Origin of the sequence: Enhygromyxa salina (assembly GCF_002994615.1) — a bacterium.
GTDB classification, from domain to species: Bacteria; Myxococcota_A; Polyangia; order Nannocystales; family Nannocystaceae; genus Plesiocystis; species Plesiocystis salina_A.
This window is the reverse complement of sequence record NZ_PVNK01000108.1, coordinates 1-57,671: the sequence shown is the minus strand read 5'-3', so window position 1 is coordinate 57,671 and position 57,671 is coordinate 1. Positions and strand designations below refer to the sequence as shown.

The window sequence follows — 57,671 nt, the reverse complement described above, 5'->3', positions numbered from 1 at the left end:
ATGGACCGCGGCCGTCCAGGTCTGACCGTCGTGCTTGGCCACGACGCCATACTCGCGCTGGTCGACGTTGATCGAGAAGCTCTCGGACTCGTCCCACTCCCAGCAGGTCCGAACCACGGCGGCCGTGGCCGCCGCCGGCGCGACGAGCTCTGCGTCACCCGCGACGATCACCACGCGGCCCTCTTGCTGCTCGACGACCAGGGCGACCGGGCGCTCGGCGTCGTGCTCGGCCAGCATGGAGAAGATCCGGTCTTGCGCCGCCAGCGAGGCCGCGGCGAAGGTCGGCAGGACCAGGAACAATTTCATGTCGCCGGCCGTGGCCTGCGCGACCTGAAACACCGGGCCCGAGTTGCCTTCGTTGGCGTCGCGCAAGACCTCGGTCTTGTTGCCAAAGTCGTAGATCCACAGCGCCCCCGAAGCCGGCACGATGAACAAGGCCTCGTCCTCGAGCCGCACGTCTAGCTCCGGCACAGCCTCCATTGTGCCGCGTCGCCCGCGACGAGGGAAGCGGCGGGTCAGGGCGGATGAAATCGCGCTTTTTTGTCCGGACACGTCGTATGTTCGGCCCGGTGTCCGTCGCGATGATCGCCGCGCTGCTGGCCCTCGCGCTGAGCCTGCTCGCGCGTCGCCGACGACGACGGGCGCGGCTGGGCCTCGATGACTGGGTGCTCACCCTCGCCCTCCATGCTGGCCTCGTCGGGGTCGCCGCGACGATCCTCGCCTGGGCTGGCGAGCTCGAGGCCCCCAAGCTCGCCCTCGCCCTCGCCCTCCTGGCCCTGGCCTGCTGGCCCTGGGCGGTCGAGCGCGAGCGAGCGCCCCCGGTCGAGCGCCCGGCTCCCCTGCTCCACACGCTGATCCTGCTCGCGGTCGTGGCCGCGGGGATCGGGCTGCGCCAGCCGACGATCCCCGCGGCGCTCGCCGGTCGCGATCAGGGCACTTACGTGCTTCGAGCACAGATGAGCCTGCGAACCGGCGCGCTCGGGTGGCGAGACTCGCAGCTCGCGACCGCCGGGCGCGAGCTCGCGGCCGATCCCTCGACCGCTGGCGCCCTCGACATCCTCGGGCTCTATCCGATCAGCGACGCGCCATGGCGAGCCGATCGCTACGACGGCGCCTACCGACCCGGGACCTACCTCGGCGATCGCGAGGCCGGCGAGGTCATCCCGCAGTTCTTTCATGTCCACCCGATGCTGCTGGCCGCCACGGGCGCGGCGTTTGGGGTCGAACGAATGGGGCTCGCGGTCGCGTGGACCAGCGGGCTGTGGCTGCTGTGCCTGGCCTCCTGCGCGCGGCGGCTGTGGCCGCGGGGACCCTGGGCTGCGCTGGCGGTCGCGCTGGTCGCCGGCTCACCGCTGGCGATCTGGACCGGGCGCACGCCCTTGAGCGAGAACCCGATGGCGCTGTTCGAGTGGGCGGCCGTGCTCGCCGCGCTGCGGATGCGCGACGGGGTCGAGCGCGAGCGCTCGGGTGCGTGGACCGCCGCGGCGGCGCTGGGGCTGTGTGCGGGCGTGCGAGGCAACGCGCTGCTGGTGTTGCCGGTCGTGCTCGCGCTGTTGTGGCTGCGCCCGCGCAGGGCTGAAAAGGCCGCCAGCTTCCGGGCTGCCTACCTGGTCCTCGGCGCCTTGGTCGCGAGCGTGATCGTCCACGCCCTGACCAGCTATCCCTACATTCATGACGAGATCCTGCGCCGCATTCCGGGCGTCGGCCTCGGCCCGGTCTCGCTCGTGACGATCGCCGCGCTCGCGGCCGTCGGCTGGTTCGTCGTCGACCGCGAGCTCGGGCCCTGCGACGCGACCAAGAGCGCCGTGATCGCGCTGATGCCTCGGCTGCTCGGGCTCGCGTGTCTCGGGGCCGTGGTCTTGTGGTGGTCGCTCCGCAGCGCGGCCCCGCCGGGTCGACCCTACAGCCGCCTCGACGCCGCGCCGATCTTGCTCGGGCTCCCGCTGCTCGCGTGGGCGGGCGTCGGGACGATCCTCGTGGCTCGGCGCTGGCGACCGCGGCCGGAGCAGGTCTGGCTGGTCGCGCTCGCGGCGATCGTCCCGGCCACGGCGCTGCTCTACGCCCCGCGCCAGCTCCCGACCCTGGCCTTCTTCTACTACGGTCGCTACCTCGTGCCCGAGCTGCTGCCCGCGGCCGCGCTCGCAGCCACGGCGGCGATCGAGGCCGGCGTTCGCTGGCTCGCGGGGCCCCGCGCGGCGCTCGACGGATCCACGCTCCGCCGACGCATCGCCGGAGGCCTGGGCATCGTCGCGGCGCTCGGGCTGCTGTGGTCGGTCGTCGGTCCGGGCCTTCGCTACCCACAGCTGCGCCTGCGCGAGCACGCGGCCGCGGGCGAGGCGGTCGACTGGCTGGCCGCGCGCCTGCCCGAGGGCGCGGTCGTGATCGCGGGCGGCGAGGGCTGGCACAACGGCCACACCCACAACCAAGTCGGCGGCGCGCTGGCCATGGCCCACGGCGTCGAGGTTCTGCCCTATCGCACGCGCGAGGACGCGTGGATCAGCGCGTGGGAGCTGCTCGTCGCCGGACCCGGGCGCCGCGGCGAAGCTCCGCCGCCTGTGTTCTTGCTGGTCAACGAGGCCGCGCACCAGCACACGCGCGAAGACGGCACCCGCGTCGCCTTGCTCGACGAGCAGCTGTGGGCGCCCTTCGTCGTCGAGCGCGCGGCCACGCTCGAGCTCTTCGTCCACGCGCTGACGCCGGTCCCCGATCAGCTCCCGACCCGCGTCGCCCGTCACGAGCTGCGCATGGCCCTGCTCGAGCTCCGGGTCGATCCCCGCGCCTACGCCCGGATCGAGCGCTTCGAGCTCGACTCGGCGACGGGCGTGACGATCCGCGGCGGCCTCCACGACGACGGCCGGACCTGCGTCTCACCGGATCGCCCGCTCGAGCTCGTGGTCCCGCGCTCGGCATGGTCGACGCACGTGGTCGTGGTCGCGGGCGGGGCCAACCCCCGCATGGCCCGGCGGATCCCGAGCTGGTCACTGACGATCGACGGCGTCCCGACCCCGGTCGAGCCACCGCCCGGCCTGCGCCCACACCCCCGCGCGACCCTCGGCCCGGCCCCGATCCCCCTGCCGCGACGAGCCGACGAGCCCGTCGGCGAGACCCTCACGATCGAGCTGCTCGGCGCCGCCTTACCCGACGACGCCCTCGGCCCCCGCGACTGCCCCTACGGTCGCGTCGACCACCTCTACCTGTTGCCGCGTGAACGCAGCGGCGTGTTCGAGCTCGACCCCACCCAGGTCGAGCTCATGACCATCGCCCCGGCAAAGAAGCTCGGTCACCCGATCGAGCCCACGACCTGGGTCGCCGGCCGCAGCCTCTCGCGCTACCGCCCCGGCACCAGCCCCCCGCCCGAGCTCGCCGGCCTCGCCCTGGTCCTGCCCGCCGGGATGTCCCTGACCTTCGCCCCGATCGACCTCCCCCTTGGCGAGCTCGGCCGCCCCCGCCCCCTCGATGTCCTCGTGACCCTGGCCGGGACCTGGACCCACGCCGACTCCGAGCTCCACATCTACGCCGACAAGCACCGCATCGGCACCCTCCACCCTCCACCCATGCGCAAGGGCAGCTGGATCGGCGCCCCGATCACCTGGCGCCCTCGCCAAGATCGCGCCCAACTGCGCGTCGAGCTCGTCAGCCCCACAGGCGGCGCCATCGAGCTCCGCGACATCGCCCTCTTCGCCCGCCACCAGGGCCTCGGCCCCGCGGAGCTGTGAAGGCCCTCCCTCGAGGTTGGGCCCTCGAGGTTGGGCCCTCGAGGTTGGGAGAGACAGGGGCCGATCGACGAGCGGCCGGCCGCGAGGAGCGACCGGCCGCGCAGTGGGGGCTCTGAAGCTACTGCGGCAGGATCCCGCAGTTGTTGACCTCGTTGGGGATGCAGCCTGCGCACTCCCAGCGGAAGTTGTCGAGCAGCGCGCCCGTCGCCAGGATGCTGTCCGCCATGTCCGCGATGAAGAAGGTCAGCTGGAAGGTCTCCTCAGGCACCGCGGATCCGCGCGCCGTGAACCAGTCCGTGGCTGCGTGCCCCTCGAAGCCCGTGCCCGCGAGCTCAGGCGCGTTGTCCTTGAACGCGAACGCCCCCGCGTCCTCGAGCGAGGTGATCGTCAGCGGCGCGTCGTTCACGAAGGTGATGTTCCCCGTGTAGCTCTCCGAGGTCGACCAGACGATCAGCAGATCGTTGTACTGCATGTTGTAGTAGAGCGGGAACTCCGACGACTGGTAGGCGAAGTCGAAGACATAGCCCTCGGTCTGGGCCGGCACGGTCAGGTCCATCTGCATCCACAACATGTCGTTGGGATTGTTCCACTCGTTCACGTACCAGTGCTCGTAGAGGCTGTCCGAGCAGTCGTTGACCAGATCGCAGTCCTCGAAGGGCGTGCCGCCCATCCCCATGTTCGACCCGAGCTGGGCCGACATCGGGGCCGGCAGCCCGCCGTTGTCGTTGTTGCCGTTGTCGCCGTTGCCCGTCTGCGAGCCGCTTTGCTCGATGACCACGCCGTCGCCGTCGCGCTGCGCGACCACGCCCGTCGAGAGGATCAGGATGCCCGTCGAGGTGTTCGGCGGGATCTCCTCGTCGTCCGGGTTGACCCACACGTCGAGGCTCGCCGCCCACTTCTTGTTGTTGTAGCGGTTCTCGTCGTCGGGCGCGTCTGCGGTGCCGAACTGCGCCGCGACCCGATAGGCGTTGGCGTTGTTCGAATTGATCATCGTGTTCTCTGCGATGATGGTGTTCGTCGCGTCGCCGCCGGGGCAGTTGATGCCCAGGGCCTCGAAGGGATCGGTCGTCAGGTCGTTGGCCGGGCCGTCGCAGTCGATGTAGGCGTCGGGCGCCTGGCAGCCGTTGTTGTTGCCCGTCGTCGTGCCGCCGTCGCCGTCGCCGGTCGTGTCGCCGTCGCCGTCTCCGGTCGTGTCGCCGTCGCCGTCTCCGGTCGTGTCGCCGTCGCCGTCGCCGGTCGTGTCGCCGTCTCCGGTCGTGTCGCCGTCACCGTCTCCGGTCGTGTCGCCGTCGCCGGTCGTGTCGCCGTCGCCGTCTCCATCACCAGGGTCGCCGTCGCCGTCGCCCATGTCACCCTGGTCCATGTCCATGCCCTCGGCCGAGTCACCGTCGCCGTCGCCGTCGCCGGAGTCAGTGCTGGTACCGGTGTCACCGGCGTCGGACCCGACGTCGCCGACGTCGTCGGCGCAGCCGACGGTCAGGGCGAGTGAACAGAAGCTGAGAGTCAGGATCGTTTTTTTGGTCATATCAGGGCCTCTTGCGTGAGCGAGGATTGTACAAGAGGAACCCGTCGCAAAGCGCAGCGCGTGCGCACGCAATTTGGCCCGTCAACGACGCAAATTCGAGCGATCCAGAGCTCTGAGATTTTAGATCGATCGGGGTATGTAATGCAGACCACAGCGCTCGTGCTCGCCGAGAGCAGCGAGCGCTGTTTCGGTCAGGCGCCGCTCACTGCGGCTGGATGCCGCAGTTGTTGACCTCGTTGGGGATGCAACCCGCGCACTCCCAGCGGAGGTTGTCGAGCAACACGCCCGTCGCCAGTTGGCTGTCCTCCATGTCCGCGATGAAGAAGGTCAGCTGGAAGGTCTCCTCGGGGACGACCGAGCCGCGCGCGACGAACCACCCGGTGCCCGCGTTGCCTTCGAAGCCGGTGCCCGCGAGCTCCGGCGCGTCGTCCTTGTACTGAAACGCGTTCGCGTCCTCGAGCGAGGTGATCGTCAGCGGCGCGTCGTTCACGAAGGTGATGTTGCCCGTGTAGCTCTCGGACGTCGACCACGCGATGAACAGGTCGTTGAACGCGGTCTCGTACCAGGCCGGGAACTCGGACGAGAAGTAGGCGAAGTCGAACACGTAGCCCTCGGTCTCGACCGGGACCTGAAGGTCCATCTGCATCCAGAGCTTGTCGTTGGGGTCGCTCCACCCGTTCACGTACCAGTGCTCGTAGAGGCTGTCCGAGCAGTCGTTGGCCAGATCGCAGTCCTCGAAGGGCGTGCCGCCCATCCCCATGTTCGACCCGTAGTTCGCCGACAGCGGGTCCGGCAGGCCGCCGTTGTCCTCGTTCCCGTTGTCGCCGTTGCCGCCTTGCGAGCCAGGGGCCTCGATGACCACGCCCTGGTCGTCGGCTTCCTCGACCACGCCGGTCGAGAGGACCAGGATCGCCGTCGAGGTGTTCGCGTCGATCACCTCCATGTCCGGGTTCTCCCAGTCGGCGTCGTTGGCCGCCCACAGCTTGCCGTTGTAGTTGTCGCCGTCGGCGCTACCGAACTGCGTGGCGATGCGCCAGGCGTTGTCGTTGTTCGAGTTCATCGTCGTGTTCTCGGCGATGACGGTGCTCGCCGGGTCGTCGCCACAGTTGACGCCGAGGGCCTGGAAGGGGTCGGTGGTCAGGTCGTCCGGGGTGCCGTCGCAGTCGACGTACTCGGACGGCGCCTGGCAGGCGCCCGGGTTGCCCGTCGTGCCGGTGTCGCCGTCGCCGTCGCCCGTGGTGTCGCCGTCGCCGTCGCCCGTGTCACCGTCGCCGTCGCCGGTGTCGCCGTCGCCGTCCCCCGTGTCGCCGTCGCCGTCCCCCGTGTCGCCGTCGCCGTCGCCCGTGTCGCCGTCGCCGTCGCCCGTGTCACCGTCGCCGTCGCCCGTGTCGCCGTCGCCGTCTCCGGGGTCGCCGTCGCCGTCGCCCTGATCCATATCCATCCCCTCGGCCGAGCTGCCATCTCCGTCGCCGTCGCCCGTGCCGGTGCTGGTGCCCGTGTCGTCGTTGAGGCCGGCCTCTTCGACCGAGTCATCGGCGCAACCGAAGACGAGCGCGAGAGAGCAGGAAAGACCCAAGGTGAGAAAATGTTTGCGGTTCATAGGTTCTGCCGTTCGGCGCGAGAGTCTCACGCGCACCCCGCTCTTCGCAAAGCCGCACAAACCGGAATTCGTGAGTTTGGTCTGGCGGCGCCCGGTGCGACCGGATGCCGCTTCGATCCGCGAAGGCGGCTTCACAGATCGACGGATCAGCCTCAGATCGGCCCGCATCGCCGCCGAGCCCCGGCATGGCCTTGTGTCCGGGTTTTGCCGTATCGTGCGGCCGCTACCATGCTCAGCTACATCGACGGAAACTTCGTGGACGAGGAGCAGGCGACCGTCAGCATCCGATCTCGGGCGCTGAACTACGGTCTCGGCTGCTTTGGGGGGATCCGGGCCTACCTCGCTGACGACGGCGAGCAGCTGTTCGTGTTCCGCCTCGACGCCCACGTCCGCCGGCTCGAGCGGGCCTCCAAGATCCTCTTTTTGCCCCTGCCGATCGGGCGTGACGAGCTCGCAAACACCGTCTTGGAGCTCCTGCGACGCAACGAGATCCATCACGACGCCTACGTCCGCCCGATGGTGATCAGCAAGACCGCCAAGCTCGCGCCGCTGCTGCGCGAGGAGGACGCGAGCCTGGTCATCTGGTGCATGCCGCTGCAGCGCTACATCGACAAGGACTCGATCGAGGTCTGCGTGTCGTCGTGGCGCCGGACGCCCGACAACTCGATCCCCGCGCGGACCAAGCCGACGGGCGGCTACCTCAACAGCGCGCTCGCGCGGCGCGAGGCCCATGACAACGGCTTCGACGAGGCGATCTTTTTGACCACCGAGGGCAAGGTGTCCGAGGGCAGCGCGGAGCATGTGTTCATCGTCCGCGATGGCGTGCTGATCTCGCCGCCCTCGACCGAGGACAACCTCGACGGGATCACGCGCCGGAGCCTGATCACGCTCGCGACCGAAGACCTCGGCCTGTCCTTCTGCGAGCGGCCGATCGGGCGGACCGAGCTCTACGTCGCCGACGAGATGTTCCTGTGCGGGACCGGGGCCCAGGTCACGCCCGTGCGGTCCGTCGACCGCCGAGTCCTCGGCGAGGGCGGGATCGGCCCGGTGACCAAGCGGCTCGGCGACCACTTTCAGGACGTCGTCCACGGTCGCGTCGAGCACCGCCGCGACTGGCTCTGGCCGGTCTGGGGCTAAAAAAATCAAGACAAGCCGGGCGCAGGTCCGGTAGGAGGTGGCTGTGTCCAACGCGAGCGAACCTGCGTCGAAGCTCCACCCGATCGTCCGCGCGCGTTGGGCGATCCTGGCCGTGTTCGTGGCCCTGTGCGCCTGGCTGATCCCCGGCGTCACCAACATCCAAAACGACGACGACGTCCTCGCCTTCTTGCCGCCCGACCACCCCGAGGTCATCAACTTCAAGCAGGTCGCCGAGCGCTTCGGGATGACCGAGGTCGCGCTGGTTGGCCTGTCGGACGGCGGCGCCGACCTGCTCGCGCCTCAGCGGGTGGCCAAGATCCGCGAGCTCTCGACCAAGATCAAGGAGCTCGGCGAGGTCAAGACGGCGCTGTCCTTCGTGGATCTGCCCAACCCGGTCGTCACCGAGGACGGCCTCGTCGTCGACGCGCTGGTCCCGAGCACGATGACGGACGCGGCCGAGATCCGCGCCCAGGTCCTCGGCTCGGCGGACTGCGACGAGACCGGGGCGGGCTGCGGCAGCCGCGACGCCAAGGGCAACCTGATCTCGGCCGACGGCGAGGCCGCGGCGCTGCTCGTGTTCTTGATCCCGCGCGAGGGCGAGGGCGCCGAGGGGTTCGCGGCCCGACGTCAGACCCTGGCGGATCTGCGCGCGCTCGTCGAAGACAGCTGGGACGGCGAGGCCTACTTCTCGGGCGCGCCCTACATCGAGATCGCGGCGTCCACGTCGAGCCGCAGCGACATCGAGAAGCTCTCGCCGATCGTGATCGGCGTGCTTGCGATCGCCTCGGCGCTGCTCCTGGGCTCGGTCACGGCCGCGGTCTTGAACCTCCTGGTCACGGGCCTCGGGGTCGCGCTGATCATGGGCGCCCACGGCCGCTTCGACGAGGCCCTGACGATCGTCAGCTCCTCGACCCCGGTCATGATGGTCGCGCTCGGCGGCGCGTTCGGCATGCACATCCTCGCCGGCTACCAGCGCCGCAAGGGCACCAGTCAAGCCCGGGCGTCGGGGACCCTCGACGAGCTGTGGAAGCCGGTCTTGATGTCGGGGGCCACGACCGCGGTCGCGTTCTTCGCCCTCTACGCCATGCCGCAGGTGCCGATGCAGCGCTTCGGCGTGGTCGCGGGCTTCGGCGTGCTGCTGCTCTTGGTCCTCGCGCTGCTGGTCCTGCCCGCGCTGCTCGCCGTGCTGCCCGACGGCCTCTTGAAGTACAGGCCCGAGCGTCCGCTGCCGATGCCCGGGCGCCCGCCGTGGTGGCTGCTGGCCGTGATCGCGGCCCTGAGCCTGTTCTTGGCCCGGGGCATGAGCGCCGATCCGGACACCGCCAACGTGTTCGACGAGGGCAGCGAGGTCCGGGTGACCAACAACTTCTTCGACGACAACTTCGGCGGCTCGACCTACCTGCAGGTCACGATCGAGGCCGACATCGGCGAGGCCGAGGTCCTGCGGACGATCCGCAACATCAGCGAAGAGGTCCGGGCGCTCGACGGCGTCGTCGACGTGCGCTCGGTCTACGACCCCGTCGAGGTCCTCAACGAGGCCCTCGGCGGCCGCCGAGGCGTGCCCGAGACGACCCCCCGCGCCGGGCGAGTGCTGACCTACCTGATCGGTCACCCGGCCATGGTCCAGCTGATGACCGACGAGGCCGACGGCGCCCTGATCCACATCAAGCTCGCGCCGATGAAGGGCGAGGGTCAGGTCGAGGTCACCGCCAAGATCCGCGAGATCGTCGAGCGCCACGCGCCCGACGACGACGTCTTGCGCGTGGCCAAGACCGAGCTCCCCGAGCTCGCCGAGGCCCGCGACCGCGACACCGCCGCCCGGCTCGCGCGCCTGACCAACAAGGAGGTCGACATCGACGAGCTGCGCGCGGGCAAGGCCAAGCCGCCCCAGGCCCTGATCGCCAAGGTCATCGAGCTGCGCGACAACCTCGACGACGAGATGGAGGGCGTGTTCGCGGTCGAGGTCCCGGGCCTCCAGTCGATGGAGCCCGTCAAGCTGCTCGAGCTGCGCGGCCCCGAGCTCGAGAAGTACATGCGCGAGAAGCTGCCGACCGCGGTCGCCGAGGATCCTGAGGGCATCGCGCCCGCGGCCAAGCACCTCGGCGCGTGGATCGACGAGCAGAAGGGCAAGTACAAGGTCGAGGGGTGGTGCGCCGCGCTCGACTTCGAGCGCCGCTGCGACGAGCTGCGCCCGGCCCTGTCGGAGTTCCAGGACGAGGAGTGGACGGTGCCCGCGGGCGTCGAGCTGCCGACCGACGCCGAGGTCCGCGAGGTCGCGGCCGACGTTCGGCTCACGGGCCAGCCCGTCATCGGCCAGGCCTTCGCCGAGAGCGTGACCCGGTCGCTGCTGACCTCGACCCTGGTCTCGGTCGTCGCCTTGAGTGTCGTGCTCCTGATCGCGCGATCGCTGTTCGCCTTGGTCCCGGCGATCTGGACCCTCGCGTTCTCGGCCGGGATCCTCGCCGCGCTCGGCCACCCGATCAGCGTTGGCACCAGCATGGTCGCGTGCATCGCCCTCGGCGCGGGCGTCGACTTTGCGATCCACCTGGGCTTTCGCGCGCGCTCCTATGGTGACCAGGGCGGAGGCGAGCGGGCGGTTCGCGAGCTGGGCGCCGTCATCGTGATCAGCGCGGTCCAGCTCGCGCTCGCCTTCTCCGTGCTCTTGCTGTCGGAGATGCCGCCGCTGCAGCAATTCGGCATCGGGCTGTCGATTGGCCTGGTCGGCGCGGCCCTGGGAGCGGTGTGGTTCACGCCGATGCTGATCCGCAGCCCCAAGCGCGGCAAGGACGGCTCCGGGGGCAAAACTTGAAGTCCGTGCAGTGCGAATGACAATGCACGCACATGCGGAATTGAGCTGCGATTCGCGCGGCAGTCGAAGGCCACTCACACAGCTGTGATCGGGATCACCACGAGGGCCCCGAGCCGGCCCGAATCCGTGATTCCTGGCTAAAATTCGTCGGCAAAATTAGAGAATAGCGGCTGCCCGAAGGCGTCCAAGGGCGCGGGTCGGTCCACGTCGCCGACCGCCTCGATTCCCACCGGAGCCTCCATGAAACTCTCGACCGTCCTCTCCGCCTTCCTCGTTTGCACCCCCGTCGCCCTGGCCGTCCTCGCGCCCCCGAGCGTGGCCCAGGCCGCCGACGGTGCCGCCGTGTTGGCGAAGCTCGACCGGGACGCCGAGGCCTTCGCCGACGTCAGCTACGTGTCGAGCATGGAGATCTGGAAGAAGGGCAGCAAGAAGAAGACGCTGCAGTTCGACATGGTCATGAAGGGCCTCGACAAGCAGTACATCAACTTCACCGCCCCCGGTGACGTCGCTGGCATGAAGATCTTGATGGTCGGCAGCGAGCTGTGGATGTACAGCCCCGAGTTCCAAAAGGTGCGCAAGATCGCCGCGCACGCCCAGAGCCAGGGCTTCCTCGGCAGCGAGTTCACGCCCGAGGACATGGTCATGACCAACATGTCTCGGCACTTCACCGCTGACATCAGCGGGCAAAAGGGCAACGAGACCTACCTGACCCTCACGCCCAAGGCCGACTTCCAGACCTCGTGGTCGAAGCTCGAGCTGACGATCGACAAGACCAAGGGCGGCGTCACCAAGATCAAGTACTTCGACGGCTCGGGCACCGCGGTCCGCGAGCAGACCCGCGGGGGCTGGTCGAAGATCTCGGGCAAGGCGATGCCGACCCAAATCAAGATGAAGAACCTCAAGACCGGTGCCGAGACGGTGATCCAGCTGTCCGACATCAAGGTCGACCAGGGCGTCGAGGACGCTCTGTTCTCCCGGCGCACGCTGCTGCGCTGACCCGCTGAGCACAAGTGATCCCGACCGATCTGCTCCTGGCTGTACTTCTTTTCTCTGGCCAGCCCCCGGTCGGGCAGGAAGGCGGCGACGCGTCCAGCTCCGGGTCGGACGCGTCGGCAAATTCCGAGGCCGACGCGCCGCCGGACTCCGCGCTCGATCCCGAGCCCGACGCGGATCCCGAGCCCGACGCGGCCCCCGAGCCCGACGCGGATCTTGACGCCGAGGACGACGAAGACGCGATGATGGACGCGTTCTTCGGCGGCGGCGAGGACGAGGACGAGGACGAGGACGAGCCCGACAGCGGCGACAGCGGCGACAGCGACGACAGCCTCGGGGGTCCCGTCGAGGGGCCCGTGCCCGAGGGCGAGGTCGAGCGCGAGACCATCCTCAGCGGGACCGAGGTCGCGCCCGCCGAAGACCTCGATCTCACCGACATCTTCGGCGACAGCGAGACGATCGAGGACCTGCCCGACGCCAAGGACATCGAGCCGTCCGGGCCAGCCAACGGCTCGGGCCTGTTCAACGGCAAGCTCGACCTGCGCCTGCGCGTGGTCAGCAGCGTCTACATCGACATCGACAACATCTACGAGGGCAAGCGCTGGAACCCCAACCAGCCGACGCTCGCCGAGCACGCCGAGGTGCCCTCGGCGTTCAAGCTCGGCCAGGCGATCCCACGCGGGACCGTGAGCCGCAACGAGAACCGGCTCGAATTTTACTTCGCCTACAAGCCCAACAAGCACATCCAGATCGTCGGCGACATCGAGCCCGTGTTCCTCGGCGTCTCGCAGGTCTCGACGCTCAACGATCTGTCCAGCGCCCAGATGCTGACGCCCTTCCACGTCGAGAGCGACGCGGCCTACGTGTCGATCATCGACGCGCTGCCGGGGCTCGACATCAAGATCGGCCGCCAGATCGTGGTCTGGGGCACGGCCGACAAGTTCAGCCCGACCAACAACATCAACCCCGACGACCTCGAGGATCGGCCGCTGTTCACCGAGCCGATCGCCAACCAGATGCTGGTCGTCGATTTCGCGCCCTGGCAGGACAAGCTGTGGTTCCAGGGCGTGTACGTGCCGCTCTTTTATCCGGCCCTGCTCCCGCCCTCGGCCTCGTTCGCCCTCGCCGACCCCCAGACCCCGGTCAACTTCGCCAACCAGTCCGACAGGGACAAGCTCGCGTTCTTGCAGGGCTTCATCAGCGCCAACGAGAAGTTCAACCCCGCGGTCAAGACCACCGTCGCGCCGCCGCCGCTCAACATCACCAACGGCCAGGCCGCGTTCAAGGTCGGCTCGCGCCTCGGCCCGGTGGATCTGAGCGCGTCGTACTACTACGGCTTCTTCGACATCCCGATCCCCTTCGAGACCAAGTCGACCCAGGTCGCGCCGGTGATGGACGAGCCCGTCGACGGCTACTGGTTTAATTCCGACGTCACGCTGGTCTATCCGCGGATGCACGTCGCCGGCCTCGACTTCGCCGCCCAGCTGCCCTTCCTCGACGACATGGGCCTGTGGGGCGAGGGCGCGCTGATCATCCCGACCCAGCAGTACGACTTCCGCGTCGAGCTGCCCCTCAACCTCGACATCACCCCCGGCGACGGCGTGATGAACCCGGTCAGCGAGTTCAGCGGGCCGATCGTCAAGAAGCAGCCCTTCATCAAGGCGACCGTCGGGGCCGACTACACGATCGGCAAGCACGTCTACCTCCAGGCCCAGTACCTGCGCGGCTTCATCGACGACTTCGGGGCCGACAACATCGGCAACTACCTGCTCGCGGGCACCGACGTGATCTTCTTCGGTCGCCACCTGATCTTCCGCTTCTTCGCGGTCACCGACTTCCCCAAGAACCGCAGCGACGTGGCCAGCGTCGTGCTCGCGCCCAACATCATCATCGTCCCGCCCTGGGGCTACGCGACCCTCGAGCTCGGCGGCTTCGCGTTCGTCGGCCGCAACGACACCAAGTTCGGCCAGACCGCGGTCGGCTCTTCGATCGCCTACCTCAAGATCGCCGGATCTTTTTAGATTGCGGGGACCGTGGCCGGTCCCGCCCCACCGAGCGACGAGCGCAGCGAGGAGCGACCGGCCGCGCAGCGGCCGTGCGTGGCAAAGTCCAAGCTCCCCAGGGGGGTCTATTCCAGCTCGCCGCCGAGCCTGGTGATCGACTCTGCGACGATCGCGGTCAGCTCGGCCGGGAGATCGGCGGCCCCCTCGATCAAGAGGTCGACGACGATCTCCGGGATCTCGCCGCCGGCTTCGAGCACGGCGGCCTCGAAGGTGGCCGCGCTGTCCTCGGCAGATCCGCGGGTGTTGAGCAAGCGCATGATCGCCGAGAAGGCCCAATTGGGCGCGTCGTCGTAGAGCCGCGGCATCGCGTCGATGAACGCGGCAAAGTAGGCGTCCTCGGGCATGCGCTCGAGCGCGAGCAGCAGGTGTGAACGCAGGCTGAAGGGGTCCCCGTCGTGGCTGAACAGGGCCATGATCGCGCCCGCCGCCGCCGCGTCGTTGAGCGTCCGCAGCTCGCGGCGCAGCTCCTTGGCCCGGGCCCGATCGGCCTCGTAGCGCTCGAGCTTCTCGCCGATCTCGGCCAGCAGCTGGCCCGTCGGCCCGTCGAGGGTCGGCGTGGGTGCCTCTTCGGACGCCTCGCGCGCGGGCTCGGCCTCTTCTTGTGCCGGGGGCGCCGCGGCCTCCAGCTCGGGTGTCTCGTCGACGACCACCTCCGACGCGGCGGCAGCCTCTTGCGCGGCGGCCTTCTTCGCCGCTCGCTTGGCCGCCCGCTCGGCCGCCAGCTTCTTGCGCGCCTCGATCCGGGCCGCGACCTTCTTCTGGCGCTGCTCGAGGCGCTCGGCTTGAATCCTGGCCCGCTCGGCGCGTTTTTCCTCGGCCAGACGCGCCCGCTCGGACTTGCGCTCAGCGGCGAGCTCGCGCTGCTTTTTCTGGCGCTCGAGCGCCCGCTGAGCCTTGCGCTCCTCACGCTCCTTCTCGCGCTCCTTGGCCGCCTTGGCCTTGGCCAGCGCCCGCTCGCGTTGCTGTTGCTTGCGAAGCTTCTGACGCTCTCGCGCCGCCTTCCGCTTGCTCAGCTCGCGCGCGCGCTCTCGCGCTGCCTTGGCCTTGGCCCGCTCGCGCAGCTTTTGAAGCCTGTCTTTCTCGCGCTGCTTGGCCTTGCGCGCCTTGTCTTTCTCGCGCTGCTTGGCCGCTCGCGCCTTCTCGCGCTCTTTGGCCGCGCGCTCCTTGGCCCGCTCCTTGGCCGCCTGCTGCTTGGCGCGCTCCTTGGCCGCGCGCGCCTTGGCCCGCTCCTTGGCCGACACCGCCTTCTTGGCGGCGGCGCTGGGCTTCTTGGCGGCCTTCTTCTTCGCGGCCTTCTTGGCGACCTTCTTCGTCGCCGCCTTCTTCTTCGCCGCCTTCTTGGCGACCTTCTTGGCGACCTTCTTCGTCGCCGCCTTCTTGGCGACCTTCTTCTTCGCCGCCTTCTTCGTCGCGGCCTTCTTGGCGGCCTTCTTGGCGGCCTTCTTGGTCGCCGCCTTCTTGGCGACCTTCTTCGTCGCGGCCTTCTTGGCGGCCTTCTTCGCCGTCGCCTTCTTGGCGACCTTCTTCGTCGCCGCCTTCTTGGCGACCTTCTTCGCCGCCGCCTTCTTCTTCGTCGCCTTCTTCTTGGCGACCTTCTTCGCCGCCGCCTTCTTCTTCGTCGCCTTCTTCTTCGCCGCGGGAGGCTTTGGCGCATCGACGACGGCGGCCGGCGGCGTGTCCGCGCTCGCCTCCGCCGAGGACGCCTCGCGCTCCGACTGCTTGTCGAGAGCCTGCACGTCTGCCGCCTGGTTCTCGACGCTGCCGGCAGAATTCTCGGGCTGCTCGACGGGCTTCTTCGCGGACGCCTTCTTCTTCGCGGGCGCCTTCTTCTTCGCGGGCGCCTTCTTCTTCGCGGGCGCCTTCTTCTTCGCGGGCGCCTTCTTCTTCGCGGGCGCCTTCTTCTTCGCCGTGGCTTTCTTCTTCGCCGAGGCCTTTTTCGGCTTCACGGGGGCCTGCTTAGACTTGCGCTTGGCCGAGGCCTTCTTCGGTCGTTTCGTCGCAGCCACGCGATTCTTCTACGCGAAGCGGTGGTCGGCTGGCAAGTGCGACGATGGCCGCTCAGGCTCGAGTTCGTCGAAGCGACGACCGGATCGAGCCGATCGCTGCGCCGCGAGGTATGCTCCCGAGCATGGCCTCCCGGACGATCGTCGACTCGGTGCCACGCGTTGCTGGGCCGCCAGCGGACGCCGACGCCCTCGAAGACGAGCTCGACCTGCTCCGAGATCGCTTCCCCGGAGCGATCTTCGAGCGCTACCTCGAACAGATCCCGAGCGTCGGCGCCTTCGTCCACGTCGCGGCCGGGGCCGTGGTCGTCGGGGATGTGCGCCTCTACGACGACGTGAGCCTGTGGTACGGCTGCGTCCTTCGCGGAGACCTGAACCGGATCGAGGTTCACGAGCGCTCGAACATCCAAGACGGCGCCGTGGTCCACCTCGGAGATCTCGACCCAACGATCATCGGCGAGGAGGTCGTGGTGGGCCATCGCGCGGTGCTCCACGGCTGCCTGATCCGCGGCGGTTGCCTGATCGGGATCCAGGCGACGGTCCTCGACAACGTGGAGATCGGCGAGGGCAGCATCATCGGCTCGGGCGCTCTGGTCACGCCAGGCAGCACAATTCCGCCACGGAGCCTCGTTCTGGGCGTGCCCGGCCGCGTGGTCAAGACCCTCACGGCGGCCGATGAGGACTTCCACCGCAAGCTGGCCGGGAAATACATCCGCCTCGCCCACAACTACCGCGTCGGCTGATAGCCTCCGGGCCATGCCGAGGTTTCCGCTCGCTCGTCGGCGCATCGCTGCACGCGGCGCCGCTGTGATTGCGTTGGTCCTGCTCTCGACGGGCTGCGACACCAAGCCCGACACCGACCCAGGGGCCAAGGACGCGGCCAAGGACGCGGCCAAGCCCGATCCCAAGGGCGACCCCGACGCCGACCCCAAAGCAGACGACAAAGAGGCCACCTTCGCCATCAACCCAACCGCCGAGCCGCCTCGCGCGCCCGAAGGGTCGCTGACCCTCCGAGATCCGTGGCTCTACGTCCAGACCTGCGCCGAGCCCCACCCCTGCCCGGAGCTGCTGCAGCCGGCCGGAGACGCCCACTGCCGCGAGCTGAAGCTGGGCGGCCACGTGAATTGGCGCCTGCCCAGCAAGGAGGAGGTCCCGCGCTTCAAGGGCGTCGAAGGCCTCGAGGCGACCGAGGGCTACCACTGGACCCGGACGGCCTGGGACGAGGACATGGGCCAGGTCTGGGTCGTCAACCCCGAGGACGCGACGAACCAGCGGGAGTTCACGACCCCCCGCGATCGCAAGCCGTTCCGGATCCGCTGCGTGAAAGAGCCGTGAGCGCCTCCTCTTTGGTCTCCGCGAGGACTCTGGCTGTCTTTGGGTGCCTGGCGCTGAGCGTCGCGTGCCACGGCAGCGCCGCCGACGAGAGCGACGGCGAGTCCGCCGCGACCGCGGGCACCGCCGAGACCGGCGGCGAGCAGGGATTCCCCGAGCCCGACGCGTGTCAGAGCAGCGACGACTGCGAGGATGGCTTTTGCGTCGCCCCCTGGGACGGGCAACCCCCCCGCGGGCCTGCCCAGTGTGTCGGCGCGTGCGTGCCCGAGCTCGATCTGCAGTTGTTCTGCATCGACGACGACGCGTGCTGCGATGGGCTCACGTGCTCGGTCGACGGACTCTGTGAGGCGCCGTGGACAGGTGACGGCGACGGCGACGGTGATGGCGACGGCGACGGCGACGGCGACGGCGACGGCGACGGCGACCCATAGCCAGCCTGACCCGGGGGCTTGGAAGCAGGTTTGCGCCGACAACGCGTGAACCGCGGCCCTCCGACCGTCGTCAGCTCCCAACGAGAATCGGGCTCGCGCACGAGCGCGAGCCCGACTCCGTCATCTCGCCTACTCGTCGGTAGCGATGCTCCGGATGCCGTCGCCAACTTCCAGCTCGCAAGTCAGCACGTGGTAGCCGTCTTCATTCTTGTGGAAGCCGAGGTTTTCCAGGTCCAGCCTCACTGCGCCAGAGTCGTTATCCACATTGGTACAAAAAGCTTCCATTGACTCACCGTCATCTTCAAACGAGTAGATGCAGCAGTAGGGAGGCGTGTCCGCAGTGTCATCGTTGTACAGCCACACCCGGACCCTGTCGAGGTCATCGTTGGTTTCGTCGCGCACCAGCGGGCACACAAATTCATCCGCGAGGGCGATGTGGGTACTCGCGTGGCGTTTCGTGATCTGTTGCGCATCGTAGTTCGCGGGCACCGAGATGCCGTACGAGTTCACGGCCACGCAGATCTGGCCTGCGACGATCTTGTCGTCGGCCTTTGCGACCCCCGGCGCGAACGCGCCAGCATAAACCAGGCCCAGAGACAGCCCCACGACGCTGAGGATCCCAACGATGACTCGAGAGTCTTTGCGTTTCTTCATGATGTTCTCACTTCGGTTACGGTGTCTGTCGCGATCAGGTAATCCATGTCTTCAAGACACCCTCACTTCGGCAACCTGTAGCCATCGCGCGCCAGGTAAGCCACACTTCGGGCGGGTTCGTCGGGCCCAGGCGGGTGATACACGACGAAGGTGTGCGGAAAACGGAAGACCTTGCCCCACCTGGTGCCCCCCACGCCGCGCTTGCTGCCCTCGGGGTGCTCGATCTCGGCCACGCAGAGGGTCGTCTTGCAAGTCACAGCGCGCAGTCCCGCGCCGGGCGAGGCCTCGGCGGCGAAGGCATCGACGATCTTTTTCTCGCTCCCCGGGGCCCAGGCCGGATCTACGGCCTCGCCAGCGACCGTCGCGTCGAGCAGCGCAGCTCGACTATCGACTCGTTCGCGGCGTTCGGCCGCACGCTGGGCGTGGTCACGCTCGTCGTGGTCGGCGGCGGCAACGGGGTCCCCCTCATCGGCATCTTCGGTGACCACCTCGCTCCGGCCAGGGAGATCGATCATGACCTCCTGGACCACTCGGCGATCGAAGCCGAGCGCAGAGGGCTCTTCCGTCGAGTCGTAGGCCAGCGCTCCGAGCAAGCAGCCCCCGAGGCTCAGAACCACAAACCCTGAGATGTACGCAATTCGCTTCGTCGTTTTCATCTGTCGCCGGATTGGAAGGGGTCGGATTGGATCGGATTGGATCGCCGCTTTGCCTCATGGACTACGACACCCCACTGCGCCCTATCTCCGATCCACGGTTGCTCCCAGCATGAACCGCAAGTCGCACCCCGCAAGCGAATCAGATGCGCATTACTCGACTAATGAGGACACTGTGTGACGCCAACCGGGAGTTCCCGCGGACCCGGCCAACGGTGAGTTCGCGGACCAAACACCCAGACCAGCAACGAAGACTGGCTTCATCGTCTCCAAGACTCGGGCCTCCGGCCCGACAAGCTCGCTCCCCTCGGCCCCCAGGTCCCAGGAGACTGCGGGAGCTCCCCGCGGCCGCGCCCGAGGACGAGCCCGAGGACGCGCCGGAGTGAACACCCACGCGGGGCCGCTGCGCTGATCGATGCCCGGCAAGAGTTGCGGGCCCCGAAAGACCACGCTCGGGTCCAATGAGCCATGCCTCGCCCATCCCTCCTCCTGCTCGCGCTGGCGCTCGCCTGCGCCTGCCGAGCGAAGACCGCGACGGTCAGCGAAGTCCACAGCGTGACCGGGCGCGCGTTCGAGCGCGCGAGCGAGCGCCACCGGATGGTCGACGGCCAACTGGCCGCGCGCGACATCGATGACGCCGAGGTCCTCAGGGCCATGCGCGCGGTCCCCCGCCATCGCTTCATGCCCGAGGCCGTGGCCGCGCGCGCGTACGAAGATCGGGCCCAGGCGATCGGCCACGAGGTCACGATCTCGCAGCCCTACATCGTCGCGCTGATGACCCAGACCGCCGACATCGAAGCTGGCGAGCGGGTGCTCGAGGTCGGCACGGGCTCGGGTTACCAGGCCGCCGTGCTCGCCGAGCTCGGCGCGCAGGTCTACACGATCGAGCGCATCGAGGCCCTCGCAGACCGGGCCGCCGCGACCCTGCGCGAGCTCGGCTACTCGAGCATCGAGGTCCGCCACGGCGACGGCTACGCGGGCTGGCCCGAGCGCGCGCCCTTCGACGCGATCATCGTGACCGCGGCGCCGCCCGAGCTCCCCCGGGCCCTGACCGACCAGCTCGCGATCGGTGGCAAGCTCGTGGCCCCCGTCGGCCGCCACGTCGGCTGGCAGCAGCTGGTCGTGATCGAGCGCAGCGAGCACGGCCTCGAGCGCGAGAAGCTCCTCGACGTCGCGTTCGTGCCGATGCTCCCCGGCCTCGATTCGTCACGCGGTCCCGGGAGCAAGTGACCCGGTCGGCGAAGCCAACCAGGACCGGCCACGGCCCGCGGTCAAGCCAGCCCGGCCCGGATCTGCTCGGGCTCCTGCGCCTTGCCAAACAGCCAGCCCTGGCAGCACAGGCAGCCGAGCTTCTCGAGCTGCGCGGCCTGCTCTTCGGTCTCGATGCCCTCGGCGATGACGCTGAGGCCGAGGTTGGCGGCGAGGCTCAGGATCGTCCGGACCATGGTCTCTGACTCGGGCGTGCCGTCGAGCTCGCTGACGAAGGCACGATCGATCTTGAGCCCGTCGACGGGGAAGCGGTGGAGGTAGCCCAGCGAGGAGTAGCCCGTGCCGAAGTCATCGATCCACAGGGCCACGCCCCGCGCCCGGATCTGCTGCAGCAGCGTCGTGACCTCGTCGACGCGGTCCATCATCACGGACTCGGTCAGCTCGAGCTTGAGGCACTGCGGTGGCAGCCCGGTCTCGGCCAGGGCCGAGTCGATGGTCTCGAGCAGCATCGGATCCGCGACCTGCTTGGCCGAGAGGTTGACGCTCACGACGAGGTGATCGACCCCGAATTCCTCGTGCCAGCTGTGGAGCGTACGGATCGCGTCACGGATGACCCAGCGCCCGAGCGGGATGATCAGGCCAGTGTCCTCCGCGATCGGGATGAACTCGGCCGGGGAGATGCGCCCGCGCTCGGGGTGGTCCCAGCGCAGCAGGGCCTCGAAGCCAAGCAGGGTGTTTTGGTCGATCTGGACCAGCGGCTGGTAGTGGAGCCGAAACTGCTCGCTGTCGATCGCGTGGCGAATGGCCATCTCCAGGGCCAGGAGCGTGCGCGACTCGATCCGCATGCTGGTGTCGTAGATCTCGTAGCGGTTGCGCCCGCGGTCGCGGGCCGAGTCGGTCGCCGCGCTGACGTCGGCCACAACCTCTTCGACCCGGCTGTAGCCGTGGGCGCTCGAGGTCATGCCGATGCTCACGGTCGTGAAATTGGTCGCGCCCTCGACCTCGAAGGGCTCGGCGGCGGCGGCGTGGATCCGGTTTGCGACCGAGGTCCCGAAGCCTGGGTCCTCGACGTCCTCGATCAGGATCGCGAGCTTGCCGGTCGAGAACCGAAACATGTGATCCTCGGGGCGCAGGCACGCGCGCAGGCGCTTGGCCATGATCGCAAAGACCTGGTCGGCCGCGGCGACCCCGTAGCTGTCACGGAGCTGGGCCAGGCGGTCGACCGCGATCAGCAACACGACGAACATGTAGTCGTCGTGGGCCCGGCTGAGCTCGATGGCCCGGGCGCAGCGCTCGAGGAACACCCGGCGATCCGGCAGCCGGGTCAGGGAGTCGTGACGGGCCTGCTCACGCAGCGCCTGCTCGCGCTGACGATAGGGCGAGATGTCGGTCAGCGAGCCGGCCATGCGCAGCGGTCGACCGTCGCGGCTGCGGTCGACCACCCCGCGGGTCAGGACCCAGCGCCACTCGTTGTTCCCGTCGCGGATGCGGTGCTCGTTCTCGTGGACCGCGATCCGGCCCTCGAGGTTGGCGTCGAGATCGGCGCGCAGGCGCTCGACGTCCTGGGGGTGGACCCGGGCCAGCCAGCTGTCGAGGGTCGGGGCCACGTCGGCGTTGCGCAGGTTGAGCAGCTCGCGCCAGCGCTGCGAGTAGTACACGCGGCCCCGGCGAAGATCCCACTCCCACATCCCGTCACGGGCCCCGCGGATCGCCAAGGCAAAGCGCTCGCGCAGCTCGACCAGACGCGACACCTGGAGGTTGTGGCTGCGCGCGTGGGCGATCGAGGCCTCGAGCAGCGGGCTCGACAGCTCGTCGCGCAGGAGGCAATCGATCGCCCCGATCTCGCGGGCCTGCTCGCGCAGCGCCGAGCGCTGGGCCGAGTGGGCCGAGACCACGACGATCAGGGGCAGGCGCGTGTTCGCGACCATGCTCCGCATCCACCCGAGGCTGGTGGTGTCGAGCAGCTCGACGGCGGCGAGGATCACCTCGGGGTTCTCGACGGCCGTCGACGACTCGGGGCTCGTCGTCTGGTGGACGGCGGCGGCGAGCACGTCGAGGGAGTCTGCGCGGGAGACGTGGCGAACGTGGACCGGAGGGCGGAGCGCCGTCAGCCACCCGGCGACCTCGCCGGAGATGTCGTGGTCACCGGTGACGACCAGGTCGGCGCCGCGAACCACCTGGGGGATCTCGCTGGTCGACGACACGCTGCCGACGCGGACCCGCCCCGGGCTCCGCCCGGATGGTCCGCCTCGCGCACCTCTGATCGCCATGGGCGCAGTCTAGACCAGCCGGGCGGTCGGACGAAGCGCCGGAGGACCCGCGCACAGATCGCAAGCTCCACGAAACCCGCGAAACGCGACCGCAATCGGCGGTTCTCGTCCGCGTCCGCGTGCCGAGCAAAAATGCCCTACAGTCCCGCCGACCCACGGTCACTCGAAGGGACGAAACATGGCCATCAGCTACGAGGAGTTTCGATCTGCAATCCACGACGGCGCGCGACGGCGCTCGTTGTTGTTCCGTGACGGCCAGCCCTTCTTTGTCCTGCTCAGCCAGCAGTTCAGCCGCGCCGAGCTCGAGGCCCTGTGCGATACCGCGACGGCGATCCGACGGCTCGATCGCCACCGCGACGGGCGTGAGTTTTTGCTTGCGATCCTCCGCGGTCACCGGGTCATGAACCTGTTCGCGCAGCCCAGCACCCGCACGGCCCAGTCCTTCATCGCGGGCGCGGACAAGCTCGGCGCGACCAGTACCCTGGTCTCGGACATCCAGACCTCCTCCTTCGCCAAGGGCGAGTCGATCGCGGACAGCGTCCGGACCCTGTCGAGCTTCTTCGACGCGATCGTGGTCCGCCACCCCGACGACGAGTTTGCAACCCAGGCGGCCTGGGCTCTGCACAACTCCAACCGCCCGGTCCCGGTGATCTCGGCCGGCAGCGGCAAGTCGCAGCACGTCACCCAGGCGCTGCTCGATTTCTACACCCTGCGCTACAGCTTCTACGAGCGCGGCGGCGTCGACGGCAAGCGGCTGGTGATCGTCGGCGACATCGCGCGCAACCGCGCGGCCCGATCGCTGGCGCTGGTCCTGACCAAGTTCCGGCCCGCGTCGATCCACTTCATCTCGCCCGTCGACTTCGCGCCCGACGACGAGCTCACCGGCTACCTGCGCCGCCACGAGATCGAGGTCGAGCTCAGCGACAACCTCGAAGCCTGGCTGCGCGAGCGCGGCCGCGAGGCCGACGCGATCTACATGACGCGGCTGCAACGAGAGTGGGACTCGGGCGGCGCGGCTGGCCAGCCCAACCACCGCGCCACCAAGAGCGAGCTCGGAGCCGACGACGCCTACGTCCTGCGCCCGGACTACCGCCTGCTCGTGCGCGAGGACTGCGTGATCATGCACCCGCTCCCGCGCATCAACGAGCTGCCGAGCGAGTGGGAGGATCACCCCGGCTTCGTGGTCTGGCGGCAGGTCCGCAACGGGATGTGGATCCGCGCCGCGTTGTTCGCCACGATCAACGGCGCGGCGGGTGAGATCCGCGCCCGCGCCCAACGCCTGCAGCTGCTTTAGCGCTCGCGGGCCGCCGAGCCTCACTCGGCGGGCGCGGTCGAGCGGCGCTCGGCGACGGCCTCGGCGACCAGGCGCGAGAGCTCCTGGCGCGACTTCTCGGCCGCGCCCGCCTCGGACGACTGGCTCAGCCGCTGCAAGACCTTGTAGGCGTGGGGGTAGCGGCGCTCGGGATCACGGTCGAGGTTGCGACGCAGGACCTCGGACAGCTTCGAGGACAGGCCCGAGACCCGTCGGCTCGAGTGCGAGATGTCGAAGCGGACGATCTCGTCCATGGTCTCGAGCTCGTTGCCGGCCGTGAAGCAGCGCTCGCCCCGGAGGATCTCCCACAGGATCATCGCGAGCGAGAACAGATCGCTCTTGACCGTGGCCTTGCCGCTGCCGGTCACGCGCTCGGGCGCCTTGTAGGCCACGTGGCCGGCCTCGGCGGCGGTGAATTCGGGCGCGAGCCACTTGCTCGACGCCGAGCCAAAATCGCCGAGGACCACGTCGCCCTCGAGCGAGAGGTAGACGTTGGCCGGGCACAGATCCCGGTGGAGGACGTCGAGGTCCTCGAAGCCGTCGCCCTCCTCGCCCTCCGCCGTGGGCACCTCGAAGGTGTGGACGTAGCGCAGCGCGTCGGCGAGCTGACCGAGGATGTACACGGCCAGCTCCTTGCTGAGCGGGCGCGGCTCGCCGCGGTCGTGGCCGAGCAGCTCGCCGAGATCGACCCCGGCGATGTAGTCCATCACGAAGAAGTCGACGCCGTTTTGGGTCCCGGCCGCGCGGAGGCTGGGGATGCCCGTGTGGCTGAAGCTGCGCAGGAGGTTGGCCTCGTGTGCAAACTGCGCCTTGACCATGTTGAACCCCTCGCCCTCGCCCGGCATCAGGACCTTCGCCAGGTTCGTGGCCGGGGCGCCGTCGGGGGCGCTCTCGGGGCACGCGAGGAACAGCCGAGTCGTCGAGCTCAGGGTTGGAACGGGCTCGAGCAAGCGATAGCCGCCGAGGCTGTGCAGCTCCATGCGACGAGTGTGCAGGGCACAGATCCGGCTGTCCAGCATCGCCGCGACCTTCACGGCGGGCCGCCGCGAGCGTCGAGCCGGGGGTCCGCGGGGATCTCGAAAACCGCGGTGGCAAGCCGTGGCGCCGGTCTGAGACGGCTTCGGCACATGGTCGACATTGCTGCTACAACCGCTCGGCGTGTCCGCCACGGGCAATTTTTTTGCGGGCTCCGACAGAAGCAATTCCACGGGGCCAAGTCGCGCCAACGCGCGCGACCCGGTCGTGATCCTCGGCGCCGGCCTCACGGGGCTCAGCGCGGCCTACCACCTGAAGTCCGGGCCCTTCTTGCTGGTCGAGAAGGACGGGCGTGTGGGCGGACACGCGCGCAGCCATCGCGAGGGGGGTCACACCTTCGACGTGACGGGCCACTGGCTCCACCTCCGCGACGATCGCAGCAAGGCGCTGCTGGCCACGCTGTTCCCGACTCGCGCCGACGAGCCCTCGGCGTGGGTGTCGGTCGAGCGCAAGACCAAGATCCACTCCCACGGCGCCGAGCTCGAGTACCCCTTTCAGGCCAATTTGCACGGGCTGCCGCTCGAGGTCGTCCAGGAGTGCCTCGTCGCGCTGGTCGCCGCGCGCGAGGCCGCGGCCCGCGGCGAGGCCTGGGCCACGGATCCGCGCACCTTCGAGGCCTACGCGATCGCCAAGTTCGGCGAGGGCATCGCCCGCCACTTCTTCGTGCCCTACAACACCAAGCTGTGGGGCATGCACCCCGACCGGCTCGCGCCCGAGTGGGTCCGGCGCTTCGTGCCCGAGCCCGACGCCGCCCAGATCATCGGCGGCGCGATCGGCCTGCGCCAGACCGGGCTCGGCTACAACGCGCGCTTCATGTACCCGCGGGCCGGGGGCATCGACGCCCTGCCCGAGGCCCTCCGCGCCCAGCTCGAGGCCCGCGAGCGAGCCGGCGACGGGCGGCTGTGGACCGGCACCGAGGTCGAGGAGATCGAGCCCAGCACCGGCCGGGTCAAGCTCTCGGGCCAGCCCGACTGGATCTCCTACCGCGCGCTGATCTCCAGCATCCCGCTGCCCGAGCTGATCGCCCGGATCCCCGAGGCGCCGCCCGAGGTCCGCGAGGCCGCGGCCGCGCTTTCCTGGGTCCGCTGGCGCTACCTCGACCTCGCGACCAAGCGCCCGGTCCCCGTCGACTGGCACTGGGCCTACGTCCCCGAGCCGCGCTTCGCGTTCTTTCGGGTCGGGGTCTACTCCAACGCGGTCCAGACCATGGCCCCCGCCGACTCCGCCTCGCTCTATGTCGAGCTCAGCGATCGCAACACGCCGCCCGATCTGCCCGCGATCGCCCGGCAGCTGGTCGAGATCGGCGCGCTCGGAGCCGTCGAGGACATTCGCTTTTGTCGGACCCGCGATATCGAGTACGCCTATGTGGTGTTCGACGAAGATCACGGGCCGGCCACGGCCACGATCAGCGCGTGGCTCCAGCGCGTCGGCGTCCGCTCGTGCGGGCGCTACGGGGCGTGGATCTACAATTCGATGGAAGACAGCATGCTCTCGGGGCTCGCCGCCGCGCAGTGGGCCGACGGGCGCGCAGAGGATGCCGCCGCGACCGAGGCCATCGCCCGCCGCGAAGCGCCCACGCCGACGACAGGCGGCAGCCAGACATGAGCGACGCAGCAAAGCTGACTGATCAACCCGACGATGGGCCCGAGCTCAGCGTCGTGATCCCGATCTACAACGAAGAGGCGATCCTCGAGGCGAGCGTCACCGAGCTGGTCGCCGAGCTCGACGACGCCGGCGTCGACTTCGAGATCTTGCTGGCCGAGAACGGCAGCTCCGACGCGACCGTGGCGATCGCCGAGCGGCTCGCGGCGCGCTGGCCCAAGCGCCTGCGGTGGTTCTCCTACCCCGAGCCCAACTACGGCGGAGCCCTGCGCGAGGCCATCTTTCGGGCCCGCGGGACCTTCGTGATCTGCGAGGAGATCGATCTGTGCGACGTCGACTTCCACGCCCGCGCGCTCGAGCTCCTGCGCCGTGACGAGGCCGACCTCGTCGTCGGCAGCAAGGCCATGGCCGGGGCCCACGACAAGCGCCCGCTCGCCCGCCGGACCGCGACCAAGGTCTACAACAAGCTCCTGCGCGTGAGCCTGGGCTTCTCGGGCACCGACACCCACGGGCTCAAGGCCATGCGCCGGTCCGTGGTCGCGCCGGTCGCCGCCCGCTGCGTCGTCGACTACGACGTGTTCGCGTCGGAGCTGGTCATCCGGGCCGAGCGCGAGGGCCTGCGCGTGCTCGAGATCCCGATCGAGCTCGAAGAGAAGCGCGCGCCCTCGATCCACCTCGCCCGTCGGGTCCCGCGCGTGCTCGGCAACCTCGGGCGCCTCATGGTCTCGATCCACCTCGGCAAGGACATCGGTCGCGAGTCGCGCCGCCGCCGGTCCTGAACGGAGCCTCGCGTGTCCACAATAGTCAGCTTGGATCTCGACGATCTCCCCTGCTACCACGCGATCCACCAGCTCGACGCCCCGCCCGCCGAGCTCGCGGGGATCGCCCTCGAGGTCTGGCTCCCCCGCTTCCTCGACCTGTTCAAGGCCCTCGACGTCCGCGCGACGATCTTCGTGATCGGCCGCGACCTCGAGCGTGACCTCGGAGCGAGCGGGCGCGGGGCCGCGGTCCTGTCGCGGGCCCTCGCCGAGGGCCACGAGCTCGCCAACCACTCGCACGCCCACGCCTACGACCTCCACAGCTGGCCGGCCACCGAGATCGCCGCGGATCTGCGACGCTGTGACACCCTGCTGCGCGAGCTCGGGGCCACGCCTCGGGGCTTCCGAGCCCCGGGCTACACCCACGATCGCGCCATGCTCATGCAGGTCAGCGCGCTCGGCTACGCCTACGACAGCTCGCTGCTGCCCTCGCCGAGCTACTACCTGGCCAAGCTCGGCGTCCTGGGTCTGCGGCGGCTCCGAGGCCGAAGGTCCGTCTCGCAGGTCGGGGGCGGGCGCAGCTTTTTCGGGCCCAGCTCGGTCCACTACCTGCCCGAGCTCGGACTGTGGGAGGTGCCGATTTCGGTCAGTCGAACGCTGCGCCTCCCGCTGATCGGCACCTTCTTGCTCGGCGACGCCCCGCCCATGATGACGCGACTCCAGGCCCTGGCCCTGCGCAAGGAGGCCGCCGCGACCCGCCACCTGCACCTCGAGCTCCACGCGATCGACCTCGCCGACCCCGAAGCCGACGGCCTCGACGCCGCGCTCGTGGCCAATCAACGCGAGCTTGCGACGCCCCTCGACCGCCGACTCGAGCGGCTGTCCAAGCTGCTCGAGCACCGCCGCGGCGGCGTGCCGATCGCCCGCGCGATGGCCCGTCACCTTCGCTGATTGCAAGACTCGTCCGCTGGCTTGCGCCCGGGCGGGTCGAGCGCGAGCTCAAACTACGTTAGCTGACACGCGCTCAACGTGAATGGTGCTGGACGACGCCCCTCGATTGGCCTTTAATGACCGAGACATGAGTGTTAGTCGGACCGCTGATTTTCGGATGATGTGGACACTTGGCCTTCCCGCCCTCGCCCTCGCGCTGAGCGCCTCGGCCTGCGGCCCCAAGGAGACCACCGACGAAGGCGCCGACGGCATCGACTCGGGCCTCAGCAGCCTCAGCAGCCTCGGCGGCGACGAGACCGGCAGCGACGACAACAGCGGCGGCGACGACGGGCAGATCAAGCTCGACATCGACAACAGCGACCTGAGCGAGGACCAGGGCTGCCCCGACGGGGGCGGCGGCGGCGGCTTGGAGGGCGAGGCCTTCAGCTACATCTGGATCTCCAATTCGCCCGAGGGCACGGTGTCCAAGATCAACACCGAGACCGGGCTCGAGGAGTCGCGCTTCGTCGCCGGCCCCGGGCTCGCCGACCCCTCGCGGACCTCGGTCAACCTCCTCGGTGACGCGGTGGTCGTCGACCGCGCCGGGGGCATCGCCAAGATCGCGGTCCACGAGGATCGCTGCGTCGACCTCAACAACAACGGGGTCATCGACACCTCGCAGGGCCCCAACGATATCCGCGCCTGGGGCAGCGACGAGTGCGTGCTGTGGCACGTCCCGCTGCCGAGCGGCGGCACGATCACCAACCAATACGGCCCGCGCCCGGTCGCGTGGGAGGGCGTCGGGCCCGAGGACTGCGCCAAGCCGCGCGTGTGGGTCGGCTGGCGCGACGCCACGACCGGCTTCTTCCGTCGCCTCAACGGCGAGACCGGCGACATCGAGGACGCGGTCAGCGTGCCGTGGAACGGCGACCAGTGGGGGCCCTACGGCGGGGCCACCAACAAAGAGGGCGACTTTTGGGTCATGGGCTGGCAGTACGGCCCCCTCGTCCGGATCCACCACAGCACCTTGACCCCTCAAGTCTGGCAGATCCCCACGCCGCCCAACGGCGGCCAGCAGTGGACCTACGGCATGGCCCTCGACGCCGACGGCCACCCCTGGATCGCGGGCGCGGCCACGATCTACCACTTCGACCCGAACAGCGAGACCTGGGAATTCATCGACGTCCCCGGGGCCAGCTTCCGCGGGATGATGATCGACTCCGAGGGTCGGGCCTGGGTCGCCAACAACGGCACCTCGCTGCTGGTCGAGATCGACACCGTGGCCAAGAGCATCGCCAACCCGGCCGTCCCGCTCGCGGGCGGGATGACGCCCGTGGGCATCAGCATCGACAACCAGGGCAAGGTCTGGGTCGTCGACCAGGACGCGAGCATGGCCTTCAAGGTCGACCCCGACACCTACCAGACCCTGCTCACGGTCACCGGGCTGACCCAGCCCTACACCTACTCCGACATGACCGGGGCCGGCCTCGGGCTCGTGACCTTCCCGCCGACGGGGTGAGCTTCAGCCAAGGCTGAACCAACTCGTCGGCCGTTGACCGCACCGCTACGCCAGCGGTGCTCGAGGCGAACGCCCCGGTCCCGATCGCGTGGTACACGGTGGCATGCGCGTCTCGACCTTCACCCTCGCCGCCGCGGCTTCGCTGGTGGTGTCGACCGGATGCACGAGCCCCGCGCCCGAGACGACCCCGCCCGAGCAGCCGGTCGAAGCTGAGGCCGCGAGCCCCGCTAGCGACACGCCGGAGCAGGGTCAGGTCAGCCCCGAGCCCGAGGCCCCCGAGCCCGAGACCTCGCCCGAGCTTGAGCCTTCCCCCGAGCCCGAGACCTCCCCCTACGAGGTCGTGTTCGCCGGTCCGGTCAGCGTGGGCGGCTGGCGCTGTCGCACGGCAGACGACTCCGTGGCCTTGTCCGGCTGGTCATACGCGGGCGGCCCCGTGCCCGGACCGAAGATGGTCGTGAGGCGCTGGACGCTGTGGATCGATCGCGAGCCCGTCGCCAGCCGCCACGAGACGATGGACGGGACCACGACGGGCGCCCCGCTGCGTCGACGGTCGGTGTCATCGCCGAACCAGAGCGGGCCCGTGGCGCCGACCGACCCCTGGACCGAGAAGGTCATCATCGACCGCGAAGACGGCGAGCCGCTGATCGGGAACACCCGCCAACTCCGGGTCACCCTGGACTGCGAGCGCAGCAGCTCACCGCCGATGCCATGAGCCATGACCGCAGGGTCGCCACCCTGGCGAAGCGGACCCCCAGGCAAAGAGCGCGACCGGCGCAGGCCACACCGCGCAAAAGATCCAAGCATTGATGATCTCGTCACTTCCACTGCCCGTACCGATGTCACGTTATTTACTCCATCGCTAGGAGCTTGTGGTGCAATGCATCGTGTCGGCGCGAGGCATTGCACCCCTGGCTGCTAGATGAGCCCAAATAGACCATCCCCCCTGCTTCCCCCTCATGCTCTTGTCCTCATGGATGAGCTCCCCAGCGTGTACATGCTCCATGTCGCCGGTCGACACCTCGACGCGGCCGCGCGCTGCCGTGAGCTGATCTCGGAGGCGGTGCGTGGGCCCGAGGCTGAGGAGTGGCTGAAGGTCCTGGTTGCGCAGATCCTCGCCGGGCTGTCGAGCATTGCGCGGGGCGAGCACGACCAGGCGTGGATTGACCCACAGGTCGACATGCGGGACCACTCTCGGGCCTTGACGGGCCGTGGGCTCGAGGCCGTGATCGGCGAGGTTCACGAGCCGGAGATTCGTCGAGACATCGCGCATTGGCAGGCTTGCCTCGTCGAGCTCGCGATCGCGCAGCTCGGGCGTTGCAAGACGGTCAACAAGCTGGCCGCACGAGCGCAGCGCGTGGCCAAGGGCGCCGACCTTCCGCTCGCACGCGCGCACGCGGAGTACCAACTGCTCCGCGCGCTCCGCTACATCGGCAGGCACGAGCGCGCTGTCGCGGGCTGGTGCTCGCTGGCCCGAGACCTCACCACCGATCGGGACCTGGCCGTTCGGAGCCTCGCCGAGGCCGTCGCAACCTTGCAGGTCACGGCCCCGCGCTCCTCGACCTACGCACAGACGGCCAACGAGCTCCGGCGGCTGGCCGCGGAGCAAGACAAGCCCTGGCCAAGCGCGGTCGTCAGCCACCTCGCGCCCACGCGAGCGCCGATGTCCAAGGCCAGGGCTGAGGCGAGCGCGCCATCCTCTGACGATCGCGCGATCCGGCGCCTGTGCGCGGCCGCGTGGTTCGACGCGCTGCCCGATCCGGGGCGCGCAGATGTCGACGACTACGTCCAGGCGATCGCGAGCGGACCGCTCGCCAGTCGACTCTACTACCCGTGGCAGTCCCTCCTTCGCCGTCGACCCAAGGGCGTGGTCCCGACCGCGCTGTCTCGTCATCTCGACGAGCTCCTCGCCACCATCGACCCGCAGATCGTCACCGAGCTCGACCTCCCGCGCTGCTCGTTCGAAGCCTACGAGCGGCGAGACGCGCTCGCGCGAATCATTGGTTTTTGACGGCCACAGGCGTCAGCAGCCACCCGACGACGTCGATCCTGCGCACGAAATGGAGCAGCGGCGCCTCGTCGGGCAGCGGCAGGCCCCAGCCGTCGCTGACCGTGCAGGTCTCGATCTCGGCCTCGGCCCGCTGCAGCGGCCACTGCTCGTGGTGGATCTCGCCTCGCCGGATCCGCCCGGCGCGATCCTGTGCGTAGAGGCAATAGCGCTCGGTCAACCACTGCTCGTGGGTCCCGGGCTCGCTCTGGTAGCGCTCACCAACCCCGCGGTAGCGCCCCTCGAACACGCCCTCGGGCTGGCCCCGGTGGCGCCGCTCGCTGCGATACTCGATCCAGCCCTCGCGCTCCTCGCAGCGCATGCGGGCGTCAAAGTAGGGCAGGTGAAAGCCCACCCGCGCGCTGCGAACGGCGACGCGGCTGGCGGCGTCGAGGCTGAAGAACCACACCCCGGGCTTGCCGTCGGCGACGACGTAGGTGCGAACGTTGAGCTCGGGGAAGGCCGAGACGCCGGGCACCCAGTTGAGCCCGCGCGGGCCGACGTGCTCCATGCGAAAGGGCACCACCCCGAGCCACGCGCGACCGTCGAAGGTGTCGAGCTCGAGACCCGCGGGCAGCAGCGCGCGCACGAGCTCGGGCTCGAAGCTCCAGTGCGCAAACAACAGGTCGAGCCACGACATCGTCATGTGCCACCCGCGCTCGGGCAGCGGGTAGGGTCGGTGCCCCCGGCGGTCGAGGAGCGCGGACCAGTCGGGCACGACGACCTCTATTTTCCGCTCGCGGGCGCCGAGGTGCTCGGAATGTCGAGCCCGTAGGCCGGGAGGATCTCGCCGGTCAGGGCCTGGAGCTGGGCCTTGGCGCGGAGGTAGCTCAGGCCCGCGGTCAGGCCCGTGGTCTGGGCGTTGAGCAGCTCGTCGATCCGAAACAACACGTCGTAGTTTGTCGCGCGGCCGACCTCGAAGCGGGCCTGCTCGGCGGCGAGGTTCTGCTCGGCGAGCTCGATCGAGATCTCGGCCAGCTGGATCTGCTTGATCGTCGAGCGCAGGTTGTTGGTCGCCGTGATCACCTGCGAGGCGGTGTTTTGGCGGATCGACTTGAGGTTGAGCTCGGCCTGGCGGATCTCGGCGAGCACGCGCTGGTGGTTGCCCTTGGCCGTGCGGTTCTGAACCGACCAGGTCAGATCCAGGGCCCCGCTGATCGTGTACTCGGCGAACAGCCCGTCCTGGGCGATGTCGTCGGTCACGAAGTTGCGGAAGGCCTCGCCCCAGCTCCCGGTCGTGCCGGGCTCGCCAGTCGTGGCGTCGGGCAGGGCGTCGACGCTGCGGCCCTGGGGCGTGAAGGTCCCGGTGAAGTCGAGCTGCGGCAGGCGCTGGTTGGCGACCTCGATCTCGTCGATGCGCTTGCTGGCCAGGGCGATCTCGAGCTGGCGCACGGCCGGGTTGGCCGCCAGCGCGCTGTCGATCGCGGCCTGCATGTCGACGGGCTCGGGCACGATCGAGTCGACCGGATCGGTCATCGGCTCGACGCCGAGGATCTCGCGGCCGGCGAACTCCTGGCCCATCAGCGTGCGCAGGACCAAGCTGGTGTCGAGCAGCGCGTTCTCGGCCAGGAGCACGTCGGTCTCGCGCTGGGCCAGGCTCTGCTCGACGGCCTTGGACTCGACCGCCGCGAGGCGACCCGCGCGGACCTGGGCCTCGGTCCGCGAGAGCTGCTCTTTGGCCAGCTCGACCGACTGGCGCTTGTTGTCGAGGTCGCGCTGGGCCGCGAGCACGTCCCAGTAGGCGCTGACCAGATCGCGGACCAGGTTCTGGGCGACGACGAGCTCGTCGGCCTCGGCGTTGGATCGCGCGAGCCTTGCCCGATCGATCGCCGCCCGGTTGACGCGCACGCCCATGCCCTTGAGCAGCGGGTGCTGAAAGGTCAGCTTTGGCTGGATCCGGTACTGGGCCAGCGTCGCCGAGCCGAGCGCGGGGTTGAAGAAGCTGATCGGCTGATCGGTGAGCGTGCGGCCAACGTCGATGTTGAGCGACAGACTACCGCCGGTCTCGAGCCGCCGACTGACGCCGATGTAGCCCGAGACCGAGCGCGATCCGGTGCTGAAGATGAAGGCCGAGCCGCGCGGCTTGCTGACCTGCGTCGAGGCTGCGACGCCAGCGGTGATCGTCACGTCGAAGGCCCCGGAGGCGGCGAGGATCTGGGCCTCGCTGATCTCGATCGCAACGACCTTGTTCTGAAGATCGATGTTCTCGGCCAGCGCGAGCTCGAGCACCTCCGAGAGTTGGAGCTGCTCGGTCGCGTAGGGCAGCTCACCGACGTCGCCGAAGGCTTGCTCGCGCATCTGATCCGGATCGCTGTCCGGATCCCAGCGCGGTCCCTCGGCGGGTCCCTCGGCGGCGGGTCCCTCGGCGGCGGGTCCCTCGGCGGTCGGTGCCGCGCCCGCCTCGTCGGGCCCAGACGGATTGGCCACGGCCGGATCAGTTGCGGCGGCCGGTCCGGCGGCTGCAGAGTTTTCGTTTGGCGGCGCCCAGATCAGGACGCCGCTCACGAGCAGGGCTGAGAATTGGCTAAGCACTGCGTTCCGGAGGCCTGACTACGCTTGACCCCCGCCCTGGTCAAGCGGCAGAGCCCACCGCGCCCTGGGAGCCCGAACTTCCCGGGCTGCTTCGCCGGGTCTCGCGCAGCAAGAGGGCTCAACGGGATTCGCGCGCCCCCCTTTCGAGAAATCGCTCGCCCGCATTGTAAGATGCCCCACGTCCAGCAGTTGCTCCGTTAGGAATAGGCGGATTGCCCCCGTCCAAGCCCTCCACCCCCCCGTCAACCCCTCGACCCGCCGTGAGTCGGGCAATGTAAGGTGGCCAGTCAGGCCCCGTTTGCCGCGCGAAGGAACCACTCGCGCACGGCGACGCTCACCGCCCAACGAGCAATCCACGCCCAGGACGCCAGTGGCGAACGAGACCTCAGCCTCCCATGCGACCGCTGTCTCAGCAGCTTCGCCCGCGCCCGGACGGACGGACGGGGCGACCCGCGACACCGAGCGCGAACGCGAACGCGAGCTCGTCGTCCGCGCGCAAGCGGGTGACCAACGGGCGATCCGAGCGCTCTACCTGCTCCACGCCAACACAGTCTTTCGCTGCGCGATCATGCCGCTGATCCGCGACCGCAACCTCGCCGAGGACCTGCTCGCCGACACCTTCGTCCGCGCGATCGAGAACCTCCACCGCTTCACCTGGCAGGGCAAGGGCTTGCTTCCATGGTTGATCCGGATCGGCAAGAACCTGTGCCTCGACCACCTCCGCAAGGCCGGCCGCACGACCGCCTGGCCCGAGGGCTTCGAGCAGCAGATCCCCGACCTGTCCGACAGCAACGCCGAGTCCCTGCTCGGGCGCGCCGAGCTGTCCGACCTGCTCCGCGAGCGCATCAGCACGTGCATGACCGACCTCAACCCCCGCTACCGTCGCGTGCTCGAGCTGCGAATGATCGAGAAGCGCTCGCGGCAGGACGCCGCTAGCGAGCTCGATGTGACGATCGGTACCCTCGACGTGCTCTTGTTCCGCGCGTGCAAGTCATTTCGTAAGGTCTACGCCCGGCACTACGGTGAGGGTGGCGAAGGGCCCGAGTTTACCTCAGCTTAGAAGTCCACCCCGATGAGCGAACCAAGCCCCACCCGTGAGCAGATCGAGCGCGAGCTCGTGGCCCTCGGTGAAGCGTCTCCGAACGCGACCGAGCTCGCGCTGCTCGAGCGCGAGCTCGACGACGAGCCCGAGGTCGCGAGCATGGCCCGGCTGAGCGAGCTCGCCGAGCCCCTCGCCTTCGAAGATCTGTCCGAGCTCGAGACCCAACGCGCGTGGCGCAAGATCGAAGAGCAGGTCGGCTCCAATCCCGACCGCGACGAGGCCATCGCAGCCCCGGCTGCGTCGAGCCCGGTTGGCGGCAGCACCCGCGGGAGGCTGCTCGCCGTCGCGGGCCTCGCCGCCGCCGCCGTGGTCCTCGTGATCATCCTCCCGCAGGAGCGCGAGCAACAGGCCGAGGGCCCGAGCGCCAAAGAGGTCGCCGAGCTCAGCGAGCAGGTCCGCTCGACGCTGCGGCTGCTCGACGACGGCAAGACCGACACCGAGCGCGCGGCTGCGCTCGCGGCCGACTACGAGCGTCGGCTCGAGGAGCAAGGCGGGTGAGCTCGCGCCTCAATCGATTCGGCGGGGGCTCGGCTCTCGCCCTGGCCGCGGCGCTGGTGCTCGGCGGCCCGCTCGGGTGCTCGCCCGAGACCGACGCGCCCGAGCCCAGCGCCCTCGACACCCGGCTCGAGGCCCACGCGGTCCTGAGCGGCGCGCCGACGCCCGCCGGCCTCGACTACGTCCGCGCCGTCGCCCACGCCCACCGCCAGGCCGACGAGAGCAGCGACCCCCGGGCCGCCCTCGACGTCCTCCTCGCCGCCCTCGACCGCTCGCCGCCCGCCAACGACGGCACCGCCGAGCTGCTCCACTACGAGCTCCTCGCCCGCAGCGGCGAGCTGCTCTTGACCCTCAAAGACCACGGGCGCGCCCGGCAGCTGCTCGAGCCGCGCCTCGCAACCGAGCTCTCGCTACCGATCGACCGCGCGTCGGCCCGCTGCCTCGTCGCCCTAGGTGACGCGGCCGCCAACACCGGCGACCATGCACTGGCCATGAGCTCCTACACGCGCGCGCTCGAGATGCTCACGCTGCTGCTCGAGGAGGTCGAGTCGTGATGTCCACGCCCGCCCCCCTTCGCTCGCGCCTCGGCCTGGCCACCTTGCTCGGCGTGCTCGCGTGTCTCGGCGCCAGCGCCTGCGACCAACGCAGCGGCGGCGGGACCGTGGCCCCGGGCGGCGATGGGATCGACTCCGAGCTTCAGCCCGAGGGCGAGTTCGAGGGTGAGTCGATCGACGAGCTCTCGCTGCGCCTCGACCGGCTCGTCGAGCAGCAAGATCAAAAGGTCAGCGCCAGCGACAAGGACCCCGCCAAGTGCGAGGAGCTGTGCGAGCTGTCCCGGGCGATCTGCGAGGTCAAGGCCAAGATGTGCGAGATCGCCGACGAGCGCGTGGCCGACGACGAGTATCAGGACTTGTGTCGGGTCGCGAAGCAGCGGTGTGAGCAGGCGTCGCGCAGCTGTGTTCGGTGCGTGCGGCATCACCAGCGGACGGGTCAGTCCGGCGGCATCAAGTCCGGTGGTCGGGAGCCCGAGCCGGCCAGCTGCGAAGGCCAGCCGGCGAGCGTCGAAGACTGAGCCGCACGGGGCCGTCGGCGGGGGGTTCTTTGCACTCGCAGTTTGAACTCGCTCAACCCGACGCCAGGTCCCGGGGGCTCGTGCTCACTCGGCCGATGTCTTGGCCGGGGCCGCCGCTGAGATCGTGTCGACCCAAAATACGCCGTCGTAGCCAAACTCGTCAGCGTCCGGCCAACGCTCGATCGCCCAGCTGGGACCTTCGCTCGCACCCGACAGCTCGGTCGGGCCGCAGCCATCGGACATGCAGATCCACGCGCTCCCGCCGTGGTGACGAAGATCGAGGCTCGAGGCGTCGGGCCGCGCGGCGTGGATCGAGCCGCCCATCGGGCGAGCCTCGGGATCCCAGGGCAGACCTTGGACGGTGCGGTTGTGCAGGTTGCCCGAGAGCGTGACGGTCAGCGCGTCGGGGTGGGCCTCGGTCTCGGCGAGGATCCGCGTGGCCATGGCCGCGTCACGCTCGTTCCACTCGTGCTCCCCGTCGACGTCAAAGGTGAACACCGCGATCGGCCGCCCCGCGGCTCGCCACTGGCGGGCGCGCTCGATCAGCCCCGCGACGGCCTCGCTGCTTCGGCCGTCTTGGTCCTCGCGCTGCCAGTGGGCTCCCGCCAGCAACGCGGCGCGGTCGGACTCGAGGCCCTCACTCGCGAGGTAGCTCTGCACCGCGTCGGCCTGCGCGGCTGGCAACTCCAACCCCAGGTGGACCTCGAGCCCCATCTCCAAGCCCTGACAGACAAAGCCGCCGACGAACTCGGCGACCTCGTGGGTGCCGTGAATCTCGCCAAAAAGGACCAACGCGCCGGCCTCGGTGAGCGCGCCTGCGCCGTCGATCGGCGGGCCACAATCGAGCGGCCTGCCACAATCGGTCGACGGGCCACAATCGAGCGACAGCGGCGCTGGGTCTACGCTCGCCGCCCGAGCCGTCGGGCGCTCAGCCGGCGTACACGCGAGGCTCGATGCAGTCAGGATCGATGCAGTCAGGATCAGCGGGTGAAGTCGGGCGCTCATGGGGCTGCTCGTTCAGACTCGATGGGCGCCCCGATACTAACATGACACCCCTGCCCGACCATCAACTCAGGTGCGTCGACGAGGTCCATATCCTGCAACTCGGCCTCCACGAAGATCATCTGAGACGCGAGGTTGAGCTCGGGCGCGAGGTGCCGGACGACGCCCGGCACCCGCTCGCCGCGGGGCACCAGGGCGACCGTGATGGGGTCCCCCGGTGCGATATCACCGAGGTCTGCGACCGGCACGGCGAAGCGAACCCAAAGATGATCGACGGCGGTGACACGCACGACGAGATCCCCGGTCCGAACCAGCTCACCTTCGTCCCGGTACCAACTGGAGATCTTGCCGGAAAACGGCGCGACCAGCTGACCGCTCTCACGCTTGGCTCGCAGCCCGGTCAGCGCCGCTTTCCCCTGGCGCAGCTCGGCCGCGGCCTTGCGCTGGTTGGCCTGGGCGAGCTCGAGCTCGAGCCGCGCGCGCTCACGCTCTGCCTCGGGGCTGACGCCAGCGTCAGCCAGCGCCGTCTCGCGCCGATCTTGGCGGTCCGCGTCGACGGCCGAGATCTGCCGCTGCGCCAGATCGGCGCTGTAAACATGCAGCGCCGCTTGGGCGGCCTCGAACTCCGCGTCGAGGCCCGCAACCTCGACCTGAGCGAGGAGCGTACCGGCCTCGACGCGGGTCCCGATCGGTAGCTGAACGCCGGTGAGTGTGCCGCCGATCTCGGCTGACAAGTCGACGGCCTCGCGCGTAATGATGACACCAACATGCAACTTCTCGGCACGCGGTCCGGCGCTCACCGACTCGCCGGGCTCGGCGCTCTCGCCGGGCTCCCCGATCTCCCCCGACTCCCCGGTCTCCCCCGTGTGTCCCGGCCTCGTGTTCGCCAGCATTGGCTGATCTTGCGCGCGCGACAGGCCACAACCCAAGGCGGGTATCAGCGCCGACACCAGCGCGACACGAACCACCAGGTTCACGACTGCGCCTCGACGAGCGAGAAGTAGCGCCCTCGGGCCCGGAGCAACTCATCATGGCTGCCGCGCTCGATGATCCGACCGGACTCCATGACCAGGATCTTGTCAGCCTGAGCGACGGTGCTCAGCCGGTGGGCGATCACGATCCGCGTGCACGCCCGGGCCTGAAGCCGGGTCATGATCGCGTGCTCGGTCTGGGTGTCGAGCGCGCTGGTGGCCTCGTCGAATAGCAGGATCGCCGGATCACCGACGAGCGCCCGCGCGAGGGCTACCCGCTGGCGCTCGCCGCCAGACAGGACATCGCCGTCATCTCCGACCAGGGTCTCGTAGCCCATCGGCATGGCGTTGATGACCTCGTGGATACCAGCCTCGCGCGCGGCCGCGATGATCCGGTCTCGGCCGACGCCGGGGGACCCCAAGGCGATGTTGCTGCGGATCGAGCCGCCAAACAGATGGGGTTTTTGCATGACGATCCCGAGCTGCCTGCGCAAGCCTCGGGGATCGAGCTGCGCCAGCTCCTGGCCATCGTAGCGAATGCTCCCCGCGCTCGGTCGGTACAGACCCAAGATCAGCTTGGCGAGGGTCGACTTGCCCGACCCCGAGCTCCCGACGATCGCCACACACTCACCCGCTGCGATGTCGACGTCGATGTCCGTGAGCACCGGGACGTCCCCAGCGTCATAGCTGAAGCGGACCCCAGACAGCTCGATGCGCCCAGCCAAGCGCGGACACGGACGAGGCCCCGCGACCAGCCCCAGCCCAGGGGTTGCGTGGACCCGCGGCTCGGGCTCGGCCGCGAGCACGTCGTCGATGCGATCGACGTAGCCCCGCAACAGCTGGATCTGCAAGGCGGTCTCGACCAGCGTGTCGAGCGGCCCAAGGAAGCTGGCACACAGCGCGGCGAGTGCCAGCATCGCCCCGAGGCTCAAGCTGTCGTTCATGACCAACACCGTCCCGGTCGTGAGCACCATGAGCGGGGCGAGGGTCGTAAACCCGCTGCGCAGCGCGTCGGTCAGGACCGTGAGCCGGCCACGCTCGAGCGCCACGTTGACCTCGTCGACGAATAGGTTCGACCAGCGCTCGACCGCGGCACCCTCGGCCCCCTGGGCCTTGAGCGTCTCGATCCCGCCGATCATCTGAACCAAGAAGCTCTGAGCGTGCGCGCGGGTCTCGAGCTCTTGCGCCGCCAACTCGCGAAAGCTGCCGCGACTGAGCAGGAACACGCCAAGCTGGGCCAGCCCCAAGACCAAGACCAGCGCGCCGAGGGGTGGACTGGCGAACGAGATGATGGCCAGATAGACGAGCACAAAGGGCCCGTCGAGCATCGCCGAGAAGGTGCTCGCGGTCAGGATCTCGCGGATCGTCGCGTGGCTGTTCACACGCATCATTAGATCGCCTGCGGAGCGGCGCTGGAAAAAATCGAAGGGCAGCGAGGTCAGGTGATCGAGGAAGCCGAGGCTCATCTCGAGGTCGAGCCGGCCGCGGAGCTGCAAGAGCATGTGTCCGCGGATCAGCGCCGAGGTGACCTGAAACAAGACCATGATCAGCAGCCCGCCCGCGACCGCGACCAGCATGTCCATGTCGCTGCGCGGGACCACACGGTCGACCACGAAGCCGGTCAGCAGCGGGAGCGAGAGCGCGAACAACCGGAGCATCAGCGAGGTCACGGCGATCCGAATGATCGCCTGGGGCTGGATGGCGAATTTTCGCAGGTGCATCCACAGCCGACTCGGCTCGGAAGGGCCGTGGTCTGACGGATCGCCAAAGCTGCCCCCAGGCTCGAGCGCGAGCGCGACGCCAGTAAACGAACGACCAAAGCGGGCCGGCGAGACCGTCCGCCGACCAAAGGCTGGGTCGACGATCTCGATCCCGCGCGCACCGATCCTCTCGAACACGACGAAGTGATTGAAGCCCCAGTGGAGGATCGCCCCCGCCGGCAACAATTGTAGATCGTCGATGTCGACGCGCAGGCCCCGACCGCGCAGACCCAAGAGTTCGCCAGCTCGCAAAATTGCCGCCGCGTCCGCGCCGTCGCGGCCGACCCCCACGGCCTCTTGCACCGTGGCCAGGGCGACCCGCCGCCCGTAGTACGCGAGGACCATGCTCAGGCAGGCCGCCGAGCAATCACCCGCTTGCAGCTGGCGGACAACGGGAATTCGCCGGCGACGTCGGGCCACTAGATCTCCTCCAAGCTGGGGATCAGCGCCTCGAGCACGCTCGTCGTGCGAACCTGGATCTCCGCGCGCCCGCGCATGCCGTCGTGGTAGCGGAACCGGGCCGCCTTGGATTCGAAGTCTTCGCTCGGTAGCGCGGCACGAACCAGGACCACGGGGCCCGTGATGCTCATGTCGTCAGCGACCTCTGGCCCCAACACGCGCAGGGCCTCGCTCGGGCCCACCACATCTTCGTAGACATGGTCGACGCGCAGGGCCCGGTCGGCATCGCGGTAGCCGTCGATCTCGAACACCAGGGGCATCCCAACCTCGATGCGCGGCCGATCGTCACCGGGCAGCAGCGCCAGTACGTGCGGCTGGGTCTGCTCGCTGGCGATCGTGAGCAGCACTTCGCCGGCCGCGAGCGCCTGACCGGGCCGGGCCCGGACGTCTCGGATCACGCCGGCCGCCGGCGCGCGGATCAGGTGCTCGCGCAAGCGCCAGGCCGTACGCTCTCGTTCGGCGCGCAGAGTCGTGACCGCGCGCTGGGCTGCGACGTCGCCCGGGTCGCGCAACAGGTTGCGAAGCTGGAGCTCGAACTCACGCTCGAGCCGCTCGGAGTCGGCCGCGTCGTCGACATCGTGGAGCCGGACCAATTGCTGGCCCGCCTCCACGCGGTCGTTGGGCGCGACGAACACCTCGACCACGCTCGCGTCCGTCAGCGCCGTGATCTGAGTGCGACCGCCGAGCCGAACCAAGGCTGGGCCCGAGCTGTACTCGCCGACATCGACCAGACACAGGTACGCGAGGGTAGCTACGACGAGGCCGACGACGACGCGATACACGACGCCGAGCCAGGGCGAGGCCAAGCGCAGGACGGGGCCCTGGCTGTGGCCGCCGCGGTAGGCCTCGAGCGCCTCTGCGCGATACAGGTAGGCGGGGTCGCTGTCCTCGCCCCCGACCTCGAGGGTCGCGCCGGCGTCCAACACGGCCGCGAGCGCCAACCGGTCGAGGATCGGGGACAAGCCATGGCCGAGCGCGGTCAGCCGCCCACGCGCGCGCGCATCAAAGCGCTCGCGCGCAGCTTCGCGGATGACGATGAGGACCGCGTGCGCGCTGCGATCGGGCGCGGCGGCGGCGACCGCCATCGCTGCGACTCGCTCGTCGCCTGCGCCTCGCGGATCGTCTACACACGCCGCGTAGGCAGGGTCTTGTTCGGCGCGAGGGGCGGTGACCAACTCGCGCCCGAGCAGCGCGGCGCCGGCCAGCCCGCGGGTGGCGTCGACCTCATATTTGTCGTCGACCGCCGACCACAGCGTCCCGTCGTCGCTATCGTGAAAGCGAAGGAACGCCCGGTCGCCGATCCAGTCCATCGCCAACTCCTCGACGATGCGTGTCAGGTCGTTCGGATCGTCAGCCGCCGCCGCAGCGCGCAACGCAACCAGCATCGCCCGGGCGTAATCGGGGTCTGTCTCCAAAGTCCAGGCCATCGCGGGGCAGCGGGGGTCGAGGGGACGCCAAAAAAAGCGGCCAGGCAGCGCCCGGAGGCCCCGCCTGGCCACACGAGGCCTACTGCTGCTGTTGATCGCAGTCGTCGGCGCCGCCACAGCTGCAGCTGGTCGTGCCGCCCGTGATCGAGTGAAGCTCGTCCGAGGACAGCTCCTTGGCCAGGCGGCGACCGAGGATGCGATTGCTGTTGTCTTTGTTCTTGTTGGGCTTTTGCATGGTTGTTTCTTCCTATCGTTACGTGTTCACGTCATTCACGGGACACCCCGTGAAACTCGTTGAAGAGGCGCTGCCATGCCTAAAGACGAGAAGGGCTGAGTCGAGCGCGCAGCGCTCGATTTAGGGCTAGGCTAGGCAGCTGCGTCACCGCGGGGCTCGTCCGGGAGCAGGAAAACGTGGGGCCGATCGACGTGTCGTTCGTCGATGGCGGTGTGGACGGCCTCGTCGCAGAAGTCCTTGAATCGCAGCCCTTCATTTGGCCGGGGTGCTCGCCACTGGAAGTCCGGACGGCCCTGGATCAAGAGCTCGCAAAACGCGTCCAGCAGCGGCATCTCCGGGGCCAACTCCTCCAACCATAGGAACTGCCCCATCTGGTTGACCTCGAGAAAGACGTGGTTGTTCTCCGGGGTCACGATGAAGTCGAAGCAGGCGAAGACCAGCCCGAATGTGCGCATGAGGGCGCGACAGGCGGCCTCGACCCCGGCAGGCAACACGCCGACCTCGGTAGCCACGGACCGTGTCTTGATCCGCCAATCCACCTCGGCGCCGTCGACGGCCTGCGAGCCGATCTTGGCGACAAACACGTGGTCGCCCATGAAGGTGACCCGGAGCTCGTGATCCTTGGCGAGCCGGGGTTGAAAGATCCCGGGCGTCAGACGCAGGATCTCGTCGGATGGGAGCGCGTCCTCATCGACGACCGCGGTGAACAGGTAGGCCGCGGCCCCGTCGCCAAGGTCCCACTGGGAGGTCGCAAAGGGCTTGTAGATCGTCTGGGTTGGCTCGTTGGCGCGGATGAATGAGCGGATCCGCTGGGGATCGTTGCTCAGCAGCGTCGGGGGGACGTCAAGGCCGACGCGGCGGGCCGCGGCGAGCTGGGCTGGCTTGGACTCCGCGCGGCGTGCCGCGCTGCGTGGGTTGATCCAAAATCCGGTCCTGGACAATGTATCCCAGACCCCTTCGAGCACGCTTCGCCACTCCTGGACCGCGAAGGTGTGGTCGCCGGGGTGCATGGTGCTCGGGAGCACGGGGCTGGCCGGGCGCCGCAGCCAGACCACATCAAAGGCGCCGTGGTGGTTGATGTCGACCCCCTGAAGCTCGAGCTGCGCTTCGCTGGATCCCTTGTAGCTCAACGACAGGGTCTGCTGGGTCGGCAGGTCGCTGGCGTACCAAAGCACCGCTTCGTGGCCCTTTGTTGCGAGGGCCGATGCGACGGCTTTGGCGTGAACATCGTGACTCTGGGTGGGAATGAGGACCTTCATGCAATCTCTACCGCTCGGAGCCAACTCGCGGACTGGGGCCCCGACCGTGGTCGAGGTTGATCTTGGCGATGTCGCTTGCGGGTGAAACCACATGTTCGGCGAGCCCCCCGCGCCGCATCATCGCCGAGAAAAAATACCGGCGAATCTTCAAGACGCAAACGAGCTACCGATTAAATTTATCTACAACCTGACATTACTCGATATTGGGCGGGGCGAGGGCCCGCCCCGACCAACGGGTGGGTGAGCGGTAGACTGTCGCGCAAGGCATGACCCCCTAGCAGCCCGGGGTGCAATGCATCGTGTCGCCTCGCGCCGGAACCTTCGCCGAGGGCGCGAAGCCAAAACGCCGCTGTACCGGGCGTACTGCAAGTTTTGGCGACAAAGCCCTCGGCGAAGAGGCCAAGCGAGGCGGCGCGAGGGATTGCACCCCGGGCTGCTAGCACCCATTGACCGTCGAATATGAGCAGATGCGGTCACCGTCAGACAACCCCGGAACGGGCAAGGTGGCGGAGCTTCGGACCGAAGGGACCGCCGCGGCCTTGACCGAGCGGGCCTACGAGGCCAGCGCCTGCGTCCCCCTGAGCCGGTAGAGGTTCAGGGCCGAGAAGATCACGATCGCAGCGGCGATGTAGACCAGCGGCCACTTGGGGCTCACTCGCAGGAGGAACTCCGAAAACAGCGCCCCGACCATGACCGCGCCGCCCAACAGGTTGGACGCGCCCACGAGATACACCGACTCCTTCTTCTTGGGGAATTCCTTGTTGGAGATCAGGTAGAGGCCCGCTTTTGCTCCCACGACCGGAGGCCCCTTGGGGCCGACTCGAAGCTGAACACGCACCGCTCGGTGTGTGCACGCCGGAAGTGGCCCGGTTCTCGGCCACCTTGCTGACTCACGCATGAGCGCTGCAACGCGAGACCGCGACGGCCGAGTAGCTCGTCGTGGGATCCGGCCCCGCGGCATGCTCGGCGCGACGCCGAGACGGCTACGAGCGCCGTCAACCGGAGCAGACCCTGCTCTACCAAGTCGTCGCGCAGCATTGGGCGAGCTTTCGCGAGCGCGCCGAGCAAGCCGGTGGTTTGCCCGAGTTCATCGTCGACGAGTTCGAGGCGTACCTGCGTTGCGGTATCCTCGAGCACGGCCTCGCGCACTTCGCTTGCCGTCGATGCGGCTCCTCGACGGTCGTGGGGTTTTCCTGCAAGCGTCGCGGATTTTGTCCGTCATGCCTCGGCCGGCGCATGTCAGACATCGCCGCGCATCTCGTCGACGAGGTGTTGCCCGAGGTCCCGGTCAGGCAGTGGGTCTGCTCGTTGCCATGGCGGTTGCGCTACGCGATGGGCTACGATCGTCGGCTCTGCGCCGACGTACTCGCGGCGTTCATCGGTGCGCTGCGACGCTCGCTTCGTCGCCGAGCGAAGCTCGAACTGGGATTACGCTCGGTCGACGACGCGCAGATCGGCGCGCTCACCTTCGTCCAGCGGGCCGACTCCTCGCTCCGCCTCAACGTCCACTTCCATACGCTCGCGCTCGATGGCGTGTACGTCCGCGATGACGCAGGCTTGCCACGTTTTCACGCCCTCTACGCTCCCAGCCCCGAGCAAGTCGCCGATGTCGCCCGCTGGACTCACGAGCGACTGGTCCGCGTGTGCGAGCGCCATGGTCGTTCGCTCGACGACCTCGACGACACCACCGACGAGCTCGCGCTCGAGCAGCCGGCGCTCGCCGCTTGCTACGGCGCTTCGGTCAGTGACCGCCAGCTGCTGGGTGCCGCGGCAGGCCAGCGGACTCGCAAGCTCGTGCATCCGGTCTGCGAGGTCCCTGCACCTGGTGAGGCGCTCGCCGACGTCGGCGGCGTCAACGTGCATGCGGGCCCAGCGATCGATGGTCGAGATCGTCGCCGGCTCGAGCGCTTGTGCAGGTACGTCGCCCGGCCGCCCGTCGCACAGGATCGGCTCGAGCTCGCGCCCGACCGTCTGCGTCTCTTGTACAGGTTCAAGCGTGCTTGGAAAGATGGCACACATGCGGTGGTCCTCGAATCGCTCGACTTCATCGCGCGGCTCGTCGCCCTGATCCCACCGCCGCGCTTCCACATGTTGCGTTACCACGGCGTGCTCGCGGCTCACGCCAAGCTGCGCAGCGAGGTTGTCCCGGGCCCCGCCCCCGAGCCGGCCGAGCCCACGCAGCTGAAGCTGTTGTTCGATGGCGAAGCGACCGAGTTCGAGCCCGGCACGAAGCCTCCGAGCCGTCACCCTTGGGCCTGGCTGCTGCAGCGAGTGTTTGCGGTCGACATCATGGTCTGCCCGGGTTGTCGCGGGTCGCTGAAGCTGGTCGAGAGCGCCAACGAGCGCGACACGATCGCGCGAGTCCTCGCCACCGTTGGGCTCGGGCCGAGGCCACCACCGCCACCCAGGCCGCCGCTTCCCGGCCAGCTCGAGCTAAAGTTCGCCGCCTGAGCGACGCGACCCCAAACAGGTTGCGATGGCGTCGCCGTGTCTCGAAGGGTGAGCTCGACCAGGCCCGGCGCGAGGTCACTCATGGAGATCGCCGAAGTCGCTGATGGCCATCACCCAAGGGGGGTCGCTCGCCGGACCCGGACCCGGACACTTGCCCGAGACCCCGCCCGCCCGGCATCGATGCGTGTTTCTCGCCATCCAGACCGGCGTCTCTCGCTGCCAGACCACCGTTCGGAAGTCCTTCCATGATGCCTCTCAAGGTGAATTCGTTGCTGATCGGGAGTGGTCAGTCGCAGCCTTCGACTCCAGGCACGGCGAAGCCCGCGCCTCGATATCGAGACGATCGGTGCCGCAAAATCAGGAGTCACCATCCTTCCATACGTGCTCGAGCTCGAGGCCCGGTCACAAGTTGCCATGCGAAAAAGTGGGTCGGCCAACCTTTCCGGGGGTGTACTTTCCGGGGGTGTACTCCCACCGAGGTGAGAGCCCAGGACATCCACGGCCTGACCCAAACTGACTTCGCTGATCGGCGGCGGCCTTGATTGAAACTCAGTTGGTGTTGCACCTCATTCGCTTGGGGTCGTACTCGGTGCCGTCGCGCCAGATGTGAAACGCGATGTTCAGCATGTAGCGCGCCAGGGCGGTCAGCGCGATCTTCTTCCGGCCACGGCTGCCCCGGATCCGCTCGAGGTAGGCGCGCAGTTCGTCGGCGTTCTTCGTCCTCGGCCGTGAGGCGATGTGGGCAGCCTGGACCATGATCGCCCGCAACTCGCTCGAGCCCTCCTTCGTGATATGGCCAATCCTGGCCGGGCCACCTGTTTGACTGACTGTCGGCACGAGGCCAGCGTAGGAAGCCAGCTTACGTGCATTGGAAAATCGGTTGATCTCTCCGATTGCCGCATAGATGTTTGCGGAAACGAGATCGCCGACACCGGGGATTGTCCGCAACCGTTGGACGACATCGATAGCACCGGTTCGTATGCTGATCTTCTTGTCAATGTCCGCACATTCCTCGTTGAACAAGGAGATCGCGCGCTCGCAGAGCCCGAGGCTGTCGAGAAGGTCGGTGTCCGCACCGTCGGGGTGCTCGAGGATCTCGTCGATCTTCTTCCTGATCTTGCTATTGCCGGGGCTGACCCGGACTCCGTACGACCGCAAGATCGCCCGAGCACGGTACTGCCAGCGCTTGCGATCGCGCATGACCATACGACGGCGAGCGAGCAAGCGGCGCAGCTCGCGGACCTCGCCGTTGGGGATATAGACCGGGTGCGGCGTCATCCCCGTCTGCAGCGCTTTCGCTATCCAGTACGCGTCGCGCTTGTCGGTCTTCTTGCGTGACGCGGCGATCATGCGCAGGTGGTTCGCGTTGAAGGCCTGGATCGTCACGCCAGCGGCGGAGATCGCGTCGTGGACGAGATACACCTGCCCACCGACCTCGTGGCCAGCGAGGAGCTCGTCGTCCCTACTGAGCCTCGAGGCGAGCTCGCACAGGGCGGGGTAGGTCGTGGGAGAGCGTCCGCGGTCGATCTGTTCGCCTGACTGGTCGAGCAGACACCAGACACTTGCGGATGAGTGGACGTCGATGCCAAGGTACCTCACGTGTTCCTCCGTTCGGGTCGAGGCTGCAGAAGGCAGCGCCTCATCCCGAGTTTGACCTCGCGGCCGACCGCTGGCAGATCCGCGGTCTAGCCCGGCTCGAACGTGAGGGACGCGTTGCGCGCCTCACGTCGCCGCACCTGCATCATGGCACCTTTCCGCCGGGTGACCCACATCGGCTGGTATTGGGCAGGTCATGAGGTCGACGGCGAACACCCGCCGCAGCAACCACGCCCATGGCGTGCCTCGACGGCGGCGCGGTCGTGTCAAGGATCGGGTGACTTGATCGCGGTCAGATCGGCCTACTTGATCCCACGGCCCGCCGCCTCCGCGGGTGCGGTGTTTTGGACCTCCCGGCCCGAGCTCGAGACGATGTCGCGCGGGTCCTCGCCAACGTCGGCCTCGGGCCGCGGCCGCCACCACGTCCGCGGCCAGCTCTGCCTGGCCAGCTCGAGCTCGACCTGGCCGCTTGACGGCACGACCAACTCGCCCTGTGCGTGACGGGGACTCGCGCGCTCGCGCAGCGACAGCCCCAGCGACCGCCAGCGACGGCTCGCCGAGCGTGACTTCACGCACAGCGAAGTGTCTCTTGGCGCTCTGCCCCCCGCCTGCACCACAACACACTCTCCACCACCCGAGGGCACCTTGCTCCTCCTCGGAGCCCCCGACCCCTGCTGATGTGCCCTAACCGCCGGCGGCCGAGAGGGACAAGGCCAAGCACGCGCTCGAGGTCCTGCTCGGGGAGCACGACGGCGACGAACGACGCGAGCGCCACACGCCCGAGTCGCTCAAAGAGACCCTGGTCGAGCTGCGCAAGCGACGGTACGGTTTTTGACGTTGCTCGTGATCGGAAATGCGTTGACTGGACGTGTCTCCGTCTGGTATTCAGTCTCCATGATAAGAATCGCATCCATCCATCCTGCTTCTGGGGTTCGTGCTGACGACCGCCTGTAGCAATGAAGATGTGGCTGAAGGCATCGAACCCACCCTCGGCGATGCGACAGGGGGGTCCGAGACAGGCGATCCGCCAATAGATCCCGCCTGTTGGGAGCCAGACGGAGGATATGAACCTGCTGATCCAACGCTGTTCCAGTGTGTCGGCCAGGGCGGCGGCGAGTTGGAGTACTTTGTGTGTGAGAGTCTCGCATGCGCAGCAGAGGATGCGGCCGCGTGTAACTACTCCGCGTCGGGAGATTGGCAGACTGATTCCCAAGTTGCTGGTCCGTTTCCGTTTCCGCCCGAACCCCCTGAAACCGATCCAGACGCCCGAGCATGTTGTGAAAGCGATGCCACCGTGTCCGAGGCACGTTTGGGGGTGCGGGGCGGATTGTGCTCGGGCCGCGTGCAAGCAGGCGATTACGACGCTCGAGCAGGCCTACGACGACGCTGCTTCGGATCCTCCACCATTGTGCGGCGCCGGATGTATCGGCCGGACTCAAGACAGCCTCCAGACCTGGATCGACTACCTCGAGGTAAACTTTGACACTTGCGTAGAGGCGAGCCTCTCAGGACAGCCGTTCGTGTTGCCCACGCCCCCCATGGTCGAGGCGCAAAGTGGGGCGCTGACATGCGGAAGGTTAACACTGGATTGTACTCTCGATGAAGAGACCGACCCCTACGATCTGGAACAAACGTGTTCGACCAGCCTGAACGAGCCGCTGGTCCCGTCTCCGTTGATCTTGGGCTGCGATATCGATGGTGATATCGAGATCGATGGACTCGCCGGGAACGACTTCACTACCTTCGAGGGCACAGTAGTCTTGAGTCGGCAGAGCCCATGCACGAGCGGGTCGTGTTGGTTCAGCATCGACAGCCTCGAGATCGAAGCCGACAGTTTTAGTGACAGTGGCTATGTTGGCCGCGGCATGGAAGCGTCGCTTGCGCACCATGGGTTCGGCCAACTCGACAGCAGCACGGACGAGGGGGAGATTGCGGTGGCCATGTTTGGCCTCGACGTGACCTTGGATGGGGAAACACCTACCCAGTCATCGCAGATCTATTCATTCGAGATGGGCAATAGTGACAGTGCAATTTTCGAAGTTTCGTCGTCGCAATTCGAGATTGTCGATGCCTACTTTGAATGGGACGACTACGATCTGACAATCACATCAGATCTTGCAACCTGCACCTGCCTCAATTGCTCCTAGTTGAGTTCCCCATGCGCACACCCCGATCGAAGCCCCGGTCTGGCCCGCTGGGCGTGGCCCGCAGCGGGGTTCTCTGTGCGCTGGCGTTCACGCTCGCGTGCATGGATACGGATGACGGGGGCGAGGAGCCGCCGGCCGAAGCCAGGGGTCCCGACTTCGACGTGCGGTACCAGACCAAGTACGTCGACATCGCACCCGGCTTTTCACAGCCGGTGTGTCGGGGCAGCCTCGACGAGATCGACCGCCACGTCGAAGTTGTCGCCGACCTACTGGGCATCAGCGTGGAACAGCGAGTGCTGATGTTCTGGTACAACCAAAACGCGACCGGGGCCATGGCCGAGAACTCCGAGCTGTGCGATTGGTGTAGCTCGGGTTGTGGCGGTTGCGCGTCTACTGATGCCACACACGTGAGGAATCGGAGCCTCCATCACGAACTAGTCCACGCAGTCGCCTTACCCACCTGGGGGCGGAGCGACACGTTGTTCGAGGAGGGGCTCGCCATGGGGCTCGATCGCGTCATCGGCGAATATGAGGGCATCAACTCGATCTACAACCTCGACCTGCTCGGCACCACCAAGCCGAGTGATGTCGCCGGGTCCGGCCAGCACGGCGGCGCGCACTTCTCACGCTGGCTGATCGACCGATTTGGCCCGGATGACCTGCGCCAGATGTTCGAACGGCTGACTGGATCCTCGACCAAAGCGGAGGTGTTCGCGGCTGTGGAGGAGGTCTACGGCTTGCCGTTCGAGGAGCTCGAGGCCGAGTACTACGCGACCGCGCCATTGGCCTACCCGCTCCCGGGCCTGTGCGAAGGCCTGGTCCATGTCCCGTGGGAGGATGGCCGCTGGGAGTTCGAGGCCTCGTCCGATTGCGACCAGCCACACATGTTTGGCCCGGCCGACGATGGCAGGAACTATGCTGTGGCCACGGTCGACATCCTGCCCGAGCATGTTGGCGAGTCGCTGGCCGTATGGGTCCCCTCGGACGTCTCGGCGCTCGCATGGCCGTGCCTCGACCAGCCGATCTACGACGTGGATCCGGCGGTGCTCGGGCGTTCGCTGTTCGACAATTCGATCCTGCCTCCCGTGTTCACCATGGCGATGCGCTACCGAGTCGAGGTCCCGATCGACGACTCGGAAGATGTCCACCTGCGGCTGTGTCCGAGCAACGGTCTGGACCCGAGCCACCACCCGATCGACAGGACGGTCGATCCCGAGAATTGTCTGGGAGATTGAGCCCGGCCTCGATCTTGGGTTGGCCACGAGTCGCGACGACGCCCGCGCGGGGCGAGCTTCGTCGCGTTCGTCAGGCGGCGAATTCGAGCTCGAGCTGCCCAGGCGGGGCTGCTCGCGGTCGCGGCGGAGTCCTCGGCCCGAGGCCGACTTTCGCGAGCACACGGGCGATGTCGTCGGGAGTGTTCGCTACCTTTTTTAGCGACATGGGCCCCATGCACCTCGGGCAAGTCAGAACGTCGACGGCAAACACTCGCTGCAGCATCGGGGGGACGTCAAGGCCGACGCGGCGGGCCGCGGCGAGCTGGGCTGGCTTGGACTCCGCGCGGCGTGCCGCGCTGCGTGGGTTGATCCAAAATCCGGTCCTGGACAATGTATCCCAGACCCCTTCGAGCACGCTTCGCCACTCCTGGACCGCGAAGGTGTGGTCGCCGGGGTGCATGGTGCTCGGGAGCACGGGGCTGGCCGGGCGCCGCAGCCAGACCACATCAAAGGCGCCGTGGTGGTTGATGTCGACCCCCTGAAGCTCGAGCTGCGCTTCGCTGGATCCCTTGTAGCTCAACGACAGGGTCTGCTGGGTCGGCAGGTCGCTGGCGTACCAAAGCACCGCTTCGTGGCCCTTTGTTGCGAGGGCCGATGCGACGGCTTTGGCGTGAACATCGTGACTCTGGGTGGGAATGAGGACCTTCATGCAATCTCTACCGCTCGGAGCCAACTCGCGGACTGGGGCCCCGACCGTGGTCGAGGTTGATCTTGGCGATGTCGCTTGCGGGTGAAACCACATGTTCGGCGAGCCTCCCGCGCCGCATCATCGCCGAGAAAAAATACCGGCGAATCTTCAAGACGCAAACGAGCTACCGATTAAATTTATCTACAACCTGACATTACTCGATATTGGGCGGGGCGAGGGCCCGCCCCGACCAACGGGTGGGTAAGCGGTAGACTGTCGCGCAAGGCATGACCCCCTAGCAGCCCGGGGTGCAATGCATCGTGTCGCCTCGCGCCGGAATCTTCGCCGAGGGCGCGAAGCCAAAACGCCGCTGTACCTGGCGTACTGCAAGTTTTGGCGACAAAGCCCTCGGCGAAGAGGCCAAGCGAGGCGGCGCGAGGGATTGCACCCCGGGCTGCTAGCACCCATTGACCGTCGAATATGAGCAGATGCGGTCACCGTCAGACAACCCCGGAACGGGCAAGGTGGCGGAGCTTCGGACCGAAGGGACCGCCGCGGCCTTGACCGAGCAGGCCTACGAGGCCAGCGCCTGCGTCCCCCTGAGCCGGTAGAGGTTCAGGGCCGAGAAGATCACGATCGCAGCGGCGATGTAGACCAGCGGCCACTTGGGGCTCACTCGCAGGAGGAACTCCGAAAACAGCGCCCCGACCATGACCGCGCCGCCCAACAGGTTGGACGCGCCCACGAGATACACCGACTCTTTCTTCTTGGGGAATTCCTTGTTGGAGATCAGGTAGAGGCTCATCGAGTAGCCGAGGATCACCACGGTGAGCGTGATCCCCGTAAAGATCCGAAAGAAGGTCGGATCGATCCCGAGCGGCTTCGCCATCTCGATGAACGCGGCAACCGAGATCGGCCAGGCAAAGAGCTTGGAGATGGCGAACCTCACCAAGACCGCGGCGTTGAAGAAGTGGGTGAACATGAAGAATTTACTCATTTGATCTCACTTGGGTGCCGCAGCGCGGCGACGAAGGGTTATTGGAGGGACTGGGCCGCGATCCTTCGGTCGAGCCGTTCGAACTCGCGCTTCATAATCGATGCATCACAGAAGGTATGCGTGAGCAGCGAGGTCCCCTGCATGGCCGCGAGGAGCTCGATCGCCCGGATCTTCGCCTCATCGCAGGGGAGCCCCAGGGCTTCGTATTGAGCGGCGACCCAATCCCGCTGCACACGCAAGAGGTCGCCGGCTTCGGTCGCAAGGACGCCCTCGGTCTTGCCGAGCTCCTGGGCGATCGTGCCGTAGGGGCAACCGTAGGTAGCGACCTGCGTGCGGGCTTCGCCGGCCCGACGAATGAACTCGCGGAGGCGCTCGCGCGGGTCGGCGATCGTGGCTTCGATGTCGGCGGACCGAGCCTCGATGTTGAGCCGGCGCTGCGCGATGACGGCGCGCGCGAGGTCTTCCTTGGTCTTGAAGTAGTAGTAGACGTTGCCGAGGGGGACGCCGGCGCGCTCCGCGATGTCGGCCAGAGACGTCCCCCGCAGCCCCTGCTCGTAGAGCACCTCACAGCCAGCAGCAATGAGTCGCTCGCGCTTGTCGGACCTCCTCGCCATAGTTAGTTGTCTAACTTAGTTGTTGAGTGGGCGCAAGCCAAGCGGCATGGTCTCGCTCCCGATCGCGGGTCTCAGGCCCGGAGCGTGGTCTCGGCGGCCCGAGCGCTGGTGGGTGCGCCCTCGACACCGAGGCACCCATCGCCGCCCGCCCCGGAGCTCGTGAGAGGTCCGCGTAGTCCTACCCGCTCGCCGACCGACTCGCTCGGCACGTTGGCGCAGGAGTGGCCGCCGAACAGGGCGACGGGCTGGCGACGATTAACAGTCTCCTAGCAGCCCGGGGTGCAATGCCTCGCGCCGCCTCGCTTGGCCTTTTCGCCGAGGGCTTTGTCGCCAAAACTTGCAGTACGCCCGGTACAGCGGCGTTTTGGCTTCGCGCCCTCGGCGCAAATTCCGGCGCGAGGCGACACGATGCATTGCACCCCGGGCTCCTAGCACCTGGGGGCCGAGCGCAGCGAGGTTGTCGGGCCGCAGGCCCGAGTCTTGGAGACGTTAAAGAGACTCGAAGGTGCAGATGCCCCGATGGTTGCCCTCGCCGTCTGGGCTCCCGTGGGGTTGGCAGCGGGCGCCGCACTGACACTGGTTGCCGCCGAGCACGGTCGAGTCGACGTAGCACGCGCTCACGCAATAGTTGGTGTCGCCGACGCTGAGGTAGCAGCTGCCCTGGGCCGAGGTCTGGCTGTGGTCGGGGCAGAACTCGGCGAGGCCAGCACACGCAGGCGCACACACACCACCGGGGATGCCGAAGGGGTTTTGCAGGGGCAGCTGCAGCTCGCCGTTCCAGTCGGGGCACTCGCCAGCTTCGATCGGGCCGTAGGGTTGGTCTGGATCGAGCTCGGCGAGACTGCAGGATTCCTCGTGGCACGCGCTCTCGGTCGGGACGGCCTCGAGCGCGGTCTCGAGCTCTGCGATGCACGTGGTGTAGCACGCTTGGGCTTCCTCGTCGGTCGACCCGCACCAGCACGAGCCGCCCTCGCCGTACTGCTCCTCGACGATCTCGCGCTGGTTGGGCGCGAGCGCGGCGATGCAGCTGACGAACTGCAGACACGGGTCTGGGGCCTCGAAGCAGTCGCCGTCGCCAGTGGTGGTGTCGCCGTCGCCGTCGCCGTCGCCGTCGCCAGTGGTGGTGTCGCCGTCGCCGTCGCCGTCGTCACCGTCGCCATCGCCATCGCCGCCGCTGGTCTCGAACCCGCTCGGAAGGCAGTAGCCGGACAAGCACTCCCAGCCCGGCGGACACATGCCGTTGACGCACGCGTAGGCGAGCATGGTCCCCTCGGAGCCCGAGTTGCAGGCAAAGATGGTCAGGCCAGCGAGAAACGCCGCGGAGAAGACTGTTCTGTGAGCTCGCATCTCCCCAGTCTACACCCCCCGCGCTGATCGCAGAGCTGCGACTCGGCCCCCCCTGGCGAACGCGTCGCCAAACGCGCAGAGCGGCCTACTGCGGGTTGATCTGCTCGAGCGCGAGCCCGCCCGGGTAGCCGTAGCTCGCGTAGGACGCCTGGCCGCTGACGATGATCCCAAACCCGTCGCTCGCGCTGGCCTCGTTGGTGCCCGATGAGCACATCGCCTCGCCGGGGTTCATGTCGATCACCGCGTAGTCGTACCCGCTCGCGCCGATCGAGGTCCAGCGGTTGTCGGGCACGACCCCGAGGCACTCGACGGTGACCTCGGTCCCGGCCGGGCGCACGAGCTTGGCGAAGTCGTTGGTGTAGCTCGAGTCAACGAGGAACACGTAGTCCTGCTTGTACTGCTCGACCGCGACCATCTGGACCATGTAGGGGTCGCCCTGGCCGCCCGCGCTGCTGCCCCCGCGCATGTAGCCCGCGACGAGGATCGGATCGTCGGCGGAGATGTAGAAGTCCTGCAGCTCGTCGAACTCGACCAGCTCGCCGGCGTTGAGCACGGTCTGGGCGCCGATGCTGACGGCCGGATCGAAGTTGATCGTGGTGTTGTCCTCGGCCGCGACGATCCGCCAGCGCATGGTCTCGTTGCCCCGCGGCGGGTTGCGGGCGGCGACGTAGTTGGTGCCCCAGGTCTCGAGCGGGAACAGCTGCTCCTCGACGTGGTCGCAGGCGCCGACCGACTCGGTCGGGACGTTGGCGCAGGAGTGGCCGCCGAACAGGGCGACGGGCTTGTCGGCGCTGATCCGCGAGCCGGTCAGGTTCTGATCGTCGACGCCGATCTGGATGTAGTCGTAGCGGTTGATGACCACCTCGGTCGGGACCCCGGCGGTCATCGCCGGGAGCCCGTTTTGACCGGCGCCCGTGTTGACCTTGGGCGTGATCGTGATCGTGGTGTCGTCCTCGGTCGCGATCACGTTCATCGACGAGCCGTCGCCGTGACCGCGGTTCCAGCCGAGGTGGATGTAGTCCTGGCCGAGGGTGTGGGTCGGGAGCAGCAAGGAGGCGTCGGTCGTGAAGCCCGAGGCCCCGCCGATCGGGTTGAACTGGGTCGCGAGCACGGGCAGGCTGGTCTCGATCCGGAAGGCCTTGCCCTGGCCGACGCCGTTGCCCAAGAAGCCCGCGTCCTGGCCGTTGTAGTAGCTCATGTAGCCGTTGTGCGAGCCCGAGAGGTTGAAGACCTTGGCCTCGCGCGGGGCGACCTGGTCGTCGATCAACATGGTCTCGTTGCCGTTGCGCTTGTCCCAGATCGTCACGTCGGTCGGCGTGTCGAAGCTCGGGTTCGAGACCACGACCGAGTAGGTGTAGGTGTCGCGCGGCGGCAGGTTGGACATGTCGACGGCCCAGAACTCGCAGCCGACGTTGGACTTGGTCGCCTCGGCGAGATCGCAGGCGCTGACGCAGCTGCCGTTGAGGCACGAGTCGCCGGGCGGGCAGTCCATGTCTTCGCCCCACATGGTCCCCTCGCCGTTGCAGACGTGGTAGCTGTCGCCGTCGACGCAAGCGCTCTGGTCGGGCGCGCAGATCAGGTTGACGCACTCCCCCTCGACGCAGATCCCGGGGTCGCAGGGCTCGGGCGCGTAGCCCGAGCAGTCCTCGGTGCAGGTCTCGATGTTGTCCATGTCGGTGCAGCCGCCCTGCTCGCCCGGGACGCAGGCACAGGGCTCGCACGCGTCGCTGACCTCGTCGCAGAAGGTCCCCTCGGGGCAGGGGTCGGGCTGCCACTGCCCGCCCTCGCAGATCTCGTGGCCGTCTTCCTTGCACTGCTCCTCGCCGTCGACGCACTCGCCCGGATCGCCGTCGCCGTCGCCGTCGCCGGGGTCGCCGTCACCGTCGCCGCCGTCGCCGTCGCCAGTGTCGGCGCTGGTCCCGTACTCGTCGCCATCGGTCCCCGTCCCGCCCGAGCTCAGCGTGTTGCTGTTGCTGTTGCTGCCCGAGGCCTCGGCCGAGGTCCCGTCGTCAGCGCAAGCCGCGAGCGTGAACAAGAGAGCAAGGGGTGCGGACAACCGGTCGAAGTACATGGCCACAAGAGTCCCAGGATTGGGGCAGTGACACAATTGCGACGCCCATCCGCTGGTTGGAGATTTTCGCGGCCCATGCGAGAGTCCGGCCTCGCCATGCGCCGGATCCCGCGGATCAAGTCGGTCATGACCGCCTTTCCCTACTCGATCGCCCCAACGGCGAGCCTCGAGGACGCGGAGGCGATGATGCGAGAGCACGACATCCGCCACCTCCCGGTCTGTGACAATCACCTCGTCGTCGGGATCCTGTCCGAGCGCGAGATGCGGGTCGCGCTGAGCTTGCGTGAGCAAGGCACGCTGACCGTGGCCGAGGTCTGCACCAAGCAGCCGCTGCTCGTCGACCTCGAGCAGCCGCTCGACGCCGTCGCCACCGAGATGGCCGCGCGCCGGGTCGGCTCGGCGATCGTCCTGCGCGGTGACAAGCTCTCCGGCATCTTGACGACCACCGATGTCTGTCGGCTGCTCGCCGAGCTCTTGCGCGACGACGCCACCGACGAAGACGACGACGTCGCCTAGCAGCCCGGGGTGCAATGCATCGTGTCGCCTCGCGCCGGAATTTTCGCCGAGGGCGCGAAGCCAAAACGCCGCTGTACCGGGCGTACTGCAAGTTTTGGCGACAAAGCCCTCGGCGAAAAGG

Annotated in this window: 49 protein-coding genes (2 of these 49 only partly in view); 25 read left to right on the top strand and 24 right to left on the bottom strand. The window is 68.3% G+C overall.

Going from position 1 to position 57,671, the window contains the following annotated elements:
* A protein-coding gene (locus tag ENSA5_RS09620) for a serine/threonine-protein kinase (RefSeq protein WP_106391332.1) crosses the window boundary here: on the top strand, nt 1-71 show its final stretch. 1,201 nt of this gene lie to the left of the window's left edge; the window shows 71 of its 1,272 coding nt (coding positions 1,202-1,272); its start codon lies off the left edge, out of view; its stop codon occupies nt 69-71.
* On the opposite strand, the gene ENSA5_RS09615 is transcribed toward ENSA5_RS09620, so the two are convergent.
* On the bottom strand, nt 1-471 hold the 5' portion of the coding sequence (locus ENSA5_RS09615) for a hypothetical protein (protein WP_146155517.1). Its footprint begins 18 nt before the window's first position; only the first 471 of its 489 coding nucleotides appear in the window; it begins with the start codon at nt 469-471; the stop codon falls past the left edge of the window. The two genes, ENSA5_RS09620 and ENSA5_RS09615, sit on opposite strands and share 89 nt — an antisense overlap.
* A 98-nt stretch (nt 472-569) precedes the next feature.
* On the opposite strand from ENSA5_RS09615, the gene ENSA5_RS09610 reads away from it, so the two are divergent.
* On the top strand, nt 570-3,716 hold the full coding sequence (locus ENSA5_RS09610) for a hypothetical protein (RefSeq protein ID WP_146155516.1): 3,147 nt from the start codon (nt 570-572) through the stop codon (nt 3,714-3,716).
* 118 nt (nt 3,717-3,834) lie between these two features.
* Here the strand turns inward: ENSA5_RS09610 and ENSA5_RS37340 are convergent, their stop codons facing one another.
* Nucleotides 3,835-5,241 carry a choice-of-anchor L domain-containing protein gene (locus tag ENSA5_RS37340; RefSeq protein WP_181197571.1) on the bottom strand — a complete coding sequence of 469 codons (1,407 nt, stop codon included), beginning with the start codon at nt 5,239-5,241 and terminating at the stop codon, nt 3,835-3,837.
* 202 nt (nt 5,242-5,443) lie between these two features.
* On the bottom strand, nt 5,444-6,817 hold the full coding sequence (locus ENSA5_RS09600) for a choice-of-anchor L domain-containing protein (RefSeq protein WP_258182803.1): 1,374 nt from the start codon (nt 6,815-6,817) through the stop codon (nt 5,444-5,446).
* Nucleotides 6,818-7,069: 252 nt separating this feature from the next.
* Here ENSA5_RS09600 and ENSA5_RS09590 point away from each other — a divergent pair, with 252 nt between their 5' ends.
* From ENSA5_RS09590 to ENSA5_RS09575, 4 genes are all read left to right on the top strand, one after another.
* Nucleotides 7,070-7,978: a branched-chain amino acid transaminase gene (locus tag ENSA5_RS09590; RefSeq protein WP_106391329.1), complete on the top strand. Its 909-nt coding sequence runs from the start codon at nt 7,070-7,072 to the stop codon at nt 7,976-7,978.
* Nucleotides 7,979-8,021: 43 nt separating this feature from the next.
* A complete protein-coding gene (locus ENSA5_RS09585; protein ID WP_181197569.1) occupies nt 8,022-10,787 on the top strand; it encodes an efflux RND transporter permease subunit in 2,766 nt (921 codons plus the stop codon).
* A gap of 240 nt (nt 10,788-11,027) precedes the next feature.
* On the top strand, nt 11,028-11,783 hold the full coding sequence (locus ENSA5_RS09580; RefSeq protein ID WP_106391327.1) for an outer membrane lipoprotein-sorting protein: 756 nt from the start codon (nt 11,028-11,030) through the stop codon (nt 11,781-11,783).
* 14 nt (nt 11,784-11,797) lie between these two features.
* Complete coding sequence (locus ENSA5_RS09575; RefSeq protein ID WP_106391326.1) at nt 11,798-13,801, top strand: hypothetical protein; 2,004 nt, start codon at nt 11,798-11,800, stop codon at nt 13,799-13,801.
* Nucleotides 13,802-13,908: 107 nt separating this feature from the next.
* Here ENSA5_RS09575 and ENSA5_RS39725 read toward each other — a convergent pair whose 3' ends face one another.
* Nucleotides 13,909-15,849: a coiled-coil domain-containing protein gene (locus ENSA5_RS39725; RefSeq protein ID WP_181197568.1), complete on the bottom strand. Its 1,941-nt coding sequence runs from the start codon at nt 15,847-15,849 to the stop codon at nt 13,909-13,911.
* 122 nt (nt 15,850-15,971) lie between these two features.
* Between ENSA5_RS39725 and ENSA5_RS09565 the strand changes: the two genes are divergently transcribed.
* The 3 genes from ENSA5_RS09565 to ENSA5_RS09550 are packed head-to-tail and all read left to right on the top strand — an operon-like array spanning nt 15,972 to nt 17,609.
* Entirely contained in the window at nt 15,972-16,589 is a 618-nt protein-coding gene (locus ENSA5_RS09565) for a gamma carbonic anhydrase family protein (protein WP_181197567.1), read from the top strand.
* A 13-nt stretch (nt 16,590-16,602) separates the two neighbouring features.
* Nucleotides 16,603-17,181: an Lcl C-terminal domain-containing protein gene (locus ENSA5_RS37330; protein WP_181197566.1), complete on the top strand. Its 579-nt coding sequence runs from the start codon at nt 16,603-16,605 to the stop codon at nt 17,179-17,181.
* Nucleotides 17,178-17,609 carry a hypothetical protein gene (locus ENSA5_RS09550; RefSeq protein WP_106391324.1) on the top strand — a complete coding sequence of 144 codons (432 nt, stop codon included), beginning with the start codon at nt 17,178-17,180 and terminating at the stop codon, nt 17,607-17,609. Before ENSA5_RS37330 ends, ENSA5_RS09550 begins: the two co-directional genes overlap by 4 nt.
* A 129-nt stretch (nt 17,610-17,738) precedes the next feature.
* Here ENSA5_RS09550 and ENSA5_RS09545 read toward each other — a convergent pair whose 3' ends face one another.
* Nucleotides 17,739-18,263, bottom strand: a complete 525-nt coding sequence (locus ENSA5_RS09545) for a hypothetical protein (RefSeq protein ID WP_146155515.1) — start codon at nt 18,261-18,263, stop codon at nt 17,739-17,741.
* Between the two features lie 62 nt (nt 18,264-18,325).
* Entirely contained in the window at nt 18,326-18,793 is a 468-nt protein-coding gene (locus ENSA5_RS09540; protein WP_146155514.1) for a hypothetical protein, read from the bottom strand.
* A gap of 591 nt (nt 18,794-19,384) precedes the next feature.
* Here ENSA5_RS09540 and ENSA5_RS09535 point away from each other — a divergent pair.
* Complete coding sequence (locus ENSA5_RS09535) at nt 19,385-20,146, top strand: protein-L-isoaspartate(D-aspartate) O-methyltransferase (protein WP_106391321.1); 762 nt, start codon at nt 19,385-19,387, stop codon at nt 20,144-20,146.
* A gap of 41 nt (nt 20,147-20,187) precedes the next feature.
* Here ENSA5_RS09535 and ENSA5_RS09530 read toward each other — a convergent pair whose 3' ends face one another.
* Complete coding sequence (locus ENSA5_RS09530; RefSeq protein WP_146155513.1) at nt 20,188-22,395, bottom strand: putative bifunctional diguanylate cyclase/phosphodiesterase; 2,208 nt, start codon at nt 22,393-22,395, stop codon at nt 20,188-20,190.
* Nucleotides 22,396-22,573: 178 nt separating this feature from the next.
* Between ENSA5_RS09530 and ENSA5_RS09525 the strand changes: the two genes are divergently transcribed.
* A complete protein-coding gene (locus tag ENSA5_RS09525) occupies nt 22,574-23,689 on the top strand; it encodes an aspartate/ornithine carbamoyltransferase family protein (protein WP_106391319.1) in 1,116 nt (371 codons plus the stop codon).
* A gap of 20 nt (nt 23,690-23,709) precedes the next feature.
* Here the strand turns inward: ENSA5_RS09525 and ENSA5_RS09520 are convergent, their stop codons facing one another.
* On the bottom strand, nt 23,710-24,687 hold the full coding sequence (locus tag ENSA5_RS09520) for a serine/threonine protein kinase (RefSeq protein ID WP_181197565.1): 978 nt from the start codon (nt 24,685-24,687) through the stop codon (nt 23,710-23,712).
* Between the two features lie 178 nt (nt 24,688-24,865).
* Between ENSA5_RS09520 and ENSA5_RS09515 the strand changes: the two genes are divergently transcribed.
* The 6 genes from ENSA5_RS09515 (at nt 24,866) to ENSA5_RS09490 (ending at nt 31,559) form a co-directional block, all read left to right on the top strand.
* Nucleotides 24,866-26,347, top strand: a complete 1,482-nt coding sequence (locus tag ENSA5_RS09515; RefSeq protein WP_181197564.1) for a protoporphyrinogen/coproporphyrinogen oxidase — start codon at nt 24,866-24,868, stop codon at nt 26,345-26,347.
* On the top strand, nt 26,344-27,123 hold the full coding sequence (locus ENSA5_RS09510; RefSeq protein ID WP_106391316.1) for a glycosyltransferase family 2 protein: 780 nt from the start codon (nt 26,344-26,346) through the stop codon (nt 27,121-27,123). The genes ENSA5_RS09515 and ENSA5_RS09510 overlap by 4 nt, the downstream gene beginning before the upstream one ends.
* A gap of 12 nt (nt 27,124-27,135) precedes the next feature.
* Complete coding sequence (locus tag ENSA5_RS09505) at nt 27,136-28,053, top strand: polysaccharide deacetylase family protein (protein WP_106391315.1); 918 nt, start codon at nt 27,136-27,138, stop codon at nt 28,051-28,053.
* Between the two features lie 157 nt (nt 28,054-28,210).
* Entirely contained in the window at nt 28,211-29,551 is a 1,341-nt protein-coding gene (locus tag ENSA5_RS09500) for an NHL repeat-containing protein (protein ID WP_106391314.1), read from the top strand.
* Between the two features lie 103 nt (nt 29,552-29,654).
* Entirely contained in the window at nt 29,655-30,263 is a 609-nt protein-coding gene (locus ENSA5_RS09495; RefSeq protein ID WP_106391313.1) for a hypothetical protein, read from the top strand.
* A 258-nt stretch (nt 30,264-30,521) separates the two neighbouring features.
* A complete protein-coding gene (locus tag ENSA5_RS09490) occupies nt 30,522-31,559 on the top strand; it encodes a hypothetical protein (RefSeq protein WP_106391312.1) in 1,038 nt (345 codons plus the stop codon).
* Here ENSA5_RS09490 and ENSA5_RS09485 read toward each other — a convergent pair.
* Together ENSA5_RS09485 and ENSA5_RS09480 are read right to left on the bottom strand one after the other, a co-directional pair.
* Nucleotides 31,546-32,313 carry a YqjF family protein gene (locus ENSA5_RS09485; RefSeq protein ID WP_219906757.1) on the bottom strand — a complete coding sequence of 256 codons (768 nt, stop codon included), beginning with the start codon at nt 32,311-32,313 and terminating at the stop codon, nt 31,546-31,548. The two genes, ENSA5_RS09490 and ENSA5_RS09485, sit on opposite strands and share 14 nt — an antisense overlap.
* Nucleotides 32,314-32,321: 8 nt before the next feature.
* Nucleotides 32,322-34,022, bottom strand: coding sequence for a TolC family protein (locus ENSA5_RS09480; protein ID WP_106391311.1), 1,701 nt, complete (start codon nt 34,020-34,022; stop codon nt 32,322-32,324).
* A 475-nt stretch (nt 34,023-34,497) separates the two neighbouring features.
* On the opposite strand from ENSA5_RS09480, the gene ENSA5_RS09475 reads away from it, so the two are divergent.
* The 4 genes from ENSA5_RS09475 to ENSA5_RS09460 are packed head-to-tail and all read left to right on the top strand — an operon-like array spanning nt 34,498 to nt 36,796.
* Nucleotides 34,498-35,187 (top strand): RNA polymerase sigma factor, encoded by a 690-nt coding sequence (locus tag ENSA5_RS09475; protein ID WP_181197563.1) that lies wholly within the window; start codon nt 34,498-34,500, stop codon nt 35,185-35,187.
* A gap of 12 nt (nt 35,188-35,199) precedes the next feature.
* On the top strand, nt 35,200-35,727 hold the full coding sequence (locus tag ENSA5_RS09470; protein ID WP_106391309.1) for a hypothetical protein: 528 nt from the start codon (nt 35,200-35,202) through the stop codon (nt 35,725-35,727).
* The gene (locus ENSA5_RS09465; protein WP_106391308.1) at nt 35,724-36,278 is read left to right on the top strand and encodes a hypothetical protein; all 555 of its coding nucleotides are present in this window, start codon (nt 35,724-35,726) and stop codon (nt 36,276-36,278) included. Before ENSA5_RS09470 ends, ENSA5_RS09465 begins: the two co-directional genes overlap by 4 nt.
* Nucleotides 36,278-36,796, top strand: a complete 519-nt coding sequence (locus ENSA5_RS09460) for a hypothetical protein (protein ID WP_106391307.1) — start codon at nt 36,278-36,280, stop codon at nt 36,794-36,796. Before ENSA5_RS09465 ends, ENSA5_RS09460 begins: the two co-directional genes overlap by 1 nt.
* Nucleotides 36,797-36,880: 84 nt before the next feature.
* Here ENSA5_RS09460 and ENSA5_RS09455 read toward each other — a convergent pair whose 3' ends face one another.
* The 7 genes from ENSA5_RS09455 to ENSA5_RS09430 form a co-directional block, all read right to left on the bottom strand.
* On the bottom strand, nt 36,881-37,801 hold the full coding sequence (locus ENSA5_RS09455) for a hypothetical protein (RefSeq protein ID WP_146155510.1): 921 nt from the start codon (nt 37,799-37,801) through the stop codon (nt 36,881-36,883).
* The gene (locus ENSA5_RS09450) at nt 37,798-38,775 is read right to left on the bottom strand and encodes an efflux RND transporter periplasmic adaptor subunit (protein ID WP_106391305.1); all 978 of its coding nucleotides are present in this window, start codon (nt 38,773-38,775) and stop codon (nt 37,798-37,800) included. The genes ENSA5_RS09455 and ENSA5_RS09450 overlap by 4 nt, the downstream gene beginning before the upstream one ends.
* Complete coding sequence (locus tag ENSA5_RS09445) at nt 38,772-40,949, bottom strand: peptidase domain-containing ABC transporter (protein WP_258182802.1); 2,178 nt, start codon at nt 40,947-40,949, stop codon at nt 38,772-38,774. The genes ENSA5_RS09450 and ENSA5_RS09445 overlap by 4 nt, the downstream gene beginning before the upstream one ends.
* Nucleotides 40,949-42,373, bottom strand: coding sequence for an efflux RND transporter periplasmic adaptor subunit (locus ENSA5_RS09440; RefSeq protein ID WP_181197562.1), 1,425 nt, complete (start codon nt 42,371-42,373; stop codon nt 40,949-40,951). Before ENSA5_RS09440 ends, ENSA5_RS09445 begins: the two co-directional genes overlap by 1 nt.
* Before the next feature lie 121 nt (nt 42,374-42,494).
* Nucleotides 42,495-42,650 carry a hypothetical protein gene (locus ENSA5_RS37325; RefSeq protein ID WP_181197561.1) on the bottom strand — a complete coding sequence of 52 codons (156 nt, stop codon included), beginning with the start codon at nt 42,648-42,650 and terminating at the stop codon, nt 42,495-42,497.
* 131 nt (nt 42,651-42,781) lie between these two features.
* On the bottom strand, nt 42,782-43,909 hold the full coding sequence (locus tag ENSA5_RS09435) for an MvdC/MvdD family ATP grasp protein (RefSeq protein WP_106391303.1): 1,128 nt from the start codon (nt 43,907-43,909) through the stop codon (nt 42,782-42,784).
* 553 nt (nt 43,910-44,462) lie between these two features.
* The gene (locus tag ENSA5_RS09430) at nt 44,463-44,705 is read right to left on the bottom strand and encodes a hypothetical protein (protein ID WP_106391302.1); all 243 of its coding nucleotides are present in this window, start codon (nt 44,703-44,705) and stop codon (nt 44,463-44,465) included.
* Nucleotides 44,706-44,848: 143 nt separating this feature from the next.
* On the opposite strand from ENSA5_RS09430, the gene ENSA5_RS09425 reads away from it, so the two are divergent.
* Nucleotides 44,849-46,360: a transposase gene (locus tag ENSA5_RS09425; RefSeq protein WP_106391301.1), complete on the top strand. Its 1,512-nt coding sequence runs from the start codon at nt 44,849-44,851 to the stop codon at nt 46,358-46,360.
* A gap of 549 nt (nt 46,361-46,909) precedes the next feature.
* Here ENSA5_RS09425 and ENSA5_RS09420 read toward each other — a convergent pair.
* A complete protein-coding gene (locus ENSA5_RS09420) occupies nt 46,910-47,959 on the bottom strand; it encodes an IS110 family RNA-guided transposase (protein ID WP_181197560.1) in 1,050 nt (349 codons plus the stop codon).
* Nucleotides 47,960-48,258: 299 nt separating this feature from the next.
* The gene (locus ENSA5_RS09415) at nt 48,259-48,528 is read right to left on the bottom strand and encodes a hypothetical protein (protein ID WP_106391299.1); all 270 of its coding nucleotides are present in this window, start codon (nt 48,526-48,528) and stop codon (nt 48,259-48,261) included.
* 642 nt (nt 48,529-49,170) lie between these two features.
* Here ENSA5_RS09415 and ENSA5_RS09410 point away from each other — a divergent pair.
* Both ENSA5_RS09410 and ENSA5_RS09405 read left to right on the top strand, forming a co-directional pair.
* Nucleotides 49,171-50,103 carry a hypothetical protein gene (locus ENSA5_RS09410; RefSeq protein WP_181197559.1) on the top strand — a complete coding sequence of 311 codons (933 nt, stop codon included), beginning with the start codon at nt 49,171-49,173 and terminating at the stop codon, nt 50,101-50,103.
* Between the two features lie 101 nt (nt 50,104-50,204).
* Nucleotides 50,205-51,338: a hypothetical protein gene (locus ENSA5_RS09405; protein ID WP_106391297.1), complete on the top strand. Its 1,134-nt coding sequence runs from the start codon at nt 50,205-50,207 to the stop codon at nt 51,336-51,338.
* A 70-nt stretch (nt 51,339-51,408) separates the two neighbouring features.
* Here ENSA5_RS09405 and ENSA5_RS09400 read toward each other — a convergent pair whose 3' ends face one another.
* The 5 genes from ENSA5_RS09400 to ENSA5_RS09380 form a co-directional block, all read right to left on the bottom strand.
* Nucleotides 51,409-52,026: an MvdC/MvdD family ATP grasp protein gene (locus ENSA5_RS09400; RefSeq protein ID WP_146155507.1), complete on the bottom strand. Its 618-nt coding sequence runs from the start codon at nt 52,024-52,026 to the stop codon at nt 51,409-51,411.
* A gap of 553 nt (nt 52,027-52,579) precedes the next feature.
* Nucleotides 52,580-53,002: a hypothetical protein gene (locus ENSA5_RS09395; RefSeq protein WP_106391295.1), complete on the bottom strand. Its 423-nt coding sequence runs from the start codon at nt 53,000-53,002 to the stop codon at nt 52,580-52,582.
* 38 nt (nt 53,003-53,040) lie between these two features.
* A complete protein-coding gene (locus tag ENSA5_RS09390) occupies nt 53,041-53,616 on the bottom strand; it encodes a TetR/AcrR family transcriptional regulator (protein WP_106391294.1) in 576 nt (191 codons plus the stop codon).
* A gap of 489 nt (nt 53,617-54,105) precedes the next feature.
* Nucleotides 54,106-54,963: a hypothetical protein gene (locus ENSA5_RS09385; RefSeq protein WP_146155506.1), complete on the bottom strand. Its 858-nt coding sequence runs from the start codon at nt 54,961-54,963 to the stop codon at nt 54,106-54,108.
* A gap of 85 nt (nt 54,964-55,048) precedes the next feature.
* Nucleotides 55,049-57,019: an IgGFc-binding protein gene (locus ENSA5_RS09380; protein ID WP_181197558.1), complete on the bottom strand. Its 1,971-nt coding sequence runs from the start codon at nt 57,017-57,019 to the stop codon at nt 55,049-55,051.
* Between the two features lie 90 nt (nt 57,020-57,109).
* Here ENSA5_RS09380 and ENSA5_RS09370 point away from each other — a divergent pair, with 90 nt between their 5' ends.
* Nucleotides 57,110-57,550: a CBS domain-containing protein gene (locus ENSA5_RS09370; protein WP_106391291.1), complete on the top strand. Its 441-nt coding sequence runs from the start codon at nt 57,110-57,112 to the stop codon at nt 57,548-57,550.
* The last annotated feature ends 121 nt before the right edge of the window (nt 57,551-57,671 follow it).

Coding starts and splice junctions, on each gene's coding strand:
- ENSA5_RS09510 (WP_106391316.1), top strand. CDS start 26,344: ATGAGCGACGCAGCAAAGCTGACTGATCAACCCGACGATGGGCCCGAG.
- ENSA5_RS09500 (WP_106391314.1), top strand. CDS start 28,211: ATGATGTGGACACTTGGCCTTCCCGCCCTCGCCCTCGCGCTGAGCGCC.
- ENSA5_RS09440 (WP_181197562.1), bottom strand. CDS start 42,373: ATGCTGGTTGCGTTGCGCGCTGCGGCGGCGGCTGACGATCCGAACGAC.
- ENSA5_RS09590 (WP_106391329.1), top strand. CDS start 7,070: ATGCTCAGCTACATCGACGGAAACTTCGTGGACGAGGAGCAGGCGACC.
- ENSA5_RS09455 (WP_146155510.1), bottom strand. CDS start 37,801: ATGAGCGCCCGACTTCACCCGCTGATCCTGACTGCATCGATCCTGACT.
- ENSA5_RS09535 (WP_106391321.1), top strand. CDS start 19,385: ATGCCTCGCCCATCCCTCCTCCTGCTCGCGCTGGCGCTCGCCTGCGCC.
- ENSA5_RS09435 (WP_106391303.1), bottom strand. CDS start 43,909: ATGAAGGTCCTCATTCCCACCCAGAGTCACGATGTTCACGCCAAAGCC.
- ENSA5_RS09470 (WP_106391309.1), top strand. CDS start 35,200: ATGAGCGAACCAAGCCCCACCCGTGAGCAGATCGAGCGCGAGCTCGTG.
- ENSA5_RS09580 (WP_106391327.1), top strand. CDS start 11,028: ATGAAACTCTCGACCGTCCTCTCCGCCTTCCTCGTTTGCACCCCCGTC.
- ENSA5_RS09385 (WP_146155506.1), bottom strand. CDS start 54,963: ATGCGAGCTCACAGAACAGTCTTCTCCGCGGCGTTTCTCGCTGGCCTG.
- ENSA5_RS09395 (WP_106391295.1), bottom strand. CDS start 53,002: ATGAGTAAATTCTTCATGTTCACCCACTTCTTCAACGCCGCGGTCTTG.
- ENSA5_RS37330 (WP_181197566.1), top strand. CDS start 16,603: ATGCCGAGGTTTCCGCTCGCTCGTCGGCGCATCGCTGCACGCGGCGCC.
- ENSA5_RS37325 (WP_181197561.1), bottom strand. CDS start 42,650: ATGCAAAAGCCCAACAAGAACAAAGACAACAGCAATCGCATCCTCGGT.
- ENSA5_RS09495 (WP_106391313.1), top strand. CDS start 29,655: ATGCGCGTCTCGACCTTCACCCTCGCCGCCGCGGCTTCGCTGGTGGTG.
- ENSA5_RS09390 (WP_106391294.1), bottom strand. CDS start 53,616: ATGGCGAGGAGGTCCGACAAGCGCGAGCGACTCATTGCTGCTGGCTGT.
- ENSA5_RS09400 (WP_146155507.1), bottom strand. CDS start 52,026: ATGAAGGTCCTCATTCCCACCCAGAGTCACGATGTTCACGCCAAAGCC.
- ENSA5_RS09405 (WP_106391297.1), top strand. CDS start 50,205: ATGGATACGGATGACGGGGGCGAGGAGCCGCCGGCCGAAGCCAGGGGT.
- ENSA5_RS09525 (WP_106391319.1), top strand. CDS start 22,574: ATGGCCATCAGCTACGAGGAGTTTCGATCTGCAATCCACGACGGCGCG.
- ENSA5_RS09520 (WP_181197565.1), bottom strand. CDS start 24,687: ATGGAGCTGCACAGCCTCGGCGGCTATCGCTTGCTCGAGCCCGTTCCA.
- ENSA5_RS37340 (WP_181197571.1), bottom strand. CDS start 5,241: ATGACCAAAAAAACGATCCTGACTCTCAGCTTCTGTTCACTCGCCCTG.
- ENSA5_RS09530 (WP_146155513.1), bottom strand. CDS start 22,395: ATGGCGATCAGAGGTGCGCGAGGCGGACCATCCGGGCGGAGCCCGGGG.
- ENSA5_RS09370 (WP_106391291.1), top strand. CDS start 57,110: ATGCGAGAGTCCGGCCTCGCCATGCGCCGGATCCCGCGGATCAAGTCG.
- ENSA5_RS09545 (WP_146155515.1), bottom strand. CDS start 18,263: ATGAAGAAACGCAAAGACTCTCGAGTCATCGTTGGGATCCTCAGCGTC.
- ENSA5_RS09460 (WP_106391307.1), top strand. CDS start 36,278: ATGTCCACGCCCGCCCCCCTTCGCTCGCGCCTCGGCCTGGCCACCTTG.
- ENSA5_RS09490 (WP_106391312.1), top strand. CDS start 30,522: ATGGATGAGCTCCCCAGCGTGTACATGCTCCATGTCGCCGGTCGACAC.
- ENSA5_RS09565 (WP_181197567.1), top strand. CDS start 15,972: ATGGCCTCCCGGACGATCGTCGACTCGGTGCCACGCGTTGCTGGGCCG.